At 70.3% G+C, this 57,203-nt stretch carries 46 protein-coding genes and 3 pseudogenes (1 of these 49 running past the window's edge); 27 read left to right on the top strand and 22 right to left on the bottom strand.

What is annotated here, in order from left to right; all coding sequences use genetic code 11:
• The first annotated feature begins 679 nt into the window (after window positions 1–679).
• From AB0M99_RS20220 to AB0M99_RS20175, 10 genes are all read left to right on the top strand, one after another.
• Entirely contained in the window at window positions 680–2,257 is a 1,578-nt protein-coding gene (locus AB0M99_RS20220; RefSeq protein WP_365922221.1) for an AbfB domain-containing protein, read from the top strand.
• 65 nt (window positions 2,258–2,322) lie between these two features.
• Window positions 2,323–2,916, top strand: coding sequence for an RICIN domain-containing protein (locus AB0M99_RS20215; RefSeq protein WP_365922219.1), 594 nt, complete (start codon window positions 2,323–2,325; stop codon window positions 2,914–2,916).
• A gap of 35 nt (window positions 2,917–2,951) precedes the next feature.
• The gene (locus tag AB0M99_RS20210; RefSeq protein ID WP_365922217.1) at window positions 2,952–3,626 is read left to right on the top strand and encodes an RICIN domain-containing protein; all 675 of its coding nucleotides are present in this window, start codon (window positions 2,952–2,954) and stop codon (window positions 3,624–3,626) included.
• A 119-nt stretch (window positions 3,627–3,745) separates the two neighbouring features.
• Entirely contained in the window at window positions 3,746–4,861 is a 1,116-nt protein-coding gene (locus tag AB0M99_RS20205; protein ID WP_365922215.1) for a hypothetical protein, read from the top strand.
• 151 nt (window positions 4,862–5,012) lie between these two features.
• Window positions 5,013–9,314, top strand: a complete 4,302-nt coding sequence (locus AB0M99_RS20200; protein WP_365922213.1) for a polymorphic toxin-type HINT domain-containing protein — start codon at window positions 5,013–5,015, stop codon at window positions 9,312–9,314.
• A gap of 10 nt (window positions 9,315–9,324) precedes the next feature.
• Complete coding sequence (locus AB0M99_RS20195; RefSeq protein WP_365922211.1) at window positions 9,325–9,558, top strand: hypothetical protein; 234 nt, start codon at window positions 9,325–9,327, stop codon at window positions 9,556–9,558.
• 1,098 nt (window positions 9,559–10,656) lie between these two features.
• Window positions 10,657–14,547 carry a polymorphic toxin-type HINT domain-containing protein gene (locus tag AB0M99_RS20190; RefSeq protein WP_365922209.1) on the top strand — a complete coding sequence of 1,297 codons (3,891 nt, stop codon included), beginning with the start codon at window positions 10,657–10,659 and terminating at the stop codon, window positions 14,545–14,547.
• Complete coding sequence (locus AB0M99_RS20185) at window positions 14,538–14,852, top strand: hypothetical protein (RefSeq protein ID WP_365922207.1); 315 nt, start codon at window positions 14,538–14,540, stop codon at window positions 14,850–14,852. The genes AB0M99_RS20190 and AB0M99_RS20185 overlap by 10 nt, the downstream gene beginning before the upstream one ends.
• Window positions 14,853–15,261: 409 nt before the next feature.
• Entirely contained in the window at window positions 15,262–15,801 is a 540-nt protein-coding gene (locus AB0M99_RS20180) for a hypothetical protein (protein WP_365922205.1), read from the top strand.
• A gap of 143 nt (window positions 15,802–15,944) precedes the next feature.
• Window positions 15,945–17,558, top strand: a complete 1,614-nt coding sequence (locus AB0M99_RS20175; RefSeq protein ID WP_365922203.1) for a trypsin-like serine protease — start codon at window positions 15,945–15,947, stop codon at window positions 17,556–17,558.
• Between the two features lie 249 nt (window positions 17,559–17,807).
• Here AB0M99_RS20175 and AB0M99_RS20170 read toward each other — a convergent pair whose 3' ends face one another.
• The 3 genes from AB0M99_RS20170 to AB0M99_RS20160 all read right to left on the bottom strand — a co-directional run bounded on the left by AB0M99_RS20170 (window position 17,808) and on the right by AB0M99_RS20160 (window position 23,104).
• Window positions 17,808–19,382 (bottom strand): phosphodiester glycosidase family protein, encoded by a 1,575-nt coding sequence (locus AB0M99_RS20170; RefSeq protein ID WP_365922201.1) that lies wholly within the window; start codon window positions 19,380–19,382, stop codon window positions 17,808–17,810.
• Window positions 19,382–20,092 (bottom strand): peptidase inhibitor family I36 protein, encoded by a 711-nt coding sequence (locus AB0M99_RS20165; RefSeq protein ID WP_365922199.1) that lies wholly within the window; start codon window positions 20,090–20,092, stop codon window positions 19,382–19,384. Before AB0M99_RS20165 ends, AB0M99_RS20170 begins: the two co-directional genes overlap by 1 nt.
• 96 nt (window positions 20,093–20,188) lie before the next feature.
• Entirely contained in the window at window positions 20,189–23,104 is a 2,916-nt protein-coding gene (locus tag AB0M99_RS20160) for a BTAD domain-containing putative transcriptional regulator (protein ID WP_365922197.1), read from the bottom strand.
• Window positions 23,105–23,184: 80 nt separating this feature from the next.
• Between AB0M99_RS20160 and AB0M99_RS20155 the strand changes: the two genes are divergently transcribed.
• The 7 genes and pseudogenes from AB0M99_RS20155 to AB0M99_RS20125 all read left to right on the top strand — a co-directional run bounded on the left by AB0M99_RS20155 (window position 23,185) and on the right by AB0M99_RS20125 (window position 29,159).
• A complete protein-coding gene (locus AB0M99_RS20155; protein ID WP_365922195.1) occupies window positions 23,185–23,730 on the top strand; it encodes a carboxymuconolactone decarboxylase family protein in 546 nt (181 codons plus the stop codon).
• A 15-nt stretch (window positions 23,731–23,745) separates the two neighbouring features.
• Window positions 23,746–24,816 carry a GNAT family N-acetyltransferase gene (locus AB0M99_RS20150; protein WP_365922193.1) on the top strand — a complete coding sequence of 357 codons (1,071 nt, stop codon included), beginning with the start codon at window positions 23,746–23,748 and terminating at the stop codon, window positions 24,814–24,816.
• A gap of 49 nt (window positions 24,817–24,865) precedes the next feature.
• The gene (locus tag AB0M99_RS20145) at window positions 24,866–25,285 is read left to right on the top strand and encodes a VOC family protein (protein ID WP_365922191.1); all 420 of its coding nucleotides are present in this window, start codon (window positions 24,866–24,868) and stop codon (window positions 25,283–25,285) included.
• A 74-nt stretch (window positions 25,286–25,359) separates the two neighbouring features.
• Window positions 25,360–26,577 carry a glycosyltransferase gene (locus AB0M99_RS20140; protein ID WP_365922189.1) on the top strand — a complete coding sequence of 406 codons (1,218 nt, stop codon included), beginning with the start codon at window positions 25,360–25,362 and terminating at the stop codon, window positions 26,575–26,577.
• An 86-nt stretch (window positions 26,578–26,663) separates the two neighbouring features.
• Window positions 26,664–27,854 (top strand): annotated as a pseudogene (locus AB0M99_RS20135) (glycosyltransferase); the annotation flags it as partial.
• 93 nt (window positions 27,855–27,947) lie between these two features.
• Entirely contained in the window at window positions 27,948–28,685 is a 738-nt protein-coding gene (locus AB0M99_RS20130; RefSeq protein WP_365922271.1) for a class I SAM-dependent methyltransferase, read from the top strand.
• A gap of 279 nt (window positions 28,686–28,964) precedes the next feature.
• Window positions 28,965–29,159: a hypothetical protein gene (locus AB0M99_RS20125; protein ID WP_365922187.1), complete on the top strand. Its 195-nt coding sequence runs from the start codon at window positions 28,965–28,967 to the stop codon at window positions 29,157–29,159.
• Between the two features lie 346 nt (window positions 29,160–29,505).
• Here the strand turns inward: AB0M99_RS20125 and AB0M99_RS20120 are convergent, their stop codons facing one another.
• From AB0M99_RS20120 to AB0M99_RS20100, 5 genes are all read right to left on the bottom strand, one after another.
• Window positions 29,506–29,865, bottom strand: a complete 360-nt coding sequence (locus AB0M99_RS20120) for a hypothetical protein (RefSeq protein ID WP_365922185.1) — start codon at window positions 29,863–29,865, stop codon at window positions 29,506–29,508.
• A gap of 1,070 nt (window positions 29,866–30,935) precedes the next feature.
• Window positions 30,936–31,211, bottom strand: a complete 276-nt coding sequence (locus AB0M99_RS20115; RefSeq protein WP_365922183.1) for a hypothetical protein — start codon at window positions 31,209–31,211, stop codon at window positions 30,936–30,938.
• Window positions 31,212–31,389: 178 nt separating this feature from the next.
• The gene (locus AB0M99_RS20110) at window positions 31,390–31,992 is read right to left on the bottom strand and encodes a disulfide bond formation protein DsbA (protein WP_365922181.1); all 603 of its coding nucleotides are present in this window, start codon (window positions 31,990–31,992) and stop codon (window positions 31,390–31,392) included.
• A 195-nt stretch (window positions 31,993–32,187) separates the two neighbouring features.
• Window positions 32,188–32,562, bottom strand: coding sequence for a hypothetical protein (locus AB0M99_RS20105; RefSeq protein ID WP_365922179.1), 375 nt, complete (start codon window positions 32,560–32,562; stop codon window positions 32,188–32,190).
• Between the two features lie 205 nt (window positions 32,563–32,767).
• A complete protein-coding gene (locus AB0M99_RS20100; protein WP_365922177.1) occupies window positions 32,768–34,960 on the bottom strand; it encodes an FG-GAP-like repeat-containing protein in 2,193 nt (730 codons plus the stop codon).
• A gap of 128 nt (window positions 34,961–35,088) precedes the next feature.
• Here AB0M99_RS20100 and AB0M99_RS20095 point away from each other — a divergent pair.
• Window positions 35,089–35,325: pseudogene (locus tag AB0M99_RS20095) on the top strand ((2Fe-2S)-binding protein); the annotation flags it as partial.
• 194 nt (window positions 35,326–35,519) lie between these two features.
• Here AB0M99_RS20095 and AB0M99_RS20090 read toward each other — a convergent pair.
• Window positions 35,520–35,921, bottom strand: coding sequence for a hypothetical protein (locus AB0M99_RS20090; RefSeq protein WP_365922176.1), 402 nt, complete (start codon window positions 35,919–35,921; stop codon window positions 35,520–35,522).
• Window positions 35,922–36,171: 250 nt separating this feature from the next.
• Here AB0M99_RS20090 and AB0M99_RS20085 point away from each other — a divergent pair, with 250 nt between their 5' ends.
• A complete protein-coding gene (locus AB0M99_RS20085; protein WP_365922174.1) occupies window positions 36,172–37,038 on the top strand; it encodes an SDR family oxidoreductase in 867 nt (288 codons plus the stop codon).
• A 110-nt stretch (window positions 37,039–37,148) separates the two neighbouring features.
• On the opposite strand, the gene AB0M99_RS20080 is transcribed toward AB0M99_RS20085, so the two are convergent.
• The 5 genes from AB0M99_RS20080 to AB0M99_RS20060 form a co-directional block, all read right to left on the bottom strand.
• The gene (locus AB0M99_RS20080) at window positions 37,149–37,955 is read right to left on the bottom strand and encodes a hypothetical protein (protein ID WP_365922172.1); all 807 of its coding nucleotides are present in this window, start codon (window positions 37,953–37,955) and stop codon (window positions 37,149–37,151) included.
• A complete protein-coding gene (locus tag AB0M99_RS20075; RefSeq protein ID WP_365922170.1) occupies window positions 37,895–39,769 on the bottom strand; it encodes a thiamine pyrophosphate-binding protein in 1,875 nt (624 codons plus the stop codon). The genes AB0M99_RS20080 and AB0M99_RS20075 overlap by 61 nt, the downstream gene beginning before the upstream one ends.
• Before the next feature lie 217 nt (window positions 39,770–39,986).
• Window positions 39,987–41,072 carry a YhgE/Pip family protein gene (locus AB0M99_RS20070; protein WP_365922269.1) on the bottom strand — a complete coding sequence of 362 codons (1,086 nt, stop codon included), beginning with the start codon at window positions 41,070–41,072 and terminating at the stop codon, window positions 39,987–39,989.
• The gene (locus AB0M99_RS20065; RefSeq protein ID WP_365922168.1) at window positions 40,988–41,683 is read right to left on the bottom strand and encodes a hypothetical protein; all 696 of its coding nucleotides are present in this window, start codon (window positions 41,681–41,683) and stop codon (window positions 40,988–40,990) included. The genes AB0M99_RS20070 and AB0M99_RS20065 overlap by 85 nt, the downstream gene beginning before the upstream one ends.
• 27 nt (window positions 41,684–41,710) lie before the next feature.
• The gene (locus AB0M99_RS20060) at window positions 41,711–42,262 is read right to left on the bottom strand and encodes an ABC transporter ATP-binding protein (protein WP_365922166.1); all 552 of its coding nucleotides are present in this window, start codon (window positions 42,260–42,262) and stop codon (window positions 41,711–41,713) included.
• Between the two features lie 326 nt (window positions 42,263–42,588).
• Here AB0M99_RS20060 and AB0M99_RS20055 point away from each other — a divergent pair, with 326 nt between their 5' ends.
• The gene (locus AB0M99_RS20055; RefSeq protein WP_365922164.1) at window positions 42,589–43,800 is read left to right on the top strand and encodes an ATP-binding protein; all 1,212 of its coding nucleotides are present in this window, start codon (window positions 42,589–42,591) and stop codon (window positions 43,798–43,800) included.
• Between the two features lie 40 nt (window positions 43,801–43,840).
• Here AB0M99_RS20055 and AB0M99_RS20050 read toward each other — a convergent pair whose 3' ends face one another.
• The 3 genes from AB0M99_RS20050 to AB0M99_RS20040 all read right to left on the bottom strand — a co-directional run bounded on the left by AB0M99_RS20050 (window position 43,841) and on the right by AB0M99_RS20040 (window position 47,019).
• Complete coding sequence (locus tag AB0M99_RS20050; protein ID WP_365922162.1) at window positions 43,841–44,335, bottom strand: RICIN domain-containing protein; 495 nt, start codon at window positions 44,333–44,335, stop codon at window positions 43,841–43,843.
• A gap of 248 nt (window positions 44,336–44,583) precedes the next feature.
• Window positions 44,584–45,711 (bottom strand): ALF repeat-containing protein, encoded by a 1,128-nt coding sequence (locus AB0M99_RS20045; RefSeq protein ID WP_365922160.1) that lies wholly within the window; start codon window positions 45,709–45,711, stop codon window positions 44,584–44,586.
• A gap of 141 nt (window positions 45,712–45,852) precedes the next feature.
• Window positions 45,853–47,019, bottom strand: coding sequence for an AraC family transcriptional regulator ligand-binding domain-containing protein (locus AB0M99_RS20040; RefSeq protein ID WP_365922158.1), 1,167 nt, complete (start codon window positions 47,017–47,019; stop codon window positions 45,853–45,855).
• A gap of 770 nt (window positions 47,020–47,789) precedes the next feature.
• On the opposite strand from AB0M99_RS20040, the gene AB0M99_RS20035 reads away from it, so the two are divergent.
• The 3 genes from AB0M99_RS20035 to AB0M99_RS20025 all read left to right on the top strand — a co-directional run bounded on the left by AB0M99_RS20035 (window position 47,790) and on the right by AB0M99_RS20025 (window position 50,979).
• The gene (locus tag AB0M99_RS20035; RefSeq protein ID WP_365922156.1) at window positions 47,790–49,307 is read left to right on the top strand and encodes an FG-GAP-like repeat-containing protein; all 1,518 of its coding nucleotides are present in this window, start codon (window positions 47,790–47,792) and stop codon (window positions 49,305–49,307) included.
• Between the two features lie 304 nt (window positions 49,308–49,611).
• Window positions 49,612–50,286, top strand: a complete 675-nt coding sequence (locus tag AB0M99_RS20030; protein WP_365922154.1) for a hypothetical protein — start codon at window positions 49,612–49,614, stop codon at window positions 50,284–50,286.
• Window positions 50,287–50,598: 312 nt separating this feature from the next.
• Window positions 50,599–50,979, top strand: a complete 381-nt coding sequence (locus AB0M99_RS20025) for a DUF6355 family natural product biosynthesis protein (protein ID WP_365922152.1) — start codon at window positions 50,599–50,601, stop codon at window positions 50,977–50,979.
• A 114-nt stretch (window positions 50,980–51,093) separates the two neighbouring features.
• Here the strand turns inward: AB0M99_RS20025 and AB0M99_RS20020 are convergent, their stop codons facing one another.
• Window positions 51,094–51,564 (bottom strand): MarR family transcriptional regulator, encoded by a 471-nt coding sequence (locus AB0M99_RS20020; RefSeq protein WP_365922268.1) that lies wholly within the window; start codon window positions 51,562–51,564, stop codon window positions 51,094–51,096.
• 222 nt (window positions 51,565–51,786) lie between these two features.
• On the opposite strand from AB0M99_RS20020, the gene AB0M99_RS20015 reads away from it, so the two are divergent.
• Entirely contained in the window at window positions 51,787–52,917 is a 1,131-nt protein-coding gene (locus tag AB0M99_RS20015) for an NADH:flavin oxidoreductase (protein WP_365922150.1), read from the top strand.
• 169 nt (window positions 52,918–53,086) lie between these two features.
• On the opposite strand, the gene AB0M99_RS20010 is transcribed toward AB0M99_RS20015, so the two are convergent.
• Window positions 53,087–53,533 carry a nitroreductase family deazaflavin-dependent oxidoreductase gene (locus AB0M99_RS20010; protein WP_365922148.1) on the bottom strand — a complete coding sequence of 149 codons (447 nt, stop codon included), beginning with the start codon at window positions 53,531–53,533 and terminating at the stop codon, window positions 53,087–53,089.
• Between the two features lie 237 nt (window positions 53,534–53,770).
• Here AB0M99_RS20010 and AB0M99_RS20005 point away from each other — a divergent pair, with 237 nt between their 5' ends.
• Entirely contained in the window at window positions 53,771–55,105 is a 1,335-nt protein-coding gene (locus tag AB0M99_RS20005) for a phytase (RefSeq protein WP_365922146.1), read from the top strand.
• Window positions 55,106–55,188: 83 nt separating this feature from the next.
• On the opposite strand, the gene AB0M99_RS20000 is transcribed toward AB0M99_RS20005, so the two are convergent.
• The 3 genes from AB0M99_RS20000 to AB0M99_RS19990 all read right to left on the bottom strand — a co-directional run bounded on the left by AB0M99_RS20000 (window position 55,189) and on the right by AB0M99_RS19990 (window position 56,408).
• Window positions 55,189–55,587 (bottom strand): hypothetical protein, encoded by a 399-nt coding sequence (locus AB0M99_RS20000; RefSeq protein ID WP_365922144.1) that lies wholly within the window; start codon window positions 55,585–55,587, stop codon window positions 55,189–55,191.
• Window positions 55,588–55,677: 90 nt separating this feature from the next.
• A complete protein-coding gene (locus AB0M99_RS19995; protein ID WP_365922142.1) occupies window positions 55,678–55,923 on the bottom strand; it encodes a helix-turn-helix transcriptional regulator in 246 nt (81 codons plus the stop codon).
• On the bottom strand, window positions 55,923–56,408 hold the full coding sequence (locus tag AB0M99_RS19990; protein WP_365922140.1) for a DUF2975 domain-containing protein: 486 nt from the start codon (window positions 56,406–56,408) through the stop codon (window positions 55,923–55,925). The genes AB0M99_RS19995 and AB0M99_RS19990 overlap by 1 nt, the downstream gene beginning before the upstream one ends.
• A gap of 286 nt (window positions 56,409–56,694) precedes the next feature.
• Between AB0M99_RS19990 and AB0M99_RS19985 the strand changes: the two genes are divergently transcribed.
• Together AB0M99_RS19985 and AB0M99_RS19980 are read left to right on the top strand one after the other, a co-directional pair.
• The gene (locus AB0M99_RS19985; protein ID WP_365922138.1) at window positions 56,695–57,027 is read left to right on the top strand and encodes a hypothetical protein; all 333 of its coding nucleotides are present in this window, start codon (window positions 56,695–56,697) and stop codon (window positions 57,025–57,027) included.
• A gap of 7 nt (window positions 57,028–57,034) precedes the next feature.
• A pseudogene (locus AB0M99_RS19980) lies at window positions 57,035–57,203 on the top strand (cation-transporting P-type ATPase); its annotated part runs 83 nt beyond the window's last position; the annotation flags it as partial.

Genomic DNA, 57,203 nt, shown 5'->3' with positions numbered 1-57,203 from the left:
GCCGAAGAAGGTCGACCCACTGATCTCGTGGACCGGCGCCGCCGGTATCGGCGCCCGGCGCCGTTGATCACCTTGCGGTGGCACTTCCAACGGCCACCCCGTCCGAAATTCTTCGGAAGGCGCGGTTCCATGCGAACCCATTCCGCGTCCGAGGGATCACCCCCCGCCCCGCATGAGCGGAGCGATTTGGCTAATCGCTGGTTACGCGACCCCTCGGACACGCTCCAGTCGTCCTTGACCCCGATGCCGCCCGGCCGGGAACGGCGCATTGTAGGCCGTCAGCAGGGCGACAAATCTTGGTGTGTACCAGGCCACATCCTGCCCTTACGTCCTGTCGCCGACGGGCGGTCAGGGACGGTCGGCGGACTCGCAGCCCGTGTGCGGACTGCGCGGGGAGGGCTCTGGACGCGCCATGGGTCGGCGCAACCCGGCCCTTCTCTGTTTATGGAATCGGCCAGTCAGGGCCATCTTCCAGCCATTGCCGCCCTAGGTTGGGGTTATTTTCGGTGGAAAATTGACCGAAAATGGATCTATAAATCGCCCGATGGGTGGCAACCGGGCGGGAGCAGTCAATTCCGTTTTGACTGAACTTTGGTGATCTTCAAGACTGCGCCCACCGACCATCCCGCACCCATCGGGAACTGCGTGCGGGACCTAGCAGGGGGAAACCGAAAGCAGAATGAAGAAGAGCTACTCGAACTCCCGTCGTATGACGAAGGCCGTCGCGCGCGGGCTCGTGACGGCCACCGCGCTGGCCGCCGTCAGCGGTGCGGCCGCGCCGCTCATCGCGCTCGCCGCCCCTTCCGCCGCCGTGGCCGCCGCCGGGATCGGGACCACCGACAAGCAGCGCGTCGACGCCGCTGCCGTCGTGCGCCTCGACCCGAGCCCGGACGTACTGCTGCTCAGCGACATCGACTTCATCCACGCCCTCTGGCAGAAGGCCCGCGACGGCGGGGAGGCCTTCGACTCCGTGCGGCTGGCCGCCGAGGGGGCCATGATCAGCGACGTGGCCGACGAGCACGTCGCGTTCATCGCCACCGGCATCCACGAGGCGTACGCCGTCGACAAGCAGCGCGAGAAGGACAAGGCCGACGCAGCCCGCGCCGCCCGCCTCGCCAAGTCCCAGGTTCTGATCGCGGTCGGTATCCCGAACAGCCCCGACCTCCTCGACCTCAGCGACGACAACTTCATCCGCGCCGTGATGCGGCACGAGGCCGCCGGTCCCGAGGTCCGCGCCGCCGCCGCGACGGCCCTGGCCGGCGACACCGCCGCCTGGCGGGAGTTCATCACCAACGGCGCCCGCGAGGCCCACCAGCGCGACGTGGCCAGGGAGCTCAAGGAGCTGGAGGAGCGCAATCGCGAGGAGGCCGAGCGACGCAAGGAGCAGGCGGCCCGCGCCAACACGGCCGCCCTGTTCCGCGTCACGGCGAGCGAGGCCATGCTGCTCCTCAGCGACGACAACTTCATCCGCGAACTGCTGCGCGTCGCACCGGCCGACGCCAAGGAGAGCGAGCTGTACGCGGCGGGCCAGCGCGCGGTCCTGAACCCCGACCCGGCCGTGTGGAAGCAGTACATCCACACCGGCGCCGAAGAGGCGTACAAGAAGGACGACGAGGCTCGCCGCAAGAAGATCGCCGACGCCAACCGCCTGCTCGTCACGCAGATCCAGGCCGCCGCCGAGAAGACCGGCGTGAACCCGAACCTGGTTGCCGCCGCGAAGACGGCGCTGGCCGGCGGCGACGAGGCCGTCGCGCAGTTCCTCAAGGAGGAGAGCCTCTACCGGGCCAAGCGGCAGACGCTCCAGCCGGTGAACGCCAAACTGCCCGGCTTCGTCATCCGGCAGTCCGGCGTCGACGCCGGCGAGGCGTTCATCGCCCCCGTGTCCGCCGGCTCCAAGCAGGCCGACCGCGAGGACGCCACCTGGGTCGTGGTGCCCGCCCTGGGCGGTCAGCCGAACTGCTACTCCTTCGAGTCCGCGCGCAAGCCCGGCCACTACCTGATGCAGAAGGACCTGCGGGTCCGGCTGACCGCCAGCGACAGCAGCGCGCAGTTCCGCAAGGACGCCACCTGGTGCGCGAAGAAGGCCCTCGTCGGCTCCGGTACGTCGTTCGAGTCGGCGAGCCAGCCGGGCCGCTTCCTGCGGCAGTACCAGGGCGACCTGTACGCGGCCGACAAGAGCGCCAAGAACCGCTTCGATGCGGAGAAGGACTTCGCCCTGGACGCCACCTGGAAGGTCGCCGCCCCGCTCGCGCGCTGACCACGGCAGCCGCAGCAGCAGCCGCAGAATCCTTTCCTTCCACCTGAGAAGAACGGAAACACCCCATGTCTCGGATCGTCCGATCCGTTCTGGCCATCGGGGCCAGTGCCGCCGTGCTCGCCGCCGGCGTGACCGTCGCCGTCGCCGCCGCAGAGCCGTCCACCCCGTCCGTCACCGCTTCGTCCGTCACCGCCGCCGTCGCGTCTCCCCCGGCCGTACAGCTCAAGGCCGAGCACAGCGGCAAGTGCCTCGCGATCGGCAACGCCAGCCTGCGCAACGGCACCAACGCCACCCAGTCCACCTGCGCCGACGACAGCGAGAACCAGAAGTTCGACATGGTGCCCACCGGTGCGGGCACCTTCGAGCTGAAGTTCAAGCACTCGGGCAAGTGCCTCGACGTGGAGAGCTCCGGCACCACGAACGGCACGGTCGTCCAGCAGTGGTGGTGCGTGGGCGTGCAGAACCAGCGCTGGCGCCTCGTGATGGTCGACATCGCCAACGAGCTGTACGAACTGCGGCCCGCCCACACGGCGGCGAACGCGCAGCGCTGCCTGAACATCGCGTCCGCAGGCAAGGACGACGGCGCCGCCGCGCAGCTGGCGTCGTGCAGCGGTTCGGCCGCCCAGAAGTGGCGCATCCAGCCGGTCACGGCAGCCTGAGCATCCAGATCCCGCGAGAGGAAACCGATCCCATCATGTCTCGGATCATCCGGGCCGCCCTGGCCGTAGGCGCCACCTTCGCCGTGCTGGCCGGCACCGCGACCGCCGTGCAGGCCGACGGGGACACCGATGCCCGTGCCGCGGCCGAAGCCGCTCGCCTCGCGGCCGAGGCGGCGCAGAGGGCCGCCAACGGCGATCCCGCCGAAGCGGCCCGCGAGGCCGCGCTCACGGCGCACGCCGCAGCGCAGGAGGCCAGGTCCCGCGCCGCGATGGCCCCGACGGCCATCACGCTCACGGCCGCCCACAGCGGCAAGTGCCTGGACGTCGAAGGCGGCAAGACCACGGACGGCATCAACGCCCAGCAGTACACCTGCAACGGCAGCGACGCCCAGAAGTGGAGTGCCGTGCCCGCGGTGGGCGGCAGCTTCGAGCTGCGCTCCGCCCTCAGCGGCAAGTGCCTCGAAGTACAGCAGCAGGGCACCAAGGCGGGCTCGGCCGTCCAGCAGTTCACCTGCGGCCAGGGTGCGCACCAGCGCTGGCAGTTGGTGCTGGTCGACCCCGTCCGCAAGCTGTACGAGGTGACGCCGATGCACGCCGCGGGCATGTGCCTGGACGTCCCCGGCGGCAAGAAGGACAACGGCATCGACACGCAACTCTACACCTGCAACCGGTCCGACGCCCAGCTGTGGCAGGTCCAGCAGGTCAAGTAGACCTGCCGAACGGGGGCGCCTGAGCACTCCCGTTGACGCCGCGGAGGGGCAGGGCCGGGCCTACGGCCCTGCCCCTCTTCGGCTGTGAACACGTTCTTCTTCCTCAAGGGGGTCTTCAGTTGAGTCGTCAGTGGTGGGGTGCGCGGACGGCGGCGGCCGGCGTGCTGGCCGGCGGGATCGCGATCGGGGGCGTGGCCCCGGCGTGGGCGGACGCCCCTGTCGCGGCCGCCGCGTCGTCGACCGTTCCGGGCGCGCAGGCGGAGCAGACGCTGTCGCCCGAGCTGGCCGCGGCCATCGAGGAGGCGCGCCGACGGGTGACGTCGATGGCGAAGACGCACCCGGCCGCCGAGGTCCGGACCTCGGCGTGGAACGCGCTGCGGAGTTCCCGCGGCGACGAGGCGCTTCTCGAGTGGCTCGCGCCCGGCGGCGGTTTCGACTACGCCAAGCAGCGGGCGCGGGAAACGCGCGCCCGGAACAAGGCGTTCTGCGAGCGCGTCGTGGCCACGCACACGGTGGGTTTCTCCCCCGAGGTGCGGGCGGCCGCCGCGCGGGCGCTGAAGGGGAGCGTCGCCGAGCAGGCGGCGTTCGTGAAGACGGGGTACGCCGACGCGCAGCGGCGTGACCGCGCCGCGCGCGAGGCCACCGAGCAGCAGCGGCTGGAAGTTGCCGCCAAGGACCGGGACTTCGTACGCGCCCTCGGCGAGCACGATCCGGGCGAGCAGGTACGGGTCGCGGCGCAGTGGGCGCTGCGACCGGGTACCACGGACACGGACGTGGCGGAGTTCTTCGGCTACGGGTGGGCCACCGGCGCGGCGTTGGACCTGGAGGGGTACCGGACGCGTGTGGCCGACGGGGAGACGCTGCGGCACCACACGCTGACGCTCCTGATCCGGGAGGCCACGGCGGCCGAGGAGGCCGTCAAGGACTCGGCGGACGCGGCTCAGGCCCGCGCCGCGGCGGAACGGGCCTGGAAGGCGGTGTCCGCACACGCCGACGCGGCGCAGCGCGCTTGGCTGGCCGAGCAGACCGCCGCCGCCGCGCAGGCGGAGAACTGGCGGGCCGTGGCCCTGCTGTCCCGGGAGTCGGCGGAGGAGCTCTGGAAGGCGATCTCGGGCACCGCCGAGACCAACCAGGGCGCCTGGGCCGGGGAGCAGGCGGGGGCCGTCGAAGCGGCGGCGTTCTGGAAGGCCACGTTCGAGCAGGCCCAGAACGGCGAAACCCGCGCCCGGGGCTGATCCCGGGGATCCGGCCGGCCCATGACGGACCGGCCGGACGCATTTGACCACCCCGCCCGCTGACCTGGGCGGGGGTTTCTCGATCCATTCGTCTAGGGGGTTTCCCGTGTGGGGAAGGTTCCGGCCCAAGGCCGGAAGGCTACGCGTGGGCGTGGCCTTGAACGTACGGAAGGCCGTGTCCGCAGCGGTCGTCGTGGCGGTGCTGGGCACCGCAACCGGCGAGGCCGCTGCCGCGACCGCCGCCGTACCCAACGAGAAGGCGTCGCTGACGCAGACGCTGGCGGCGCTGGACCAGTTGGCGGGGGCGCTCAAGCCGAAGACGGCCGGCGCGGCGCCCGCCGCGAAGTCCGAGCTCCAGCAGATCAGCGACGAGCGGGACCGGCAGCTGGTCGAGGACTTCGCCGAGTTCGACGAGGAGGAAGAGGTCCGCGAGGCCGCGAGGAAGGCGCTGGAGAGCACCGACCCGAACGCCGTCCGGCAGTTCCTGGAGCACGGCGAGGCCGAGGCGCGCCAGCGCGCCAAGGACAAGCGCGCCGGTGCCGACACCGCGAACCGCCAGCAGATCGAGAAGCTGCGCGGCACCGGCGGCCCGTTCTTCAACGCCGAGGTCGAGCGGGTCCTCAAGGGCACGGCGCAGGACCGCGCCGACTTCCTGGCCTTCGGCGCGGACATCGCCAAGCAGCGTGACGAGGCGGACAAGCAGAACGCCGCCAAACGCGCCGAGGAGAACCGCAAGCGCGTCGAGATGCTGGCGTCGGTGGGCGGACCCGCGGTCAAGCAGGCCGCGCAGGCCGCCCTGGACTCCAAGAACGACACGGTGATCGCGGAGTTCCTGGAGAAGGGCTACCAGGTCGCCGCGCAGCAGGACGCCGACGACCGGGCCGCGCACGAGAAGGCGCAGAAGGCGGCCCTGGAGGCGGCGGAGAAGCTTCGTGAGCTGGCCCGCAAGGCGGCCGTCGCCGCCGAGGCCCGTACCAAGCTGATCGCCGCGCACGGCGACGCAGTCAAGGCGCTCAAGAACGCCTCCAACGCCATGTCGGCGGCGGCGTCCGCCGCGCGCGAGGCTGACCGGATGCTGGACGCCGACCGGGCCGGCAAGCGCCTGTCCAACTACGACCAGGTCAAGGCCGAGGTCGCGCGTCAGGTCGGGTACGGCCGGGCCGCCGCCAACGCCGCTCAGGTCGCGGCCGCGCAGGCCAAGATCCAGGCCGATGTGCTGGTGGAGACCGGGCTGGAGCACGGCACCCAGTGGTCCGAGGTCGCCTCGGGCATCGCCGCCGCCGCGGAAGCCGCGGTGAAGGCCAGTGAGACGGCCCAGCACGCGGTGGACGCCACTGCCGCCGACGCCGCCGGCCTGAACGCCCAGAACCAGGCCGAGTTGCACGAGCAGCAGGCCAAGAAGTGGCGGGCGAACGCCGAGGAGCACGCCCGGGCCGCGGCCCGGATGGCCGAGGCCGCCGAGAAGCAGGCGAAGATCGCCGCGACCGCCGCGGCGCGGGCCAAGGACGCGCGCGTGGCGGCCGAGCAGGCGGAGCGCGAGGCGTGGGAGCACGCCCGCAAGACCCGCGATGCCCGTATCGAGGCGCAGCGCCAGGCCGCGATCGCGGCCGAGCAGCGCAAGATCGCCGAGCGTGAGCGCGACCTCGCCGCGGCGGCCCGGGCCCGGGCCGAGCGCGAGCGGGACATCGCCGCGGCCGCGCGTGCGCGCGCCGAGGCCGAGGCCCGTACGGCTTCCGCCGCCCGCGCGCAGGCGCAGGCGGCCCAGGCGACGGCCGCGTCCGCGCGTGCGTCCGCCGCCCACCAGGACGGCATCGCCGCCGAGGCGGACCGCAAGGCACGGGAGGAGGAGACCAACTCCCGCAACGCCCGCAACGCCGCGTACGCGGCCGAGCAGCGGCACGATGCGGCAGAGGCCCGGGCCAAGGCGACCGAGGCGATCGCCGCCTCCGGTCGCGGCACGATCGACGCCGGTGTCGCCCGCTCCGCGGCCGACCAGGCGCGCGCCGACGCCAACACCGCGGGCCAGGCGGCCGGTCAGGCCCGCAGCGCCGCCGACACCGCCGGCGGTGCGGCCGTACGGGCGCGTTCCGCCGCGACGGAGGCCGCGGGTGCGGCCGCCCGGGCGCGGGCCGCGGCGGCCGAGGCCACCGCGCACGCCGCGCGCGCGAACGCCGCGGCGAACAAGGCCGAGGCCGCTGCAGCGGCCGCCGACGCCGCCGCCAACAAGGCGGAGGCCGAGGCCGCCCTCACGCACGCCGCCGCCCAGCGCGCCAACCAGAAGGCCGCGGAGGCCACGGCCCAGGAGGCCCGTGCCGGCATCGCCGCGCACGAGGCCGCCCGTCTGGCCGGGCTCGCCGCCATGCACGCGAACAACTCCCTCCAGGCCGCGAACCGCACCAAGGAGGAGGCCCAGGGCGCCGTCCGCGAGGCGGCGGTGGCGCGGGTCCAGTCCACCATCGCGGTCAAGTCGGCCTCCGCGGCCCGCGGCACGGCCGCCGGCATCGCCGAGCCGGCCAACATGGCCATCGAGCTGACCGCGCCGTTCGCCGGCAAGGACGTCGACGCCGATTTCGCCGCCGAGGTAGCCGCCGCGGCGGAGCAGATGGGCGCGGAGCAGGTTGCCTCGGCCGAGGCGAAGGCCGCGGAGGCGGTCAAGGCCGCCGAGGCTGCCGAGGCCGCGGCTCAGCGGGCCAACGCCCAGGTCGCTCCGGCCTTCAAGGCCGCCGCGCAGGCGGCGCGTTCGGCCGCGAGCGCCGCGCGTTCCGCCGCGGCGGCGATGAAGTCGGCGGCGCAGGCCGCCGAGGAAGGTGCCAAGGCCCGCGCGGCCGCGGCCCGCGCCAACCAGGCCGACGCACAGGCCCAGGCCGACGCCCAGCTCGCCCGTAACGCCGCCAACCAGGCCTACGCGGACGCGACCGCGGCCCGTAACGCCGCCAACCAGGCGGAGGCGGAGGCGGCCCGGGCCCGGGGCGCCGCGGCCGAGGCCGACAGCCACGCGGTGGCCGCGAACAGCGCCGCCAACCTGGCGGAGCACGAGGCGACCGTCGCCCGGGGCGCTGCCGCCCAGGCGGAGAAGGACGCCGCGGAAGCGAACAAGTTCGCGGAGTCGGCGGAGGGCCACGCCAAGTCGGCGGAGGCCGCGGCCAAGAACGCCAACACGTACGCCCGCGAGGCGGACGAGGCGGCGAAGAAGGCCGAGGAGTACCAGCGCGAGCAGGAGCGCAAGGCCCGGGAGGCCGCCGCCAAGGAAGCCGCGAGCAAGGGCAAGCCCCGGGAACTCGGCGAGGACGAGCTCGAAGCGCTGAGGAAGGCCGGCATCTCGCCGGAGGCGTACGAGGCGGCCCGCCAGCTGGCAGAGAAGGACCTCGTCGACTTCCTTTTGGAGAACGGCGGCAAGATCATCGTCGACCTCCTCTTCGAGGACATCAAGAAGTGCTTCACCGAGGGCAACTTCGAGAGCTGCTTCTGGGCCGTGGTCGGCAGCCTTCCCTGGGGCAAGGCACTGAAGGTCATCAGCGAGACGCCGGCGATCGCCAAGGCCCTCGTCAAGATCGTCGGCGGCCTCGACGACTTCCTCGACAAGTCCGCGGCGGCGAAGAAGCTGGTCCAGAAGGGCGAGGACATCCTCGAGGAGGCGCGCAAGCTGTGCGAGGCCTCGAAGCCCAAGAACAGCTTCACGCCGGGGACTCCCGTCCTCATGGCGGACGGCACGCGCAAGCCGATCGAGGACGTCCGGATCGGCGAACGGGTCCGGGCCACCGACCCCGAGACCGGCAGGACCGAGGGCCGCGCCGTCACCGCCTTGATCGTCGGCGAGGGCAGCAAGGCGCTCCGGGAGCTCACCGTCGACACCGACGGCGCGGCCGGGAACGCCACTGGCACCATCACGGCCACCGAGGGGCACCCGTTCTGGGTCGCCGACCGGCACGACTGGGTGAACGCCGAGGACCTCAGGGCCGGTGACCGCCTGCGCACCGCGGACGGCGAACTCAGGGAGCTCGTCGGCGTCCGTGCCTGGACCGAGCCGATGCGGGTGCACAACCTGACGGTCGACGGCATCCACACGTACTACGTGTTCGCCGCCGACGTGCCCGTACTCGTCCACAACGAGACGGTGAAGTGGTGCGGCCCGGTCGGCCAGCACCCCGAGGTGAAGGCGCTCCTCACGGACGCCATCGCCATGCTCGAGAAGAAGAACGTCGGCAACATGGGGAAGCTCGGGCGTGCGGACAACGTGATCCAGCTGTGGGACCAGAAGGACGCCAGCCTCGACCCCAGGTTCATGACTCCCGAGCACCTCGCCAACGTCAAGAAGTACTTCACCCGCGACGAGATCGAGGCATTGTGGAAGTACATGGCCAAGGTGGACGAGGTGTCGACCGCGGGGGGCAATACGAGCCCGAGCGCCCCGCAGCGCGCAAAGGTCCTCAAGCACTACCTCGACACTTGGTAAGGTTTTCGGCGTGAAGATCATCTTCAGGAACGACGGCGACGATCGGCTCAATGTGATGTTCGAGCCCGCCGGTATGGAGCACGACATTCCACCGGGTGATCACATCGTGGTGGACTGGCCGGCCCCCAAGAACGAAGCCTTCGAGGGCAGTGTCGACCACACACCCGCGGGTCTCGTCCTCACTCCGCCGTCCGACGAGCCGTTGCGGGCATGGGACTCCGCGGGCAACGAGCTCGATGTCTGAGGGGCGGCCGTCCGTGTGATCCACCGGTAGGCCACAACGGCGAAGGTCGCCGACCTTTCGCTATTCCACCAGCGGTGGGCACTCACTCACGTGAGTGCCCACCGCTGCTGCGTTCCCGGGCACCGGCTTGCGCAGGACCGCTTGACCAACCATCCAATGCGCTCGGCCATCCGGACCGTTCGGCGTTCCGCAGGCCGCCGGGCCGCGAGTGGCGAACCGCTCTCGCCACTCACGCACCCATGTCGTCAAGCCCCCGGCCCCCGGCCCCCGGGCACGCTCCGCCCTCGCTACAGCCGCGAAGCCCTTGCGTACCGCTGCCTCCAGCAAGGCCGGGCGAAGTGGGTCAGGCCGACGCTGCCGTTTTCCCCACGGGGGGGGTAGCAGCCCACAGCCGCAACGCGTCCGGGGCATCCGCCGGCGCCGTGCGGAGTCGGCAGTTGCCGTTCCCTTCCGTGTCGACGACCGCCGGGGCGCGCCGCGGCAGTCATTTATTGCCGGGCCTTCGATGTGCGGCCGCGGCCCCGCCGTGCCGAACGCCTCATGGGGGTGGCAGGCCGTCCCGAAATTCTGTCCGTGGCGCCAGTAAGCCTGAAACGTTACGTCCATTTCAGCGTCGTGAATCTCGCGCCCCAAGTCGACAGGGAATCTTCACGAGTTCGTCCACATGGAAATTCCACATCAGCTGGGAGGCCGAAAGCTATCGATCAACTCCGGACAAGAGTCTTCACAAGTCCTTCACGCAGAGTCATACAACCTTCCTCAGTGGTGTCGAGCATCACAGGTCCGAGTCAACTTGCGCCCGTTCTGTGGTGATTCGCGGCGTAGACAAAGATCGGAAGCGGCGCTTCTATGGTGCCGCCCAGTAGGCACATTTGAGCCAAGATCTCGTGGCCTCGACCACGGAAATACCCATGTGGCGACTGCCGGAGGAGACCCTTCCGCACCGCCGAAATTAGGGGCATTTACTTCAGATCGACCCCCTCGCAGGGTGTGCAGAACAACCCTCTCGCTTGAGTAAGCTTCAGATAAAAGCCACTCAAATGAGGGAGCAGCGCGTTGATTTCCGGAATGCGAGCCGTGCCGAGATGGCGCAGTCTCGTGGCGATATTGATTGCCCTGGCAGTGACCATGGGCATCGATCTGCGTCCTGCCGAGGCCGTGGACGAGGTTGTGCAGTACAGCAGATCCGATGTCGTGCAGGTCTGGAAGTACGGCGGCCCCGCGGTGCGGAAGGCTGCCGAGGCGGCTCTGCTGGGAACGGATGCCGAGGTACAGGCGTTCATGGCCCAGGAGATGCCGAAGCGCGAGGAGGACGACCTGCGCACGCAGGTCTCCGAATTCATGGCCAAGGGCGGTCCGGGCGTACGCGCGGCAGCCAGCGCGGCTCTGGGCGGTGGATCCGCGCAGCTGCAGGGCTTCATGGACGGCGGGTTCGTCCCGGCCTACGAAGAGGACCTGCGTGTCAACATAGGCCGCATCATGGCCTTCGGCGGTCCGGGGGTGAAGCGTGCGGCCAATACGGCGCTGAACGGCACGCCTGACGCCCAGATCGCGTTCCTCCAGAAGGGCCAGTTCGGGCCCCGGGAAGACGACAACCGGGTCCGTGTCGGCCGGTTGCTGGCCACCGGCGGTCCGAACATCAAGCTCATGGCCAATCAGGCCCTGGACGGCACGCCTGAGGAGATCCAGGAGTTCCTGGACCACGGCTGGGAAGTTGCGGCCGCGCGTGACCAGGAGGCCCTCAGCGTCTCGCAGCTGGCCGAACTCGCCGACAAGGCGCAGAAGCAGGCGAGCGAGCTGACCGAGACCGCCAAGGAAGAGGCGGCTAAGGCGGAGAAGGCCACGGCGGCGGCGAGGGACGCGGCGCTGGAGGCGGCCCGGGAGGCCGAGGCGGGCAAGGAGTCGGCCGCCAAGGCGGCAGCAGCAGCTTCCCGCGCGGCGGCGGCAGCCGACCGGGCGGCCCAGGCGGCCCGTACGGCCGTGTCCTCGGCTGCGGCAGCGAACTCAGCGGCGCGGGTTGCCGCTACCGCGGCGGCACAGGCGGCCTATGCCGCCGGCCGCGCGGGCAAGGCGGCGTCCGCGGCCCACTCCGCGGCTTCGGCCGCGGCCGGTGACGCCACCAAGGCGAAGAAGGCTCGGGAAGCGGCGCAGGAAGCCAATGCCGCCGCCAGCGGCGCGCAGAAGGCTGCGGATGCCGCGGACCAGGCCGGCATCGCCGCCGACAGGGCCGGGGACGCGGCGCGGGCCGCGTCCAATGCCGGCCAGAACGCGGCCGCAGCGGCCGCAGCGGCCGTGAGCGCGGGCAACTGGGCCGGTACGGCGAGCAGCGAGGCCGCCGAGGCGAAGGCCGCGGCGGCTCGCGCCAAGCGGCTCGCCGACCAGGCCACGCGTGCGGCCGATGTCTCACAGGCCAACGCCAGGGAGGCGGCCACCGCAGCCCGGCAGTCGCGGGACGCGGCCAATGCTGCCGCCCAGCACGCCATGGCTGCGGCCGCAGCCGCGAACAAGGCCGCCGACGAGGCAGGCAAGGCGGCGGACGCCGCAGCTGCGGCCACCACCGCGGCGAACTCGGCCACCGACGCCGCCAACCAGGCGCTGGGGGCTGCCGAGAAGGCTTCCTCCGTGATCGATGCGGCGCGCAAGGCCGATGCCGAGCGTCTGCAGCAGCAGCAGGACGAGGAGGTGCTCACGGCCGAGGAGGCCAAGCGGGCCTACGACGTCCGCGTCGCCGCCGCCACTTACGAGGTCGGTCGGCTGCAGGAGCTCAATACGCAGACGATGCAGTTGCTCGCCGAGGCCGCGCAGGCGTCCGACCCGGCGGTTGCCGCCGCCAGGGGACGACAGGCCGCGGTCAACATGCTCGGCACCGGTGGGACGTGGTTGCGCGACGCCGCCGAGTTCGCCCTGTCGGGCACCGACGCCGAGGTGGTCCGGTTCGTACACACCGGGCTCGCGGCGGCTCGGGAACAGGACGATCGTGCCAGCGTCTCCCACATCGCCCTGAGCTCTGCCGTCCCAGCACAGCGGCAGGCCGCCCTGGACGCGGTCGACAAGCCGATCGAACAGGTGCGGGAGTTCCTGCGCACCCGGGCCTACCCGGGCAAGGACCAGGACGACCGAATCGCCATCGGCAAGATCTCCGCCGCGGGCGGATCGGGCGTGAAGGCAGCGGCCAGCAAGGCGCTCGACGGCACCGCGGCCGACATGGCGGCGTTCCTGGAGGTCGGGCAGTACAAGGCCCGCGAGGACGACGACCGCGTGGCGGTCGGCAAGGCCCTTGCGACTGGTGGCCCCGAGGTCAAGGCCGCGGCTCAGGCCGCACTGACGGGTCCGCCGGACGGGCTGCGCAGCTTCCTGGAGGTCGGCCTGCACAAGGCCGGCCAGCGGGACCTGAACGCCGCCACCCACATCGCCCATGTCAACAGTCTGCTTCAGGCCGCCTACAAGTCGGCGCAGCTCGCCCTGAAGGACGCCTCCGACGCGCAGGCTGCTGCGGCGAACGCCCGAAACGACTCCCTGAAGGCGGGCGAGTGGGCGGACAAGGCTCAGGGTTCCGCCACCGAGGCCGCCAAGTACGCCACGCAGGCCGACGCCTCCGCGGATGCGGCTGCCGAATCCTCGCGCCGCGCTGCCGAGTCGGCGAAGACCGCCAGGAACGCCGCCGCCTCGGCCCAGCAGGCGGCCCAGCGAGCCGCCCGGTCCGCCGAACAGGCACAGCATTCCGCAGCGGTGGCCTCCACGTATGCAGCGCAGGCGAGGGCGTCCGCCTACCAGGCCAAGCTCTCGTCCGAGGCTGCGGGCAAGGACTCCGAAGAGGCGTCCAAGGCCTCAGAGGCGGCGATGAAGACCGCCGCCGACATGCTGGTCGCAGAGCTGAAGACCCAGATCCAGCAGGAGGCTCAAGAGGCGAGCAAGCCGCTGTCCGACGAGGAGCTGCGTACTACCCTCGAGAAGCGGATGTACTCGTACCGCCACAATCTCCTGGCGAACGGGGAGCTGAAGCCGGGTGAGACGCTGCTCGTCTGCGGCAGTGATCAGGCCGGCGGCATGGGCTGCATCACGAGCACCTATCTCGACCGCCTGATCGCCTGGTACGTGGGCGCGGAGGAAATCGAGAAGTGCCTCCAGGGCAAGTCGCCCCGGTGCCTCGACGATGTCGCACTGCTCGCGCTCCGGGCCAAGCTGCTGTTCAAGAGGCCGCCATGTGGCAACAGCTTCGTTCCGGGTACTCGCGTCCTGATGGCCGACCGCCGCTACAAGGCGATCGAAGACATTCGTGTCGGTGACAGGGTCCTCGCCACCGACCCGGTCACCGGTCGCACGCAGTCCGAGGCCGTTGAGGCGACCATCGTCGGCAACGGATCGAAGAACCTGGTGAAGATCGGCGTCGGCGGACCGGGGGCCGGAGGCTCGGTAATCGCCACAGACGGCCATCCGTTCTGGGTGGGCGGCAGCACCAGTTCCTGGAAGAAGGCCTCCGAGGTCAGGACGGGGATGCCGCTGCGGACCGCCGCCGGCGAAACCGTCCGGGTCAAGTCGACCCAGGCGTGGACTGTCCCCGAACAGCGCGTTTACAACCTGACCGTCGCAAACCTCCACACCTTCTATGTGCTCGCGGGCTCGACACCGGTCCTCGTTCACAACGTCGGAGGTGAGTCGCCCGGCGAGATAGTCACCGTCGGCCGCTGGATGTCAGCTGCGGAGTATCAGTCGATGATGGATACCGGCAAGGTCCAGCGCGGTGGTGGTGGCTTCACCTACGTCGTGTATCCGGCGACAAAGGACGCTTACATATCTGCACGCCCTGGTTCTGTGTACGTCGAGTTTGATGTGCCGAAGTCATCGCTCATCCCCGGCGGCCGAGTGGGCGACTACAAGATGTCGGATTCCGATACCATCTTTGCTCGGCTGGCCCAGAGGAAGGGTGAGCCGGTACCACAGTTGCCGGAGGCCAAGAACATCAGTCTGGGAGGATCGAAATGCCCGTAAAGGGCGAGCTGCTGGAACGGGCCAGGGAGTGGATTTCCCTGGAAGTTCAGAAGGCAGAGAAACTGTCAGAAATTTCGGAGATTGAAGTCTCTCCGGTCGATCGCGAGTCGAAGTCTGTGAGCTGGATCCTCAACGGCAGCGATTTCATGGCCCAAGTGGTGCTATGGGAGACTGGCGAGTTTGAGAGTGATTTCGCCAACGTCGCGACCGGTCAGGTTCAGACCACGAGCGGTCGGGTGGCGTCCTTCGGCGAGCTCGAATCTCTTCTCGAGTCCGCCCGGGATTGGCTCCTGCAGGATTCCTGAACCAGTGCGTCAAGGGAATCGTCACTAAGGCGGGAGAGATCGTTACCCGGTGGGACTGAGTCACAAGGAGCCCCCTATGCAACTGGGCCCTGTTGGAGTCGAAATGACTCCAACAGGGCCCAGTTATTTCCGCATACTTGCCGGTTCGAAGCTACGGGATAAATGGGAGATCTTCACAGATCATCCACAAATGGAGTGGTAGCTTCCTAGGGGTGTCGAGAATCACTTTGAAACCTTGACACATGTCCGTATTGAGCGGTTTGACGAAGTGGACAAAGATCGATTCAAGGGATTTCATTGGGCGCGAACGCCCGCGCCCGCGCTCGCTCTTTTCTGATTTCTGTCGCTTCGGTCTTTCCCGGATCGCGGTCCTGATCGGCCGATCGAAATCAACGACCTAAGGATCGTCATGACGGCAAATACCCCACACGCAGCCCAGCCGAAGCGGAAGAAGTTCCTGGCGGGCACCATCGGCGCCGCAGCCGTAGCGGGCGCCCTCGCCTGGGTCGCCGCGTCCGGCGCCGGAGCGGCATCCCAGACGGTCGCGGTCACCACCGTCGCGGACGAGGGACCCGGTTACGCCATCGAGGACTTCGGCTACCCGCACGCCGACAAGATCCTCGCGGAGAAGAACATCGTCCTCAAGCGCGGCGACGGCCACATCACCCTCGTCGACTGCGCGAGCGGCACCGGCTTCATCGAGGTCTGGGCCCGCGACAAGTCCAAGATCTGCTTCCAGGTCACCGGCAACTCCGGCTGGCTGACCATGGAGATCCCCTCGGTTCACCTCATCAAGGGCAACGACTACGTCACCAAGGTCGACATGACCGTCGGCACCGAGGCGAAGTCCTTCGACATCACTAAGAACAGCTGGACCTCCGTCGGCGAGACCGTGGACCCCGAAGGCCGCGAGCACATGCTCGTCAACATCCGCTCCACCAAGCCGTAGCACCCGATCGGCCCCTCGCCCCGTACGTGCACGAGGTGGGGCCGACCGTTGCTCCAGCCCCGCGACACCCGGGTCGCTGACCTCGCGTCAGCCCCACTCTCCAAGGAAAACCATTGATCGCCAAGCTTCTCGAAGGAAGCTCCATGCCTCGAATCACCCCCCGGTCGCCCTGGATGGCCGTCGGCCTGACCGCGGTGATCGGCACCACTCTGCTGTCGTCCACGCCCGCGATGGCGGCGATAGGCACCCCGGCTGCCGGCACGTACGCCTACACCGCCCAGATCACGGTCGGCGACGAAGCCACCGCCCGCGGCTGCTCCGCCGCCCTGGTTGCCGGCGACTGGCTGCTGAGCGCCAAGAGCTGCTTCCCCGCCGACACCGTCGCCGGGGCACCGAAGCAGCCCGTCAAGGCAACCGTGGGCGCAAACACCTACAGCGTCACCGAGGTCGCCCCCCGCACCGACCGCGACGTGATCCTCCTGCGCCTGGACCGGCTCGTCACCGACACGGCCCCGGCCAAGCTCGCCTCCGGCGCTCCGGCCGTCGATGCCGCGGTCACCGCCGCCGGCTACGGCCGCACCAAGGTCGAGTGGGTCCCCGGCAAGGTGCACACGGCCTCGTTCAAGGCTTCCGCCAGCACCGCCACCACCCTCACCCTCGACGCGGCCGCGCAGGACAACGTCATCTGCCAGGGCGACGCCGGCGGCCCCGTCCTGAACGCCGCTGGCGAGCTGGTCGCGCTCAGCAGCCGCTCCTGGATGGGTGGCTGCCTCGCCATCGACCCGGCCGAGACCCGCACCGGCGCCGTCGCCGTGCGCACCGACGACCTCGGCGGCTGGATCGACGAAGTCCGCTCCTTGGCCGTCGGCTGGAAGACCGAAACCCTCGTCCAGGCCGGCAGCACCCTCTACCAGGGCATCCGCCTGGCCGACGGCACCTGGACCGGCTTCGCCGACGTCCAGACCAAGGCCAGCAACCTCAACGGCATCCGCTCCGCCGCGGCCGCCGGCATCAACGGCGACACCCACGTCCTGGCTATCAGCAACAGCGGTGGCCTCTTCCACACCGTCCGCAAGGCGGACGGTACCTGGGGCGCCTTCGGCGACGTCTTCGCCGTGGCCAACTCACTCGGCAGCCTCACCCAGGTTTCAGCCGTCTCCATCGGCAACGACCTCCACGTCGTCGCCGTCGCCGACGGCAAGATCTTCCACACCAAGCGCGACGCCGCAGGCCACTGGTCCACGTTCGGCAACCTCGCGGGCGTCGCAGGGCCGATCGGCACGGTGACCCACGCCGCCACCGCCAGCGTCGGCGGCCAGCTCCAGGTCATTGCCGTCTCCGGAGGCAAGGCCTTCCACACCATCCGCAACACCGCGGGGCAGTGGAGCATCTGGGGCAACGTCGCCCAGGCCGCCGGTATCACCGGCCCCATCACCGCAGTGACCATGGCCGGCATCGCGGGCGACGCCCACATCGTCATCGCCACCGACAACGGCACCCGCCAGTACCACGCCATCCGCAAGGAGAGCGCCAGCTGGGACGGCTTCGGCGAGCTGACCGGCTACCTCGGCAACGTCACCGCCAAATCCCTCTCGGCCGCCCACGTCAACGGCGAGCTCCAGCTGACCGCCGTCACCGCGGACAACAAGGTCGTACACACCGTCCGCCACGCCGACCGCACCTGGACCACGACCCCGGTCACCTTCAGGGGCGTCGTCGGCACCTTGGGCGCCATCGCCATCACCGGCACCCTCTAGCACAGTCGGCTCCGTCGACCCGCCGGGTCCGACCTCCGACGCGGCGTGAGGACAGCCTCTCGCGCAGGCAGCGGCTGGGGGTGCTGAACCGGCCCCGGCCTGCGGTCTCCCCGTAGCCCTGCCGCTCACGCATGATGCCCGGAACGCCGAAGCGTTCCGGGCATCATCGCGTGTGCGGGCCGACCTCGGCCAAACCTGCCCGCGGTTGCACGACGATCGTCGTGCCCCGGGTCCTGCGCGGCCGCAGCCCTACGGCAGGGTGCCGCCGGGCATGGCGTAGCCACCGCGCGTGAGGTACACCGCGTCGGCCACGGGGCGTTCGACCCGCAGGTAACTGCCGTCCGGCTGCTGGGCGATGTCGGTCATGCCCGTCTGGCGCTTGTCCAGGGTGTACAGGGTGGTCGAGCCGCCGCCGTCGAGGTTGATGGCGTCGAACACGCCGAGCTCGGGCAGCTTGAGGATGTCGGCGAACTCGTACATGAACGCCCCGTCGACGCCGGCAACGTCCGAGGTGCTGGTCGGGTTGACGATCCCGTTCTGGGCATTGAGGACGTCCCGCCGCCCCGTGATGGTGGCCATCACCGTACGGCCCTTGTCGTCGGTGCCGAGGGCAGTACGTGAGTCCCGGCAGTGATCGCCGGCCACCGGCTCGTCGGCATCCGACCGAGTCACACGGGCGCCGCCCTTGTCGAAGAGACGCGAGCACGTCCTGGCCTGGGTGGCCGTCACACCATCGTCCAGCAGCCGGTGCGCCATTCCGGAGACGATGTCCACGGACTCGTCGAGCGCGATGTGGTGGTCGGGGAATTCGAGGTCCGCGACCTCGTTCTTCAGCTTGAGGGTGCGCCCGTCGGTCAGGTTGGTCCGAAGCCACTGCTCGGAGTCGGTGCCCACCGCCTGCAGTACGAACCCGCCGGTCGCAACGTTCTTCCCGCCCCGGCCCGCGACCCATTGGCCACTGCCGTCCTTCGGGAGCGTGACCGCGCCGGCGCTGTCGACCGTCACCTCGTACCCGGGAGCGTCGTCCGTGGTGACCTCGGCGTGGGTGTCACGGTTCTTCGGGGGCGTTGCCAGGTTGTACGAGTCGTTGAAGGCGACGATCTCGTCCCCGTCGAGGAAGACGGCCGTCAGGTCATTGGGGTTGCTCGGGTTGTACGCAAGGTCCTTCCGCACGTCGTCCGCCCCGCGCTGGCAGCCCACACCGCGACCGGGATCGCGGTTGACGTCGTCGAGCAGCCGCTCGGTGACGACGGCGCCGGAAGCGTCGAGGACCTGGAGCGTCACCGTCGCGCGCAGCTTGGAGACGTACGGCAGTCCGTGCTGGAGCACGACCGCCTGGTTTCCGTTGAGGCAGCCGGTGCCGTTGACCTGGCCGTCGCGGACCGCGGTTCCCAGGAATTGGATGCTGTCGCCGTGCGGGGGCTCTCCCTTGAAGAAGCTGCCGTTGATCCCGGCGAGGGGCCGTTCCGGCTTGACCGCGGCCAGCTGGGCGCCGACGGTCTCCGCCTTGGCGGCGGCACCGCCCACGGTGCTTTCGAGGCGGGTCGCGCCGAGGGCCGGATCTGCGACCACCACGTTCAGTTCACGCTTGGCGATGCGGCCTTCGGTCTTCACCCGCTCCGTGTAGCGCGTGTACGTCACACCGGTGGCCAGCGTGTACCGGCCGCTCTCCACCCAGCCGTCGAGCAGCGACGGTTCCTGCGGCGCCGCGCTGGTCGCGCCGGGCATGGCGACCAGCAGGGCCGCACTCAGGACGATGGCCGCAGCGGCGGCGGGGCCTCGACGGCGTGCGCGGGAAAGGTGCGCGGAGGTGTCGGTCGTCATCAGCAGTCCTTGTTCTCGGTGAGCTTGTGGGAGCGGAAGGACTTGGCGAAGGGCGCGGGGAGCGTGGTGCTGTCGCCCGGCATCACCTTGTACGCGCCGTAGGAAGTGCCGTTGGCATCCCTCCAGCCGCCGCCGTGGCCGGCCGCGGAGTAGAAGCAGGCGTAGAGAGGTGTGTTGTTGACGACGGAGCGGACCCGGTCGTGCCAGACCGACGCGTAGCCGTTGTGGGAGGAAGCGGTCGAGTACATGCCGCCTCGGGCCCGCTCTTCCCCGAAGATGCAGAGCTTGCCCTGCTCGCACCGCTCGAAGCCGGTGAAGCAGTGTCCCTTGGAGGGGGCCAGCTTGTACGAGCTCACGCGCCCCTGCAGCTCACTGGGGAGGTCGGGGAGATTGGCCTCGGTCTTCGGCGCCACCGCCTCGAGGGCACCGCCGTAGTAGGCGTCGGCGTACAGGCACAGCCAGGAAGTGGTGTTGTTGTGGACGGAACGGACCGTCAAGTTCCCCTTGTTGGTGGACAGGGGGATGGAGAGCAGGGAGCGGGTAGTGGACTTCTCCAGGGTGCCCTTGCCACCCTCCTGGTCGTAGAGGCAGAGGGTGTCCGTGTCGCAGTTCTCGTACGCCGACGCGGTCGTTGGAACCACGAACAGCAGGGAACAGAGCAGCGCCAGAGCTCCGAGGACGAGGGAGCCTCGCGATATGGTGATCTTCACGGCAGGCAGTCTGACAGACCCCTCTCCGTCCCCGATGAGCAGGGCTTACTCAATTCAAGGCGGCTGGACACCAGCTTCATTGGTCGGCGGTGGACGCTACGAAGGTTCGGGCTCGTTCGCGATCGGCGGCAGTCCGGTGAGGAAGGTGCGGATCTCGTCGGCCTCGGGGACGGCGAGGGCGGTGTAGAGGTCAAGGGCCTGTCGGGCATGGTGGTGGGCGAGGTCGACGCGGCCGAGGTCGCGGTGGACGTGTGCCAGGCCGTCGTGGGCGCGGGCCTGCTCGGGGCGGTAGCTGAACTCGCGGGCGAGGGTCAGCGCGGAGTCGTGTTCGGTTGCGGACCGAGCGAGGTCGCCCATGGAACGGGCGGCTTCCGCAAGGGCGTTGAGCGACTCGGCCTCGTCTCCCGGGAAGTCGAACCTGCGGCTCAGCTCCAGGGCCTGGCAGTGCTGGCGCCGGGCCTCGTCGTGGCGGCCCTGCCGTTGGTACAGCAGCCCGATGTTGTTCAGGACGACGGTCTCGCCGATGCGGGATCCCGTCTCGCGGTAGGCGTGCAGTGCTTGCCGGTGGTGCTCATGGGCGTCCTCGTACCTTCCTTGGCGTTCGTGGACGAGGCCGAGGTCGGTCAGGCATCTGGCTTCGCCACCGCGGTCGCCGAGCTCCCGGAAGAGTTCGAGCGCCTGCGCGCAGTGGTCGTGGGCCCGGTCGTACTCCCGCCGCCGCCTGGAGACGGCGCCGAGGGCCTGGAGTGCGCCGGCCGCGGCGCCCTGGTCGCCGATCTCGCGCGCGAGGTCCAGGGCATGCCCGTAGTGCTCGGCCGCCTGCTCGTAGGCGCCGTACCACCAGAAGTGCACCTGGCCGAGATCGATGAGCGTGCGGGCTTCGGCGGCCGTGTCGCCGCTGCGGCGGGCGGCTTGCAGGGCCAGGCCGCACAGGGCCAGGGCGTCGGCCTGGTGGGCGTGACCCAGCAGGTAGCGGTGCAAGGTGGCGGCCAGTTGGCTGATGTGGGAGGGCCAGTCGTGCTCGGCCGCGTACTGGCTGGATGCCATGAGGTTCGCGCGTTCGCTGTCCAGCCAGGTGATCGCCTCGGCCTCGTCCTGCGGGGGCCAGGCCGGGGCGTCCGGCGCGGGGACGCGCGGCCTGCGGTGCTTGCCGTCGGGGTAGAGGTGGTCGACGGCCGTGCATGCGGTGTGGAGGTAGTGGTGGAACAGCCGCCCGAGGGCGTCGCGTTGGGTGTTCGGGGGCTCCTGAGCGGCCGCGGTGGCGAGGGCGTGTTCGCGCAGGAGGTCGTGGAAGGTGTATCGGCCGAGCTGGCGCTGGGTCAGGACGTGGGCGTCCAGCAGGTCTTCCAGGAGCGTCTCGGCCTCGTCGAGCGGGAGGTCGGCCAACGCGGAGGCCGCTTCGGGGCTGGTGTCACGGCCCGGCTGGAGCCCCAGGAGCCGGAACATGCGTTGCTGATCCGCGGTCAGCTGCTCGTACGACAGCGTGAAGGCCGCTGCCACTCCTCGCTCCGACGTGGCCAGCTCGGAGAGTCTGCGGCGCTGGTCGCGCAGCCGGTCGGCCAGGTACGCGACGGTCCAGCGGGGCCGATGGTGCAGGCGGGCGGCGGCGATGCGGACGGCCAGCGGAAGGAATCCGCACAACTGGAGGACATCGAGGACGGCCAGGGGTTCGGCGGCCGCTCGTTCGCCGACGATCGCCGTGAACAGCTCCAGGGCGTCCGCGGCGGGCAGTACGTCCAAGGACAGGGCGTGTGCCCCGTCCAGATCGGTCAGCCGTCGGCGGCTGGTGATCAGGATGAGGGCGCGGGAGGATCCGGGCAGCAACTGGCGTACCTGGTCGGCGCCGAGGGCGTTGTCCAGTACGGCCAACACGCGACGGCGGGAGAGTTCGGACCGCCACAGCGCGGCTCGGTCGGCTACCGATGCGGGTATGTGTTGTGCGGGCAGGCCGAGTTGGCCCAGGAGGACCTCCAGTGCGGCGCCGGTGTCGAGCGGCGCCTGCCCGGTGGTGTGCGCCTGCAGGTCGATGAAGAGCTGTCCGTCCGGGAATTGGTCCGCGAGGCGGTGTCCGGCGTGGACCGCGAGCGTCGTCTTGCCGACCCCCGCCATCCCGTCGATCGCCGAAATCGTCACGACGCCGCCGTTGTTGCCCGACCACAGGCGGATCAGCCCGTCGAGCTCGTCTTCGCGTCCGGTGAAGTCCGGGACGTCGTACGGCAGGAAGTTGATCCCCTGCGGCTTCGGCTGCGGCTGGGGCGCGGTGACCGGCGGCCGCAGATCGGGGGCGTCCCGCAGTATGTCCTGTTCGAGCTTGCTGAACGCGTGGCCGGGGTCCAGTCCCTGTTCTTCGACCAGGGTCGCCCGGAAGGTTCTCGCCACGTCCAACGCGTCTGTCTGGCGTCCGGTGCGGTGCAGGGCGAGCATCAGCTGGCAGCAGAGCCGTTCTCGCAGGGGGTTGGCCGCCAGGTGGACGGACAGCTCGTCGATGAGGTCATCGTGCCGCCCCCGGGCCAGTTCCAGCTCGGCCAGGCGCTCGACGGCGATCAGCAGCTGCCCGTTCAGGCGTGTTCTGGCGCTCTGGACGTAGTGGGCGGTGATGTCGGCCAGCGGCTCTCCCTGCCACAGTGCCAGCGCGGTACGCATCCGGTCCGCGGCGTCCCCCGGGTCCTCGGATCCGGCCGGCGGCTTGGCGGTCAGGCTGGTGAACTCGTCCAGATCGAGTTGTCCCGGCCCGGGGGTGATCACGTATCCGGCCGGTCGCGTCGCCAGCATCCCGTCGGCTTCCGAAGCTCGCAGCATCCGTCGGATGGCGGCGATCGTAGTCTGGATCTGCGCGCGGGCGGAATCCGGCGGCAGCGGCCCCCACATCGCGTCGATGAGGCGATCCGTACTGATCGCGACTCCGGAGTGCAGCAACAGGTAGGCGAGCACAGCACGGTGACGGGGCGCCAGGCCGGATGCGTCCGAACCGGGGGCCGCGGCCTCCACCGGGCCGAGGATCGTGAACCGCATGCCGTCACTCCCGGGGTCGCCATTGCGTGCATCGACGATGCATCGGGAATGTATCAAGATCGACCGGCAGGGTTACCCGCATGCCAGCACTCCACACCGTTGAACCGGAGATCACGACCGGTGAAACCGCAGCTCTCTTCACTGCCACGCACCACACCCTGGGTGTCATCCCCAACCTGGCCCGGGTGATGGCCAACAGCCCGACCGTACTGAAGGGGTACTTGGGCGTCCTCACCGCCCTGAGCACGGAGGGAACCCTGTCGGCGGACGTGCGCGAGAGCATCGCGTTGCTGGTGGCGCAGGAGAACGGGTGCGACTACTGCCTGTCCGTGCATGCGTTCCGCGGGACCAGGACGGCGGGGCTGAGTGCGGCCGAAGCCACCAGCGCGCGCCGGGGCAAGGCCGATGACCCCTGGGCCGCCGCCGTCCTGGACCTGGCCGCCGTGGTGGTGCGTAACCGTGGAACCGTTACCGACGAGCAGTTGGCCGCGACCCGGCGCGCCGGCCTGTCCGACGGACAGATCGTCGAGGTCGTCGCCCATGTCGCTCTCAACGTCTTCACCAACTACCTCGCCACGACCGCCCGTGTCGACATCGACTGGCCGCTCGTGCGCCACACCGACTGAAAGGGCGCGAACTCGATGAACCGACGAGAGCACGCCCTCGCGCCGTCCCGAAGCAACACCGACTCGACCAAGAAGGCCATCACTGTGCCCACAGCAGTACAAGTCACTCCGCTCCAGCAGGTTTCGGCCTCCGAAGCCCTCGCGTGGCATCGGGTCGTAGCGGCCTCTACGGCCCACGACCTGCCCGGAGTGCCGGCCCCCGACCCCGGACAGATCCACGCCCAGCTCACCCGGCCCGCTCTGGGCAGCCGCCGGCTGACCTGGCTGGCCACCGGCGCGGACGGCGTCCCGGTCGGAGTCGCCGGCCTGCGGGTGTTCACCTCCCCGGGCCAGGAGCACCTGGCCGAGCTGGAACTCCACGTCGACCCCGCACACCGCCGCCTGGGAACCGGTTCCCACCTCCTGTCGGCGGTCGTGGCGGCCTGCCGCGCCGAGAAGCGGCGCAGTCTGATTGCCACGGCCGCGGCCGACAGCCCGGGCGAAGCCTTCAGCGAACGGCGGGGTTTCCGCCGAGCACTGGCCTTGAACCACCTCCTGCTGCGCCTCGACGAGATGGACCGTGCCGACCTGCTCCGGGCCGCCGATGCCGAGCATCCCGGCTACCGGCTGACCGGCTGGACCGGAGCGGTTCCCGACGGCCTCGCCGCCGCCTTCGCCACGGCCAAGAACGCGATGAACGACATGCCCGTCGGTGACCTGGACTACGGCAGTGTGGCGTGGGACGCGGACCGCGTCCGCGCCATGGCCGCGGTGGTCGCCGACCGCGGGGACACGCTGCTGACCGTCGCCGCCGTCCACGACAGCGGTGCCATGGCCGGCTACACCGAGATCCTGATCCCTCAGGGAGCGCCACCGCGGGTCCAGCAGTACGACACGGCCGTCGTGCCCGAACACCGCGGCCACGGACTGGGGTTGTGGGTCAAGGCCGCCATGGTGCACCGGCTGCGCGCCGAGCACCCCGGCGTCGTCGAGATCGAGACGGACAACGCCGAGGACAACGTCCACATGCTGGCGGTCAACCACCAACTGGGGTTTCGCTCCTACCGGCGCACGTGCGAGATTCAGCTCGACCTGCCCGCGACCTGATCCGTATCCGCTCCGGGTCTGCCATCACTCACTTTGCAAAGGTGCTGTCATGAACGTCTCCTCCTCCACCCTCTCCCTGACCGTCGCCGACGTGGACGCCTCCCGCGAGTTCCTGTGCACCCACCTCGGCTACGAAGTGGCCATGGCGGACGACGGCTTCGCGTCCCTGACGCGCGGGGACGCCGCCGTCGACGTCGTCCTGCTCCGCGCCGGTACGGACGTCCTCCCGCCCGAGCAGCGCGACCAGCGGGCGACCGGTCTGATCCTGGCGCTCACCGTTACCGACCTGGCGGCGGAGGAGGCACGGCTGCGCGCGGCGGGGGCCCCCATCACCATGCCGCTGCGCGAAGAGCCTTGGGGTGAGCGGCTGTTCCAGATGACCGACCCGAACGGTGTCGTCGTCCAGCTCGTCGAATGGGCGGTCGCCGACGACACCGAGCACTCCAACATCGGCCGTGAGCAGGTCTGAACGGTCACCGGGACGGTTGGCCCGGCCAGGAAACCACGGAAACACGGAAGCCACGGAAACAGGAGATTCACGAAGTGCGTGTGCTGTTGTCAACGTATGGATCACGCGGGGACGTCGAACCGCTGGTGGGGCTCGCGGTGCGGTTGCGGGAGCTCGGCGCGCAGGTGCGCGTGTGCGCGCCACCGGACGAGGACTTCGCGGAGCGGCTGGCCGGGGTCGGCGTGTCCGTGGTGGGTGTCGGGAAGTCGGCCCGCGCGCTGACGACCGCGGCTCCGCCGCCGTCGAAGGGCAATCTGCCCCAGCGCGCGACAGAACTGATCGCCAGTCAGTTGCAGGTGATACCCGCGGCGGCAGAGGGATGCGACGTACTGGTGGCGACGGGGGCGATGCCGGCCATCGCCGGTGCGCGGTCGGCGGCCGAGAAGCTGGGCATCGGCTACGTGTCCGCGATCTTCCAGCAGCTGACCCTGCCTTCGCCGCACCGCCCGCCTCTGGCGTACCCCGGGCGGCCGTTCCCGCCGGAAGTGACCGACAACCGGGCACTGTGGGAGCTGGACGCCCAGAGCATCAACGCGCTGTTCGGTGAGGCGCTCAACACCAACCGGGCGTCGCTCGGCCTGCCCCCGGTGGGCGACGTCCGCGACTACGCCTTCGGCGACCGGCCGTGGCTGGCGACGGATCCGGTACTGGACCCCTGGCTGCAGACGCCGGACCTCGACGTCGTACAGACCGGTGCTTGGGTCCTGCCCGACGAGCGGCCGCTCCCGGCGGAGCTGGTGGCCTTCCTGGACGCCGGCGCGCCGCCCGTGTACGTAGGGTTCGGCAGTATGGCCGTGCGCGCAGGCGAGGAGGCGGCCCGGGTGGCCATCGAGGCGGTCCGCGCGCAGGGCCGCCGGGTCCTCGTCGGGCGTGGCTGGGCGGAACTGGGCCTCATCGACGACCGGGACGACTGCTTCGCCGTCGGCGAGGTCAACCACCAGCAGTTGTTCGGGCGCGTGGCTGCCGTCGTGCACCACGGCGGTGCGGGTACGACGACGACGGCCGCTCGGGCCGGCGCCCCGCAGGTGGTGGTGCCCCAGTTGGCGGACCAGCCGTACTGGGCCGCCCGGGTGGCCGAATTGGGCATCGGCGTAGCCCACGACGGCCCGACTCCGACCTTCGAGTCCCTGTCGGCCGCACTCAAGACAACCCTGGCCCCAGAAGCCGGCAGCCGGGCGAAGGCCGTGGCCGGCACGGTGCGCACCGACGGGGCGGCGCTCGCAGCCGAACTGCTCCTCGACACCGTCGACTGAGGAAGACGGGCGCCGGCCGCACGTCCCCCCACTGATCACCACCATTCCCGGCCGAGGCCGGCACCCGGAGAAATGAGAAGCACGGCATGCGTGTGCTGTTGATGGCGTACGGATCACGCGGCGACATCGCCCCGCTGGCGGGACTGGCGGCGCAGTTACGGAAACTCGGCGCGGAGGTCCGCGTGTGCGCACCGCCGGACGAGGAGTTCGCGGAACTGCTGGCCGGTGTCGGCGCGGAGCACGTGCCCTTCGGGCGGGACGTGCGCGCGCTGCGGACCGGAGCGCCGCCGTCGGACGCGGCCGCGTTCGCGGCCGAGCTCGTCGCCGCGCACTTCGATACGGTCGCCAAGGCGGCCGAGGACTGCGACGTGCTGGTGGCGAGCGGCCTCATGCCGGCTGGTGCCCGCTCGGTGGCCGAGACTCTGGGCATCCGCTACGTGTACGTGGGCTTCCACCCCTTCGAGATGCCCTCGGCGCACTACCTGCCGTCGCCGCGGCCCGGCCCGCCGGCTCCACCCGAGATGACCGGCCACCAGGCCCTGTGGGACCTGGACGCCCAGAAGGTAAACGCCCTCTACCTCCAGCCCCTCAACGCCCACCGCGCGGCGATCGGCCTCGCGACGGTGGACAACGTACGCGATCACGTCTTCGGCGACCGTCCGTGGCTGGCGGCGGACCCGGTCCTGGGCCCGTGGCAGGAGCTGACGGACCTCGAACTCGTGCAGACCGGCGCGTGGATCCTGCCCGACGAACGCCCGCTGCCGGCCGACCTGGAGGAGTTCCTGGAGGCCGGCACACCCCCGGTGTACGTGGGCTTCGGCAGCATGCCCCTGCGCACCGCGACGGACGTCGCCCGGGTGACCGTCGAGGCGGTCCGCGCGCAGGGCCGGCGCGTGCTGGTCTCCCGCGGCTGGGCGGAGCTGGGCCTGGTGGACGGCTCGGAGGACTGCTTCGCCGTCGGCGACGTCAACCACCAGGCACTGTTCCGCCGGGTCGCAGCCGTCGTACACCACGGCGGCGCAGGCACCACGACCACCGCCGCCCGAGCGGGCGCGCCCCAGGTCGTGATACCGCAGTTCGTCGACCAGCCGCACTGGGCCGCCCGCGTGGCGGAACTGGGCATCGGAGCAGCCCACGACGGCCCGAGCCCGACCTTCGAATCCCTGTCGGCCGCACTCAGGACGGCCCTGTCCCCCGAGGCGCAAGCACGGGCGAAGGCCGTCGCCGGCACGATCCGCACCGACGGAACGGCGGTGGCCGCGAAGCTGCTCCTCAACACGGGAGACGCCGACACCGGGCACGCCGACACCGGGCACGCCGACACCGGGCACGCCGACACGGGACACGCCGACCCGGGTCGCACTGCGCCGATGAGCCGCGAACAGATCTCCATGATCGCCCACGCCGACCACCCCATAAAGTCTCCGCTCGACGACGACTCCGTCAGCCGACTGCTCGCACACGGCCTCCCGCGGGGCAACGAGCGCGTGCTCGACCTCGGGTGCGGCACGGCGGAATGGCTTCTGCGCGCCCTGGCGACACGCCCGGACCTGCACGCCGAGGGCGTCGACGTCTCCGATCTCTCCCTGACGCATGCCCGCCGGGCAGCGAGCAGGCTCGGGGTCGAGGAGCGCCTGGTCCTCCACCACCAGGAGGCCGCGGACTTCACCTCTTCCCAGCCGTACGACCTGGTGATCAGCATCGGCGCCACGCACGCCTTCGGCGGTCTCCTCCCCACCCTCGCGGCGGCCCGCAGCCACCTGGCCCCCGGCGGCCGCGTCCTGATCGGTGAATCGTTCTGGGACCGCGCCCCTTCACCCGAGGCCGTCGAGATGTTCGGTGACCTCGCCGACCTGGGGACCACGGTGGACCACGTCGTCGCCGACGGCTGGACCCCCGTCCACGGCCATGTCAGCACCCGCAGTGAGCTGGACGCCTACGAGTGGGCCTGCTGGGGCTCGCTGGCCTCATGGGCTCTGGACCACCCTGCCGATCCGGCCGGCGCCCAGGTGCTGGAGACGGCCAACGCCCAGCGTTCGCAGTGGCTGCACGGGTACCGCGACAGCTTCGGCTTCCTGTGCCTGGTCCTGCGTCGGACCTCGGATTGATCTCATAGGGCCCCCGCGCGGCTCGGCGAGGAGGTGTTCCGCGAGAACAAGATCAGCGTGGCCCTGGAGGACGAGATGTCCTTCGTGGTCATGGGCCACATGGGCTTGGCAGCGCTGGTCTGAGGACCAGGCCGTCTGCCGGTCCACTTTGTGTGGAGGTTCATGGAAACCGATGTCAGTGGGGCGTGGTGGCATGGCCGGACTCTGCCGTTGATCTGCTGGGAGGCCACTGTGATGCCCGTATAACCGTCTCTGACCCGCACCCTGACCGACGAGCAGATGGATCCGGACGATGCCGTGAAGGTGCTGGAGGACGTCGCCCATCTGTTCAGCCAACTGTCGGGCGACCAGCGGCAGGAGCTGATCGACTTGCTCAGGGCGATGGCTGAAGCGGAGTCCGACCCGTCCCGACGCGAGTTCTTGGAAGGGTTCCCGGAGGGATTCGGGCTCGTCGAGGATCAGGACGCGTCGTGAGTGGGCTTTCAGGTCGCGTTCGGGGCGGCGGGCGAACGACTGGAGGCCCGGCAGGTCGGCGGTACCGGAAGCGCCCGCTGGGCCGTCGGCCCCTGAGCACAGTCGTGAAGCGGCGGCTGTGGGAACGGGCCGAGCTCCTCGCCCGGGAGGACGGGCACTTCATGGGGCCCGGCCCGTCCTGGCCCGACCCGCGGCATGGGCGCCGTGAGCGTCGGCATACTCGTCAACGTGCTCAGGCAAGTACGGACGACCGGACTCTGGCGCTGATCGGCCGCAGTTGGGGGCACGTCTAGCGGTCAGCTGTGCCGGGGGGCGAGGCGGACGGTCCCCCGGCGCAGCGGTACGGTCATATTTCCCGGATGCGCTGTCTCCACCATGCCGCCGCAAGCCGCGCATTCACCGATGCGGCCGCCGGATTGGGCAGGGTACGGCGCTGGAACTCCGCATCGAGGCGTGCGACGACGCTGTGCAGTTCTCTGCGTGCTGCGGGCGAAAGCAGACGGAGCGCGTCTTCGAGGGTGTCCCGAGCCTCCACCGGGTCGCAGCAGCAGGCTTCGAAGGGGAGATACAGGTAACGGCCGGGGCGCTGCAGGAATCTCTCGTACCGGTGCAGGGCCTCAGCAACAGCACCTCGCCACAGATGCTGGGCCTCGATCCGGTGGATGGCAGCCTGAGTCCGGCGAGGAATGCCCGGCATTTGGCGCATGGGGCGAGTCGTGGTGCGGAGCGGCCGTTGCTGAGCGCGGATGGCGCCGGGCGGCTTACGCGCCATCGGCCTTTCGGATGAGCGTCATGGCGGTCAACCTATCAGGACCCACGGGCGGAGCGTGCCCGGCCTCCTGGTCGGCCCGGCGCAGGGATGCACGCGCTCGCTCGAGGCCATGGCAACAGCGGTTGCGGGTGGCCGCGGGTGGTGACCCGACGCCAGTGAGGCGTGAAGCCACTGGTAGGAACGGGTCTCGGGAGATCAGGTTCCGTCCGAGAGCTGTCGGCGTACGCGTGCCCAGGCGGGTGGAAGCCGCCGGGCGCAGGGTCAATGGATCGGGGTCCAATCAGGGTGCTCGGCAGGGTCAGGTGCGTCCTGACTGCCTCAGATTTCTATTCGACGGTGCCACCAGTGCAGATGCTCGGGGGCGAAAGGGTCGTTCACCGTCCGGTTGAGAATGCGTGCGTCGACAGGGGCCAGCGCGGCTCGTAGCTCTCGTCGAGCCCGGGCACGCAGGTTCCGTGCCGCCACTTCGAGCAGCGTGCGGATGTGCCCGGTTGGGACGTCTGAGTATCCGTAGTGCCACTCTTCAGCATCGCGCGGTCGTCCGGCCCGCAGGGTCCAGCGTCGAAACGCGAGCGCGACGTCACCTCTGGACAGGCCGCGCTCGCGCTCGAACTGGAAGATCTGTCGGTTTACCGATGCGGATAGCCCGGGTATGACGGTCCGTCTGGCGCGGCTTGTGTCCCGAAGCGGCAGCTGAGACCTGATCTCACCCGGTGTTCGGCGAGGCATGCCGACTTCCTGAAGGTGCGCTGACAGGTCTCCGAACGTTAGCCCGGCGGCCAGCGATCCTCAAGGTCTCACCTGAGGGAACGACGTACGCCGACACGGCATCGAGGTGCAGGCGAAGTAGGCGCCACCGTCGGCCGCAGCCGGAGCCGCAGGGGCGAGGAGGTGGGGGAGCCGGGAGCACCCGCTCCCCCGCTGTCGCCTCACACTGCTTGTGCGCCATCCGCGCGCGTCGGCGTGGCCGGCTGCCGCTACGAGTCGCGCATGTCGGCGCCGCGCTACACGTGCCGGACGACCTGGTAGATCGTCTGGGAGGCGGGCGACGGATGCGGGGCGTCGTTCCAGCCGATCTCCTCGGCGCGCTTCTCGATCGCCTTGTGTACGGCGTGAGCTGCTGCTTCATCCTCGAAGAAGGCGATGGACAGCCCATTGCCGGTGGCAGGGTCGACGAGGTGATACGCGCCGTGGACGCCAGGCGTGCCGGCGGCAGCCTCCAGCACCCAGTCGCGGTCGTCACTCGGCATCGGTTCCCACACGGCCACCCTCGCGATCATGGCTGACTCCTTCTCCTCGGGCTGAGCCTCCAGAGTGAAGCAACCCTCCTCGGCACCCGGGCGGCTCCTCCTTCTGTCACCCGTCCGCCGGTCAGCTGCCGGACAGGCGGGGAGATCCACCGAGCCACCCGTGCCGGGCCCGCGCGGCGTGCCGCCGACGGCGTCATGACACCGTGGCTCAGGTGAAGTCGAGCGCGCCCGTGCGGGTGCGCTTCAGCTCGAAGAAGTCGGGGTAGCCGGCGAGCAGCCGGACTCCGTCGAAGACGCGCACCGCATCCTCGCCACGAGGGATCGACGTGAGGACGGGTCCGAAGAACGCGACGCCGTCGATGTGGATGGTCGGTGTGCCGACCTCCTCGCCGACGGGGTCCATGCCCTGGTGGTGGCTCTTGCGCAGCGCGTCGTCGTAGTCGGTGGTGTGTGCGGCGTCGGCAAGGTTCGTCGGCAGGCCGGCCTCGGCCAGCGCCTCGCGGATGACGGCGTCGTTGGCGGCCCGGTCCTCGTTGTGCAGGCGGGTGCCCAGGGCGGTGTACAGGTCCCGCAGAACATGGTCACCGTGCTGCTGGGCGGCGGCTACGCACACCCGTACCGGGCCCCAGCCGGTCTCCAGGAGCCGTTGATAGCGCTCTGGCAGACCCTCGCGACCCTCGTTGAGCACCGACAGGCTCATGACGCGGAAGTTCAGGTCCAGGTCGCGCTGAGCGTCCACCTCCAGGATCCAACGGGAGGTGATCCACGCGAAGGGGCAGATGGGGTCGAAGTAGAAGTCGACTGTGGTCATGAGAAGGAGGCTAGAACCCAAGCGGCCCAGGAGAGAGGGCCATTGGCCCGCCGAGATCACGGGCCAATCCTCAAAGCCGGCCGCGATGCCCCGCCCCGCCTCCCCGCACCACTATCGTCACCTGGATGCAGATTTGCCGAGTTGCAGAGCTCTGCAACTCCTGGACATGCGGAGGCGGGGCGAAGCCACGAACGGCTACAACTCGAGGGCGGCTTCGATGCGCTTGAGCTGGTGGCGGGCCATGGCCAGGTTCGAGCTGGTCTTGTTCAGCACCACGTACAGGAACAGCCCATGACCCGTCCGGCCGGCGAGCAGCCGGATGAGGTGGTACTGACTGCCCATCGTGATCAGGATGTCCTCGATCTCGTCATCGAGACCCAGCATCTCCAGGGCGCGGGCCTTCGCCCGGATCACATCGGTATTCCCCGCCGCCGCGATCGTCATGTCGAGGTCGTTTCCGCCGCCGAGGGTGCCCAGGGCCATGCCGCTGGTGTAGTCCACCAGGGCGACCCCCATACTGCCCTCGATCGACGTCATCGCTTCCTTCAAAGACGTTTCCACAGTCGCCATCAGCCGCAGCTCCTCACCACTCTTTGCTCAGGCCGACGCACAACCGTCGACCTCGTCGTGATGATCACGCTACTCACCGTGCTCGTGGGCGCGGGTGGAAATCTCGAAACTCGGCAAGGACCGGTCGCCGACCGCGCCGACCGCGCCGGCGACACCGGCCCTCCCGGGGCAGGCCCCGATCACACCACCAGCACAAAGCCGCCGGTCAGTTCATGAAGCGGGTGCCGCCGCCCCAACAGGTGTCGTCCCAGACCTGCCGGGCCACCGGCAGCGCGCCGCTGCCCAGGGGGTCGGCGGTGACGGTCCAGACCGCCTGGTGGGTCTCGCCCCCACAGGCGGGATCGGCCCCGTTCGTGCCGTAGTCGTAGAACAGGGCGACATCGCTCTTGCCGTCGGCGTTGTAGTCACCCGTGGTCAGGAACGGCACCCTGGGGCCGCCCTGATTCCGGTCCCACTGGGACGCCAGGTACGGGGCGAACCCGCCATCGCCGTCCGCGTGGGCGCTGAGGGTGAACAGCTTCACGCGCTCCTGGCCGTAGTCGTACATCAGGACGAGGTCACTCTTGCCGTCCCCGTTGAAGTCACCGGAGTCCATGGCCGCCGTCCTCGGGCCGAAGCACGTGCTGTCCCAGACCCTGCGGGCCTCTCCGTCGCCGTTGAAGAGGCCCTGGCCCCCGTTCCCGGAGAGGGTGTACACGGCCTGGTGACCATCGGTGCAGGGGGCGCCGGGCCCGGTCCTGCCGAAATCGTAGAACAGGGCGACGTCGCTCCTGCCGTCCCCGTCGTAGTCACCCGTGGTCAGGAACTTGACGGCAGGTTGCGTGGGTCCTGCGGGCCGGTCCCACCGGGTCTCCATCGGGCCGACTCCGCCGAACCCGCCGTCGCCGCTCTTCAGCGCCTGCAAGGTGAACAACCGCATCTGCCCTGCGGGGTACTGGTACAGCAGGACGAGATCGCTCCTGCCGTCACCGTCGAAGTCACCGGAGTCCATGAACTCCGTCCCCGCGCCCCAGCACTTGCTGTTCCAGACCGACACCGGGGCCTGGACACTGCCGTCGGCCTTGGCCAGCGATACGAAGACCTCCACGCTGATGGCGTTCTTGCAGGCGTCGCCGTCGGCCAGACCGTCGTCATCGATCGGGCCCTCGTCGTAGAACGAAGCGATGTCCGTCCGGCCGTCGCCGTTGTAATCGCCGGAGGTGACGAACTTGGGGCCACCGGACCGGCAGGTGATGTCCTGCTGGGGTCCGGCCGGGCGGACGCTGTCGGAGAAGTCGTTCCTGCCGGCCAGGAGGGACGTCTCCGTGCGCGCGGTGCCGCCGCCGCCCGCTGCGCAACTGACGGGATCGGACGACGCGTAGACCTTGGTCAGCGAGATGTCGGAGATCCCGTCACCGTTGTAGTCGGGCTTCGGCGTCTTCGCACGCACTGTGTCGACGAAGTGAGTGCCGCTCGCGTAGTACGCGTCGACGTGGGCGGCCACCGCGCCGGGGCTCAGGGCGCCCGAGTCGTTGTAGTAGACCCAGTTGACCTTCTGGTCCCAGACGCGCGACTGCCCTTGGCCTCCCAGGCCGAGGAACCACGCGTTGAAGTTGATGGACATGGGCTCGCGCGGGGAGAACGTCGAGGGCGACCCCGGGAGCGCGTGGTTCTGCACGCCGTCCACGTAGTAGACGACGGTGCCGTTCGCCACGGTCATCTGCAGGGTGTGCCAGCCCTGGAGCGAGGCCTTCCGCTCGTACACGTCCCGGTCCTCGGGACCCGGGTTCTTCCCGTCCTGCGGAGAGTGCTTCCAGGAAGTGAGGTAGAGGGAGGGGCCGTGGAGCGGGTGTGCGGGGTCGTCCCAGCCGCGGCTGGGCAGGTACTCGAAGTCGAGTTCGCTGTACCGCTTGTTCTCCGGTCTGATCCGGTCCGCGGTGGATATGGAGTAGAAGGTCTGCACGGGGTGTTCGCCCCCGGCGGTCCCAGAGGTCGGCTGGTCGTTGAAGTAGACGCGCGCGGCGTAGGTGCCGCCGTAGAACTTGGCCCGGGTGGTGTTGATCTGGGCCTGGAGGGTGCCGGCGGAGGTGCCGTCGGTCGTGGCCGACAGCCGCATCGTCTTGTGGCCCTGCGCGGAGGCGTCTTCGGGGAAACTCACCGACGTCGGACGCCACGAGGCGCCCGTCGCCCCCGGCCCGCCGCTGGCGGCGTCGCGTATGGCCCAGCCGTGCGCGGTGATCGCGGGGTCGTCCGGACCGGTGTAGTTGAAGTCGTCGAACAGGGTGCCGCCCGACGGCGCCGGGCTGGACACGGCCCGGACCTCGCCTCCCGGGTCGAACACGCCGGACACCGACGCCGACGCGCCGACGGTGCTGAACGCGGTTGCGGCACAGGCCAGCAAGGAGGTGGCCAGGATCACGAAGCGTCCACGGCCCCGACGCCTCAGGGCATGATCATGATTCATCCTGCCACCCTAGGGGGTCCCCGCTGAGGAGCCCTGACTCGGGTCATGCGCTGGCCCCGCTCGGCAGACTCGCCCCTCGCCACGCCCTCACCGCCGTACTGCCCGGTGACACCCGGCCCTTCCCCGGCGCCGCCGCTTTCCGCAGGCTGCCGGGCACGGACGGCCGTACCCACCATTCCCGCACCCGGCTCGGCTGCTGCGTGTACTACGCCATCCGCCCCGCCGAGGCCTGCCTCACCTGCCCCCGCACCTCCGGCGCCGAACGTCTCCGACGCCTGGAACAGTCGGGGTCAGCCACTGCCACCCCGGCCGCCGCTTGACCGACGACCGCCGCTCCAGCAACCACGCCGGGAGCGCCCTGAACGCTCCTTCCGCGACTGCCAGTTGGCTATGACGGCCAGGACGATCACCGCGATCCGTCGGGGGGACGGGCCGCCACTTGTGCGCGTGCCCTGATGGACACCGTACCTGTCCCCATGCACGGCGTCCTCGGGCGGCAGGCGGGCTGGACGGGTCAGTGGTCGCCCGTGTCCGGGCGCACGGGACGTGGACGTGGCAGCGGCTGACGCCAGTCGCCCAGCCTCGTGAGGAGAAACCGGCGGGCGAGAAAACGTATGTCGTCCCACGCCGGATCTGTGGCCAGGGCGTTGTCCCAGAACCCAACGCGGCAGGTGGCATCGATCTCGCCGAGGCGACGGCCGATGGCCCGAAGGCCGCGCAGATCCTCGGGCTCGAAGGCTCCGCTCTCTGTCAGTCCTTCGGAGACGCGGCAGAGGAGCTCCACCTCTTCAACCACGTCCTTCGTCTCCAGCTCACGGTCGCCCAGCCAGGCAAGTTGATCCTGGGTGTCTGCCGCCAGGAGGGCCATGAAGTACAGGGTCCAGGTGCGCAGGTGGACGTCGCCGAGATGGTTCATACATGCAGGATCGCACCTGGCTCCCACAGCCGTGTTCGATGGCATGGAGGGTGGCAACGGCCGGCGCCACGGAGTCGCGGCCGCCTCGGAGTCGCGACTCCGCGATCCTCCAGCGGCTCGAAGGGGACTGGTCGAGATCCCGCCCCTCCGGGCGTCCTGACGAGTGAACCCGCGCGTGTCCTGACGGGCTCCGGGCGGTCGTGCCGCACCGTGGGTGCAAAGCCCCGAATCGGCATGAGGACGCGACGAGATGACGACCGTAGTGGTGACCGGCGCGAGCGGGAACGTCGGGCGACATGTTGTGAGCGAGCTGCGCCGGCGAGGCATCCCCCACCGCGCGCTCACCCGCAACCCGGAACGAGCCGCTGCCGTACTCGCCACCGGCACCGACCTTGCGCAGGGGGACTTCACCGATCCCGAATCGCTCCGTGCCGCCTTCGCGGGCGCCCAGCAGGTCTTCCTGAGCTGCGCCAACGACCCGCGGCAGGTCGAGAACGCGGCCAACGCGATCGAGGCCGCAGCCGCGGCCGGTGTCCGGCAGATCGTCCTGCTGTCCACGGTCGGAGCCGAGGCCGGCGCCGCGAAGACGTTCGCCGATCAGCACGGCCGCATCGAGCGCCGCCTGCGCTCGGCGGGGATCCCCTTCGTGATTCTCCGGTCCAGCTTCCTGATGTCGAACCTCCTCGGTTCACTGCCGACGATCGGGCAGGCCGGGCGGATCTTCCTGCCCGCGGACGACGCCCGCGTCGCCATGATCGACCCCCGTGACGTGGCCGCCTGCGCGGTCGAGCTGCTCTCCGGGCCGAGCATGGACGGGGAGACCCATCTGATCACCGGCCCGGAGGCCATCACCTTCAGCGAGGTCGCCCAACAGCTCTCCACCGCCCTCGGACGGACGGTGGAGTACGTCGCCGTACCCGACGAGGCAGCCCTGGCCGGCATGCTCGGGGCGGGCCTACCGCCGTGGCTCGCCGAGGGGGTGGTGGGCATCTTCCAGCTGCTCCGGGAAGGCGCCAACGCCGACACCACCGACTCCGTCCGCCGGCTGACCGGGCACGCCCCACGGCCCGTCGCCGACTTCGCCCGCGACCTCATGGCACCGCTCCTGACCCGCTGATGCCGCAGCGGGTGCAGGCTGCCCGGCCCCGCCCTCTCGGGCTCGTTTCGGATCGGCGAAGGCCGGCCCGAAGAGCGTTCAGAGCTCCGACACCGCTCACTGATTCGGGTTCAGGTGCCGGGTGCCGGGCTCGGCACCTGACCCGACGCCAGTGGAGTCGCGGCCAGCGCCGGCAGGCCCCATGCCCGCCTGACCCGATCGACGAGGACGAGGGCGCTGTACGGCGAGACGGCCAGCTCCAGCCGCATGTCGGCCAGGCGTTGGACCGAACCGTCGGGATCGCGTACCGCGGCCTCGGCGCTGCGCTGGTCGAAGCCCGCGGGGGTGAAGATCTGGAGCAGGGTGAGCACGAAGGCGGCGTACGCACGGGCCTCCGCGACCAGCGAACGCGTGGTCTCCGGCAAGGCCGGCCCGTCGGGGGCGCTCTGGGCGGAGGCCGCGGGCGCCACAGGGACTGCGGGCGCCACAGGGACTGCCGACGCCACAGGGGCTGCCGGCGCCGCGAATTCCTGCAAGGCGCGCACGACGGCGGCGCCCTCCTCCGGGCGGGCGTCGTCCAGCCGCTCGGTCAGGAGCCGGTAGTCGACCATGACCGGTGCGGTCTCCGCCGTCCACGGCTGGGCGGCTAGCAGGGTCCGGAACCCGGCCAGGGTGTCGGACAGCTCCTCCGCCAGCATCACGAGCGCGATGTCGCACAGTTCCACGTACGGGGTGCTCTGGCGCAGCTCGACCAGGCCGAGTGCGTAGCGGATGAGGTCCCGTGGGATGCCTCCGGACAGGGCATGGGCAAGGACCGCGTACGGGCGGGGCAGCCCGGGTACGCGCTCCTTGAGGATCGCCACCGACTCGGCGGGCGTCATCGGCCGGACGTGCACGATGTCGTCGAAGGCGCTGTCCGTCGTATCGCGGTGGGGCATGCCCCGGCGTACGAACCCCGCGCTGACGTCCTCGGCCACGGACAACAGGCAATAGACCCGCGGTACGCCGAGGATCGCCTTGATCTCGCCGAGGAACGTGCGTGCCTGTGCCGGAGTGGCCATCCGGTCCAGCTCGTCGATACACAGGAAGACGCGCCCGTCGCCCTTCTCGTCCAGTTCATCCGCGATCGCGCCCACCAGAGCCAGGAACTCCGCCACCAGTTGGGGGAAGTTCGGCGGCACGCTGGAGAGGGTGGAGCCGTGCACGCTCCCGAAGGGGGCCCCGGCGTGAAGTTGAGTGCGGCGGACGTGCCCTGGACCGTGCGGAGCCTGAAGAGCTGGTTCAGGCAGCGCCGGCCGAGATCGGTCTCCTTGGTGTGCCGCCGCTTGCGCCGCTTGGAGGAGGAGCGGACGAGCGCCAGTCCGAGCATGAACACCGCGAGCCGGCCGGGGTTCTCGGCGTCGAACACGACCGGCCGGGTCATCGCGGAGAACGCCATGAAGCCGATGCAGGCCAAACCGGCCAGGGTCACCGCGACCAGCGTGCGATCGCTGGAGGTCAGACGTCGCGGGATGACCTGCACCTTGACGAACAGGTACACGAACATCGGCACGAGCAGGGTGGCGAAGACGGTTGCCACACCGTCCCGTGGTGTATCCGGCCCATTGGTCCAGCTGATCCCGTCGGGCAGGAGGCCCACGGTGTGGTGCAGGTCCACCCCTGGACGGGCCGCGCCGGCGTGGGCCGCCCCCGCGGTTCGGGGGCGGCCCGGACGGTCGGGGCACTGGCCTTGCGGGTCCGGATGGCTCGGGCACGGGCGGTCGGACGGTTCCAGCCCGTCGAGCAGGTCGCGCAGCACGGAGCAGAGATCGCCCGGTACGGAGATGGCGCGGACGAACGGGGGTTCCGGGCCGAAGGAGATGACCGAGGTGTCCGCCAGGGCCTCCTCGAGTCCCGCCCGCGCCAGGTGGGGCAGGCGGGTGCCAACGAGCAGGCAGACGTCCGTGCGCCGCAGACGGCTCTCGACACCCGGATGCCCCATCACCCCCGCCACCCCGGCGTACCGGGGGTCGTGGTTGTCGAACGCGTCCTTGGCATCCGGGGTGACCGCCACCCATGCGCCGAGCCGGCGCGCCAGCGCGGCGAGTTCGTCGCGAGCGGAGGCCGCGAGCACCCCCGCGCCCGCGATGACCAGCACGCCGGCGGCCGCCCGCAGGCAGGCCAGCGCCCGGTCGAGCGCGGCCGGGTCCGCCGTTGCCGCGGGAGGATCCGCGGGCCTCGGCCACGCGGTGCGGCCGGCCGGGGCCCGCTGCACGTCCTTGGGCAGGAGCAGCACCGCGGGCCCGGCGGGGTCCGTCCGCGCGGCGGTGAGGGCCCGGGGCAGTAGCTCGGCGAGAGCGTTCGGACTCCCGGCCCGGGCGCAGAACCGGGACACGGCGGCGAACACCCTGCCCGCGTCGAGCGAGCCGGCCCGGCCGCTGCCGTCCTGGAATGCTCCCCGGCCTTCGAGACCGGTCTCCGGCTGCCCCACCAGGGCCAGTACCGGCACCCGGGAGGCATAGGACTCGGCCAGCCCGGGCACCAGGTTCATCGCGCCGCCGCTCGAGGTCGCCGCGACCACCCCGAGGCGCCCGGTGACCCGGGCGTACGCGTCGGCCATCGCGGCCGCGGAGAACTCGTGCTTGGCCACGACGCCGCGGACGCTGCCGCGAGCCGCGTGGAGGGCGTCGTACAGGTCCTCGATGTTGGCGCCTCCCACGCCGAAGACGTGGCCGACGCCCAGTCCGGCTAGCTCACTGACCAGCCGATCCACGACCCGGGGCTCCCTCACGCGCCCAGCCTGGCTCCGGTGGCCCGGCCCCGCAAAAGAGGACCGGCGACATTTCCGAGCAAACCCCTCCCTCTCGCCCCCGTGCGCCCGCGATCTCCACGCGAACGGCCGAATGCCCGGGAGCCAGGGTGTTGTTACCGGGTGGCCGTCCGAAGCCGGACGATCGAGACGGTGACGGTCCTGCCGCGGCGGGGGCCGGTCACATCTCTACGGCGGGTTTCATCCTGCCGACCGTCCAGTTGCGCTGCCTGTGTGCGACCAGGACGGCCAGCGCGAGCGCCGTCACCAGGAACCCGGACAGCACCAGCACATCGAGCCAGTAGTGCCGTTGAGCCCCGCCGGAGATGGAGACGCGCAGGCCGTCGATGAGGTAGGACATCGGTAGCAGCGGATGCAGGAACTTGAAGGGCTGCGGTGAGGTCAGAACCGGGTACGTACCGCCTCCGGACGTCAGCTGCAGCATCAGCAGCACGAGCGACAGCAGGGCGCCGACCACCCCGAAGGCCGCCTTGAGGACGTAGGAGATCGCCGTGAACGCGGCCGCGCCCAGCAGCATGATTCCGATGGTCTGTGCGGGGTGGAGCGGGTCGAGGCCGAGGCCCAGATCGACCGCGGAGTAGAGGACCGCGACCGCGAGCGCTCCGATGCCCAGGATCGGCAGCCATCCTCCGAGGGCCACGGTTGCCGAAGGCATGTTCCCCGCCAGCGCCCTGGCGTTGAAGGGACGCAGGATCTGATAGCCGATGAGCCCGAGGACCCACAGGGCGATGCCGAAGAAGAAGGGAGCCAGGCCGCGGCCGTTGACGTGGGCCGGGTTCTCCACGTCTGTGCGGATCTCCACCGGGTTCGAGAGCACGTCAGTCATCTTGGTCCGCCGGACCGGCCGGATCGTGGGGATCTGACGCGCCCCCGCTTCGAGCCCGTTCGCCAGCTCGCTCGCGCCGCCCTTGAGCTGGACCAGGCCCGACACCAGTTTGTCGGCGCCCTTGCGGGCCGTGCCCAGGTTGTCGCGGAGCTCCACCGCCCCCTGCGCTACCTGATGGGCCCCGTCGTTGAGGAGCTGGACCTGCGATTTGGCTTCGGCGATGGTGCCCGGCAGCTCGGCGAGGCGTGCGGCGGCCTGGTCGACGACCCCGGCCAGACGTTGCACCGTGGCTTCGATCCGGTGCTGGGCGTCGTCGATCCGGTCGGCTGCGGTCTTCACCTCCCTCGCCAGCACGATGAGTCCGGCGCACACCGGCCCGGGGTCCCCGGCGCATCTCTTCTTGACGTGGTCGTAGAGCATGTCGGCCACGCGGGCGGCCTTGGTGGTGCTCTCGGTGAGGTCGTGGGCAATGGTGAGCGCGGTGTTCTCTCCGTCGACGAGCAGTTTGCCAGGGCGTCGAGCGAGGCGGGCACCGTGGCGGCCCGGGCGAGGAGCCGCTGGAGGGCGTGGAGGTCCTTGGAGATCCTTTCCGCCTGCCGCTTGGCGGTGGTCGCTGCCTTGACCGCATCGCGGCACACCTGGCTCGTGTTGCCGGCGCAGAGCTCCTTCACGGTCGTCAGTACGGCCGAGGTGTCGGCAACCGCCTTGTCCGCCAGCAGGGTCAGCACCTCTACGGTCGAGCCTGCGGCCACCGCCCCTTCCCGCACGAGGGAGGCGGCCCGGGCGACCTCCTTCTCGAACGCCGCCGCAGCGCTGTCGACCGCTTCGACCAGCTTCTGCGTGCCGTCGGCCACCTGCCCCGCACCGTCGGCCAGGGTCTTCGAGCCGTCGGCCAGCTTCGTGATTCCGGTGGCGAGTTCCCGGGATCCGCTGACCGCGGTGCCCGCGCCCGCGGACAGCTTCCCCGCGCCGTCGGCCGCGGTGGCCAGCTGGTCGTGCAGTTCGGGCAGCTTCCCGAGCGAACCGCGCAAGCTCGACGACGGCGAGCCGAAGTGCGCTCACCCGTCCGTCCCAGCCCCGAGGTCGATCACGCGGTCCACGTCGGACGGAGCAGCGCAGGCGCTCGCCACCACGCTCACTCCGGAGTCGGCGACCTTCCGCAGATACGCCCAAGCCCGTTTCAGATCCGCCGGAACCAGGCCGTCGTCCACATCGTCCACGAAGATCGCCGACGCGCCCGAGGCCAGGGCGAGCCCGACGTCGACCCGTAGTTTGTCCGCCGTGGACAGCTCGCCGTACCTCTGGTCCTGGTCACCCGGAAGCCTGCCGCTCAGGCCCTGGTCCCGCAGTAGCCGGCCCACCTTGCGGTGCTCGTCCGTTTCGACCACGCCGGTGATCCGGGCCAGTGAGGTGACGTCGCGAACGTCAGGTTCCGGACCCTTGCCCTCGCCGCCCTGCAACCGCCCGGCCAGTGCCATCAGCAGGCTCGACCGGCCGGACCCTCCCGGCCCGACCACGGCGACCAGCTGCCCCTTCCCGATCTCAGCGTCGATGGGACCGAAGACGGGCCCGTCCGGTCCCGACAAACGAAAACCATTTACCGAGATCATTCCGACAAGATAGGTGCAATCCGGATCAATTCATAATGCTTCAGGGCAACTCGATCTGGAGTCTCCAATTTGCAATATCCGATTAACGACCGATCGGAAATCGGCAGGGAACGGCACTCGGGCTTGGCCCAGAACACCCCCTCGGGCGCCCTGGCTGGGGCCTTCGTGCCGCTCCGCCCCCTGTGGCGGCCACCGTGGCCGGCCGCTTCGACAAGGCCGCGGACGTGGCCACCTGAGGCCTCGCGGTACATGCTCTGACCTGCGCATTTACCTCAAGATACCTAGGATGGGCACTCGTGCTCAGGACGGCCCAGGGAGGGTGTTTCATGACCGAGTCCGGCAACCCCAGTGAGCCCGCTCAGCCCGCGAACGTGAACGTGAACGTGAACGAGTACAACAGCAGCCACATCCAGGTACTCCAAGGCCTTGAGGCCGTGCGCAGGCGCCCCGGCATGTACGTCGGCTCGACCGGCGAACGCGGCCTGCACAACATGGTGTACGAGGTCGTCTCGTACGCCGTCGACGAGCACCTGGCCGGCCACGCCGACGTCATCGACGTCACGATCACCGCGGAGGGCGGCATTCGTGTCGTGGACAACGGGCGGGGTCTGCCCCTCGACGCGGAGGGACCCAGCGGCAAGTCCGCCGTCGAACGCGAACTGACGGAGCTGTCCTTCGGCCCCAGGGCCCACAGCGGATACGGAGTCTGCGGCGGCCTCAGCGGCCTGGGTCTGTGCGTGGTCAACGCGCTGTCGAGCCGTCTCACGGTCGAGGTCCGCCGAGACGGCCACCGTTGGACCCAGGAGTACGAGAAGGGCACGGCCGTCACTCCCCTGACGAGGAACGAGGAGACGAGCGAACACGGCACCACGATCACGTTCCTGCCCGACGCCGACATCTTCGAGACCACCCGCTGCTCGTTCGCCACGCTGTCGGAGCGCTTCCAGGAACTGGCCTACCTCAACAGGGGACTGGCCGTCTCACTCACCGACGAGCGTCCGGAGCGGCCGGTCCGCTACCACCACGTGGACGGCCTTCAGGACTACGTCGCCCGCCTCAGCCCCTACCCCGCGAGTCCCGTCCACTCCCCCGCCGTCGCTTTCGAGTCGGAGAACGAGGACGGGACGATCTGCGTGCAGGTCGCCGTGCAGTGGAACACCTGGCTCCCAGGAGAGCTCCGCTCCTTCGCGAACAGCACCCGCACCCGCGAAGGCGGCGCCCACGAAGAGGGCTTCCGTGCCGCGCTCACGTCCGTCGTCAACGAGTACGCGCGTCGGCAGCGGCAACTGTCGCCGGACGACGAGGACATCACGGCCGGGGCCGTCAGCGAGGGCCTGACTGCGGTCATCTCCGTAAAGCTCGCCCATCCCGTCTTCGGGGGCGCCACCAGGACCAGGCTCACCAATCCCGAAGCGAACGCCTACGTGCAGGACGTAGTCAGCAGACACCTCACCGACTGGCTGGACCACAATCCGAACGAAGCCGCGTCCATCATCCGCCACATCCTCAATGCCGCTACCGGCCGCGGGAGGTGGTGACGAAGAACCTCCCGCTGGTCCGTGGATGCATCCGCCTGGGTCACGCCGTCCTGTACCACCGCTGACCGATGGCGCCGTTGCACGACCAGATCTGTACGTCCTGGCCGATGCCGGGTCCGCCGCGGGCATCGAGGCACAGGTCGGGCCGCAGGTCACTCACGAGAACGACGCCGCTGCGGACGGTCCAGCGTTGGCCGGCGCCACCGTTGCAGTCCCAGATCTGTACGTCCTGGCCGGGTGTCGCCACCCCGCCCCGCACATCGAGGCAGAGGTCGGGCCGCAGGTCGCTGACGAGGCTGGCGCCGCGCCAGGTCCACCGCTGGCCGGCGCCACCGTGACAGTGCCAGACCTGCATGTCCTGGCCTGCCGCCGACACCCCGCCGCGCACGTCCAGGCACTTCCTGCTGTCGTAGCCGGTGAGCTTGAATCCGGCGGCAGCCTGTGCAGGAGCAGCCGCCGGAAATCCTACGGTCAAGGCGGCAACGAGACCGGTCACGGCCATCTTGGTGCGCGTGCGGCGCTTGGCGTTGTGCATGGTTCTCCCATCCAGGGGCGGATCCCGGATCCGAGAATGACGGGAAACGCGCGGAACAGGAAAGCGCCATTCCGGTCAACGGCGCACCAGCAGCCGATGGCCGCCGCCGACCCCAGGTCACGGCCGACGCGCCGTGCTGCGAGGCGGGGGGTGCGGCCGGGCCCCGCAGCCTATGTCCAGCACGGAATCGGTTTCCGTAACGGCCGCGGGTGCCGCGGTCGGGCCTCGGCTGCTGGTGTGTGGTGGGGTCAGCCGGCGGAGCCGGCGCGGCGCATCCGTGCGGCGAGGAGGAAGCCTGCGCCGGCGACGAGCGCGGTGCCGGCGCCGCCCGCGATCAGAGCCGTGTCGCCCGCGCCGGTGGCGGCGAGAGCGGAACCGCTGCCGCCCTGGGGGGTGACGGCGGTGTTGCCGGCGACCGAACCCGCGCCGGGGTTGTGCTGGTCCTGCTGGGCCTTGTTCTTGTCGTTCTCCTGCCGGGCCTTCTGGTCCTTCGCGCGCGCCTCGTGCTGTCCCGTCTTCAGGAACTCGCCGCGGTCGGCGGCGGTGCCCGCCAGCGCGGTCCGGCCGGCCTTGACCAGTTCCGGTCCCCCGCCGTCGATGATCCCCGCTATCGCGACACGGTTGTCCTGGTCGCGAAGCTCGTACTGGGTCACCTCGAGGAAACGGCGAAGCTCGGCCGGGGTCGCGGAACCGCTGAGGAGCTTGCCGATCGCCTCGCTCAGGACGGGCCCGTTCGAGGCTTCGTAGATGCGGGACAGCTCGACCCGGTCATCGGAGGCCTGCGCGAGGTGCTGTCCCGTCTTCAGCAAGGCGATGCGGTCAGCAGGGGTGCCCTTGAGGGCCTTCTTGCCCGCTTCCCTCAGTCGGGGGCCGCCGGTGCCGATCAGCCTGGAGATGTCGACCTTGTTGTCCTCGTCGCGCAGCTCGTGCTGAGTGACCTCGTAGAAGAGGCGCCACTGCTCCAGAGTCGTCTTGTGCGCGTTGAAGATCTTGCTGATGCCTTCTTGCAGGCCGGGGCCGGCGCTTTCCCCGAGACCGGCGACCAGCACCCGGTAGTCGTCGAGGCGGATCCGGTGCTGATCGGTCTCGATGAACTTGCGCATGGCCGCCGGGCCCTCGGCGATGGCCGTGTGGCCGGCTTCCTTCATGTACCCACTGGCCATCGGGTCGGCGATGATCGCGAGGACGGTCCTACGGTCCTGCTCCGCCGGGCTCTCGTCGGCCTGACCGCTCGCCGCCTGGTCAGGTGCGGTGGGAGCCGTCGGGTTGGTGGACGTAGCGGCATCCTTGTCGGCGGCGAAGGCCGGCGAAACGATGAGGACGGCCGGAGCCAGAGCAGCAGTGGTAACCGCCGCGGCGATCTGGGACAACTTCACAGACAAAACACCCTGGAAAACGTTCTTTCGCGACACAAGACTCACGAGCCGCACCGATGGTTGTACGGCTCAACAAGAACCGGGGCCGGGGCGTGGAGCTCGTCGGCCGCCTGGCGGAGGTGGCGAGCGGCTACGTGGGCCTCAGCGCGGCGTGCCCGCAGGATCGGTGTTGTCGTGCGATCGGACGGCAGCGAGGGGTTGCCCTGTCCAGCGCCGCACGGCGCGGCGCAGGCCGCCGGGGTCGGAGTAGCCGGTCCGTCTGGCGACGGAGTCGAGGGTCATGTCGGTGGTGGTGAGCAGGCGGAGGGCGCGTTCGCGGCGCAGCGCCTGAAGTTCCTCTGACCAGGTGGTCTCGTGTTCTTCGAGGCGGCGTTGAAGCGTGCGGGTGCTGAGGGACATCTGCTGCGCTACGACGCGCACGGTGGGGATCTCGGCGTCCGGAGCGCCCCGGAGAGTGGTGCGGAAGTGGGCGAGCCAGTCATGCAGGGGGATGGCGTCGGCGAGGCTCTGTTCGGCGTGTCTTCGTAGGAGGTCGGACAGGCCGGGGGCGGCGTGGGGCAGGGGGGTGGTGAGGTCGGAGGCCTTGAAGGTGATGGAGTTGACGGGGCTCGCGAAGTCGATGGCGCGGGTGCCGTACAGGTGTATGAGGGTTTGGTGGGTTTGGGGAGCTCGGGCTGCCAGCGCGACCTTGGTGGGGATGATGGAGCGCCGGGCGGATTCGCTGACGCGCTGCCGAAGGAGGCCCAGGGCGTAGGCCCGTACGGCGGAGGCGACGTCGTCGGTCAGATCGGCTGCGTTGACGTGGCTGATGGTGACGTGCTGCTCGGTCTCTTCGATGTGGAGGGTCTCGGTACCGGCGTCCGCGACGGTGGCGACGTAGCGGGCAGCGTCGTAGAGGCCTTCGAGTGGTGTCGGCGCTTGCGTGACGAGATAGTCCCAGACGCCGAGGCTCCCCAGGGTGCTCTCCTCGGCCATGCGCAGTGCGACCTCGTGCCAGGGGGCCTGCAGCGTCATGAGTTCCCAGATGCGGATGCTGGTGGACGCCGGCATGCGGTAGCGGTCGTCCGTCAGGTGCTGGGGGGCCATGCCGAGCAGGCTGGCGTATTTGGCCGGGCTGACGCCGCTGTTCTTGGCGGTACTCGCGTTGAGGCGGGTGAAGGCCGCGGGGGTCGTTCCCGGAAACTGCGGGGGGTACGCGGATGCCGGACCCGTGGGGCTGTGGGGGTGAGCCGGGTCTTCGTGGCGCGTGAGGCCTTGCTGGTGGCGCGTGGGGCCCTTAGCCGGCGGCAAGAGTTGGTCTAGCGTCATGTCCGTCCTTGTGCGGGGTGGTTGGGGAGCGTGCCGTGGCCCGCCGCGCGAGGTGCTGTTCGTGCTGGGGAGCGGCTGCTGCGGGGGTCGTCGCCGGTCATTGGTTCTGTTGCTGTCTTCCGTCCAGGGTGCTGACGAGGCGCTGGGGTTCCCAACTCCGCCCGTTTTCAGTCCATCGGGTGTGCGGCAGACACGTTAACCGAGTTCAAAGGCTTGGCGTGATCAGCGGGAATGACGCTCCGCTTTCAGTCAAGGGCATAGCGCTGCACGGGGGATGGATTGCGTTGCACAGGAAGAATGGCCACATTGATCGGAATTGCGACGCCGGGCGCTCCGGCCTCCGTGTCCGCACTGCCCGACCCGGCCGTCGGAGCCCCGCGGGATCTCGCTGCGGACGGTATGCCGGGACAGAAGTAGCGACGCCGATCCGCTGAGCATCCGGTTCCGGCGGCTTGGGCAACACCCCCTGAGCAGCGCGCCGACAGGCCCCCCGTGAGCCCCGGTTCGGCCCCGATTTCGCGTGCTCGACCACCCGCGTCGGGGATCTTCCGGAGCCGTAGGCGCCTCGCCACAGCTGTGCGCTGTTGGCTGCGAGCTGCACCGGCCGCTGTGGGCGACGCATCCACTCCAGCCTTCCTCGGTTCCCCGGCCGTGCGCACAGTGCCGGCGGCGACACCGGGACCTGCTCAACTCCCCGAGATCCGTCGCGAAGAAGGTCGGGGAAGGCCCCGCCCGCCCACGCACCTTTCAACATCCTCTTGGAGAATCACATGTCACAGTTCAAAAGAAGCGCCCAGGTTTCCGGCGCCATCGCCGCCGGCGCCGTGGGCCTGAGCCTGCTCAGCACCCCCTCCCAGGCCCTGCAGGGCTCCGTGGCCAACGCGAGTTACGGCTTCTCCGCCCGCATCCTCATAGGCGAGTCCGAGCGTGCCTGCACCGGAACGCTCGTCTCCCAGCGCTGGGTCCTGACCGCGGCTTCCTGCTTCGCCGCCAACGGCAAGCCCGCGGCCGGCAAGCCCGCCGTCGCCACCACCGTCACCGTCGGGCGCACCGACCTGACGCAGACCTCGACCGGTGCCGTGCGCACCGCGGTGGAGCTCTTCCCGCACCCCGACCGAGACCTCGTCCTGGTGAAGCTGAACACCGGTGTCGCCGGCGTGAAGCCGGCCGCCCTGGCCGCCACGCCCGTCACGGCCGACCAGGCCGTCACGGTCGCCGGCTTCGGCCGGACGAAGACCACCTGGGTCCCCAACACCCTGCACACCGGCGCCTTCAACGCCACCGGGGACAGCTCCGCGAACATCGCCCTGACCCCGACCGGCGACGCCGTGATCTGCCAGGGCGACACCGGCGGCCCGGTCCTGCGCGCCAACGGCCAGAGCCAGGAACTCGTCGCCGTCGCCAGCAGGTCCTGGCAGGGCGGATGCCTGGGCACCCCCGCCACCGAGACCCGTACCGACGCCCTCGCCACCCGCATCGACGACGTACGCGCCTGGATCACCGGCAACGTCACCCCGGTCGCGGGCGACATGAACGGCGACAACAAGCCCGACATGGTCGCTGTGGACGACGAGGGCCAGCTGCGCCTCTACCCCGGCACCGGCACCGGCGCCGTCGGCGCGCATGCGCTGATCGGCACCGGCGGCTGGGGCGGCGCGTCGGTGACGCACCGCGGTGACTGGACCGGTGACGGCATGGAGGACATCGTCGCCCTGGTCGGAGGCGAGCTGCGGGTCTACCCCAACCGCGGCGACGGCACCCTCGCCGCCCCGGTCAAGATCGGCACGCTGCCCACCACGGCCCGGATCGTCGGCGTCGGCGACACCACCCGTGACGGACAGCCCGACCTCGCCGTCACCAACGACGACAAGCTCTGGATCTACCCGGGTGTCGTCGGCACCACCCCGAAGCACGGCACCCCGATCCAGATCGGCACGGGCGGCTGGGACGTCATGACCCTGACCGCCCCCGGCGACGCCAACAAGGACGGCCGCCCCGACCTGCTGGCCCGCGACACCCGTGACGGCATCTTCTACGTCTACCTCGGGCAGCCCAACGGCTCCTTCAGCGACCGCACCGAGTTCGGCCGCGGCTACACCGTCGCCAACCGGCCCCTCGTCGCCGGCGCCTCGGACGCCAACCGCGACGGCGTCGCCGACATGTGGGCCACCGCCGGCGACGGCACCCTCAAGTTCTACAAGGGCGGCTCCGACATCCACGGACCCATCGACGGCCCGAGCGTCCAGGTCGGCACCGGCGGCTGGGGCGCCATCAAGTCCATCAGCTAGCCAAGCCCGGCCGGCGGACCTGAACCGGACCGGCCCTGAACCGAACGCCTCCGTCCCCGTCCTCGAACGGGAACGGAGGCGTTCGGCGCAGCAACCGCCGCGAGGCCAGGAGGATTCCCCGTCGGCGGCGGTTGGCGATGTGGAACGCCTTGGCTGTGGTCATTCCCCGCACTCCGGACGAGACGAAGCGCATCACGGAATCCTGCTTGAACCCTTGCGGACGCCGCCCTCCCACTTGACCCGCTCCCCTTCGGAAACACCCCTGTGGAACGCGGAACCCGGAGCGGAGCAGGCGGCGGAGGCGGTGCGGGCACGCCTGACCGTGGAGCTGGAGGGGGACCCCGGTCTCGCCGAGCAGCTGCGGGCCGCGCTGCGGCCCGGGCCCCCACCGGTTCCGACGCACCCGCCGACGATCACCCAGAGCGTCCACATCGGCGGCAACGCCAACCACTCCACCATCAACGTCGGGCCGCTGCACCTGAAGAAGACTGCGGGGACGGCGGTCACCCTCGCTGTCATCGGCGTGGTGCTGGCCCTGCTGGTCACACTGGGCTTCCGCAGTGTGGCGCAGATGCTGGGCGACGACGAAGGCGAGCGCAAGGTGGCTCCCCTCACCGAGTTGGCCACCGTCAAGAGCGTCCTGCCCGGCAGGGCGGGCCTGCCGGCCGAGTTCAAGAGCAAGCGCGATCCGGTGGTGACCACGGGGGAACGGGGCTGCCAACCCGAGTGCGAGGGCCGTCTGTTCACCGCCAGTACGACCATGGCGCGCGAGAGACCGCAGAAGACGGCCGTGCTCTACGTCGCGGCCTTCGACAGCGCCGCGCACGCCGCCCAGGCGTTCGATCAGATGCGTAGGGACCGCTGCACGACCGCGGCAGGCGACCTCGAGCCGTCGCTCACCGCGCTCGGACGGATGATGGCGGACCGGGCACAGCAGGCGCAGAACGGGAGCACCCCCTCTGCCACCGCGTCCTTCTGATCCCCGCCGGATGGGGACGGGCATGGTCGGCGGTGGCGTCACGTCCAGGGTGCCCTGCAGCTCGCGGATCTGGGTCTGGAAGGCGTCTCCGAGGCGCTGCACGGAGAGCTGGAGCTTGAGCATGCAGGTCGAACCGGCTTCCATCGCTGACTACGCCGTCGGCGCCGGACCGGTGCGCGAGGCACTCGCCGAGAACGACGGCCGCCAGCCGGGCGATCCGCCGAAGGCGTGGCCGAAAGGCGATCCTCCGTTCGGTGGGTTTTGTCCACCAGCCCTTCTCCCGGGTACGCGGCACCCGATAGCTGTGGCGTCATGACCTTTCTCAGGGCAAAACTCCGCACAGCAGCCGCCGTCACAGCCGCGCTGACCATCGGCGTTCTGGCGTCGGCGCCGACCTCCGCCGGCGCGCAAACCACCGCAGCCCCGGCCACCCGGGCGTTCTCCCAGGCCGGTGGGACAGCCTTCGCCTCGGGGTGCGGCTGGAACGAGGGCGTGGGCAGGGAACGGGCGTTCTACGAGCACTGCGCCACCGACACCAACGTGTGGATCCAGGTCAAGCGGTGGCCCCGGTCCAACTACCACCGCTGCGTCGGACCCGGCCGCACCAACCTGGACGCCGACGCCACCGGCGCCTGGTACGACAGCGACTTCCGGGGCGGACTCTGCTCCCACCCGGGAGACACCGGGCCCTGACCGGACCCTGACCGCCGGCAGCCACGATCGGTGACGGGCCGCTCGCCCCCGCGCGGGGGCGGGCGGCTCATCCGTGCGAGACTCCGGCAGGTTGCGACCGCTCTCCCGTGACGGTTACGCCCGAGGGACGACTCGCGGGGCCGGCGGTTGGCATGCGGCGCGGACGTCTTCCTCAGTGCGCGGCCAGAACCGTCCTTCGAGGGCCTCCGCACTGCGGTTGAGCCGGACCAGGACGTCTCCCAGCTCCCGCACTTCCTCAGGGGACCAGTCGGCGAGCACCCGGGCCAGGCAGGACCGGTTGACCTCACGGTCTTCGGCGAGCCGGCGCCCGCCCTCAACGGTGATGCGCAGCTTGCGGGCCACGCCGCCGTCCGGGTCCGCGACGCGCTCGGCCAGTCCGCAGCGCAGCAGCGCGGCCGTCTGGCGGTTCACGGTCGAGGTGTCGAGGCCGAAAGCCTCCGCCAATTGCCCTATGGACATGGGGCCTTGCGTGTCGATCCGGCTGAGCAGCAGGTACGCCGACCGCTCCAGGCGTTCGGGGTCGCGCTCGCGCCGGGCCAGTACCTGGTGCCGCGAGAGCAGCATGAGCTCCCGCTCCAGTTTCTCCAGCACCGCGCCTCCCGATCCTTCCGGCGGTCCATTATCGCGCACCTGTGGACCCGCGGACCGGCGGACCCCGGCACGGCCCGGTCTGCGGGCGGTCCGAACGACGGCGCCGGACCCTGCAATATGCATGATACATAGCATGTGTACTATGCACTCCTCGTTGTCACTGCGACGAGCCGCACCTCACCCCGGAGGACCCGCATGACCGTCTCCACGTCCACCGCCTCCCGCGCGGCCGCGATCCTGTCCCGGCCCGTCAAGCTCAACGGCCTGACCGTCCCGAACCGCATCGCGATGGCACCGATGACGCGGATGTTCTCTCCCGGCGGCGTGCCCGGCGAGGACGTGCAGGCCTACTACGCCAGCCGGGCCGCCGCGGGTGTGGGCTTGATCGTCACCGAGGGCACGTACGTCGGTCACGACTCCGCCGGGCAGAGCGACCGGGTGCCGCGGTTCCACGGCGAGGACCAGCTGGCGGGGTGGGCGAAGGTCGCCGCGGCCGTGCACGAGGCGGGCGGCACGATCGTGCCGCAGCTCTGGCACATAGGCATGGTGCGCAAGCAGGGCGAGGCACCGTACGCCGACGCCCCCGCCGTCGGCCCCTCCGGCATACGCGTCGACGGCACCGAGGGGACCGGCAAGGCGATGACCCGCGCCGACCTCGACGACGTCATCGGCGCGTTCGCCGACGCCGCCGCGGAGGCCGAGCGGATCGGCTTCGACGGCGTCGAGCTGCACGGCGCCCACGGCTACCTGCTCGACCAGTTCCTGTGGGAGCGGACCAACCGCCGCACCGACGCCTACGGCGGCGACGCGGTGGCCCGTACGAAGTTCGCCGCGGAGATCGTGGCCGCGGTCCGCGAGCGCGTCCCGGCCGACTTCCCGGTGATCTTCCGCTACTCGCAGTGGAAGCAGGAGGCCTACGACGCACGGCTCGCGCAGACCCCGCAGGAGCTGGAGGCGATCCTGGCCCCGCTGGCGGCGGCCGGCGTCGACGCGTTCCACGCCTCCACCCGGCGCTACTGGCTTCCGGAGTTCGAGGGCTCGGACCTGAACCTGGCGGGCTGGACCAAGAAGCTCACGGGCCGGCCGGCCATCACCGTCGGCTCGGTCGGCCTCGACGGCGACTTCATCCGCGCCTTCGTCGGCGAGGGTGCGGCGCTGGGCGACATCGACAACCTCCTGGACCGCATGGAACGCGACGAGTTCGACATGGTCGCCGTCGGCCGGGCGCTGCTCCAGGACCCGCAGTGGGCGGCGAAGGTCCTCGGCGACCGCTTCGACGAGCTGAAGCCGTACGACGCGGCGGCGCTCAAGTCGCTCAGCCGGTAGCCGGTACCGGTAGCCGCAAGCCCTCCGGACAGCCGGTCCGAGGACGCCCCGTGACATCCGACCGCCGATGTCACGGGGCGTTCGCGTCGGCTGTCCGGCCGATCCGCTCCCCCGCGCCGAATCGGGGCCCGCCCCGATGGCGACGCCATCGTGTGTGTGGCCGCGGTTCCTACCCGTGCGCGGGCTCCAGCACGAAGACGGGGATCACACGGTCGGTCTTCTCCTGATACTCGGCGTACGGCGGATACGCGGCGACCGCGCGCTCCCACCACTCGGCCTTCTCATCCCCGGTGATCTCACGGGCCGTCATGTCCTGGGGTACGGGCCCGTCCTGGAGCACCACGTGCGGGTCGGACTTGACGTTGAAGTACCAGACCGGGTGACGCGGGAAGCCGCCCTTCGAGGCCACGGCCGCGTACCGCCCCTCGTGCTCCACGCGCATCAACGGGATCTTGCGGATCTTGCCGCTCTTCGCGCCGCGCGTCGTGAGAATGACGACGGGCAGGCCGGTGTCCCAGAGCGTCGATCCCTGCGTACCGCCCGATCTTTCGTACAGCTCGACCTGATCGCGCACCCACTGCGCCGGACTCGGCCCGTACTCGCCCTCAATGGGCATCGCATTCACCCCATCGTCACGTCATGAAGTGTGCTGCACGACAGCTGGTCGGGTAAAACGCACAGTCCCTGCGGACGCGCCCGCGGGAACGACCCGATTTCATGGCGTGATCATGTGCGCGTCACATCCTCTCCATGGTCGCTACCCGCGGGTAGACCACGGTTTGGGGCGAGCCGCCACGCTGCACTCGTGGCAGGGCCGCACCCTGAACCCCGTGAGCAGGAGACCATGATGAGTGTGACGTCGAAAAGGCAGATGACGGCCGCGGCCGCAGCGACCCTTGTGGTGCTGGGAGTGGTCGCGGTCCCCGCGCACGCAGGTGAGGACCGCACCGCGACGCCGTCGCTGCCCCAGGTGGCGGCCTCCGTGGAGACGCCGTCGCTCTTCGGCGACGAGGCGGGCGGCAACGCCGACGCCGACGACCCCGCGATCTGGCGCAACGCGAAGAACCCCGACCGCAGCCTGGTCATCGCCACCGCCAAGGAAGGCGGCCTGCGGGTGTACGACCTGGACGGCCGCGAGGTGCAGGCCATCGCGGCCCCGCAGCCGCCCCGCGCGGGAGACAAGCCCGGACGTTTCAACAACGTCGATCTGATCACCGGCATGCGCTTCCCCGACGGCCGCCACGACGTGGCCGTGGTCTCCGACCGCGGCCGTGACCAGCTGCGGATCTACCGCATCGACCCCGGTCGGCGCGCGGCCCCGCTGGTCGACGTCACCGACGAGACGGCCGCTCCGCACGTCTTCTCCTCCGGACAGGACGAGGTCAACGAGCAGCGCAGCGCCTACGGCCTGACCGCGTACACCGACCGCCGCAGCGGCCGTTCCTTCGCGGTCGCCAGCCGGCGCAACGCCTCCTCCCTCGCGCTGGCCGAACTCCGGCCGAACGCGCACGGCACGGTCGGCTACCGCACGGTCCGCACCCTCACCCTGCCCTCCTCCTTCACGCTGCCCGACGGGAAGTCGTGGACGCCGTGCGGTGAGCCCGGTGAGGGGCCCCAGGTCGAGGGCATGGTCGTGGACCCCGACACCGGCGACCTGTACGCCGGGCAGGAAGACGTCGGCATCTGGAAGCTGGACGCCGACCTGCAGTCCGCGCCCCGCCTGATCGAGAAGGTCCGCTCCTTCGGCGTGCCCGGCACGTTCAACCCGGAGACGGAGGAGTGTGACGCGGGCGAGGACCCCGGCTTCGGCGGTCAGCACATCTCCGCCGACGTGGAGGGCCTGACGATCTGGCGCGACCCCAAGAACCCGCGACGCGGCGGCTACCTGCTGGCCTCCAGCCAGGGTGACAACACCTTCGCCGCGTTCGAGCGCACCGGCGGCAACGAGTACGTCAAGGGGTTCCGCATCGCCGCGGGGGACAGGCCCGGCACCCCTGATGGCTCGGAGGAGTGCGACGGCGCCGCCGTGACCAGCGAACCCCTGGGCCGGAAGTTCCCGAACGGCCTGCTGGTCGTCCAGGACGGCCACAACACGCCCGTCACCACCGACCCCGGTGGCGAGGCCCGCACCGACACCAACTTCAAGTTCGTGGACCTGGGCCGCCTGAAGCGCGCGACACGCCTCTGACCCTCGTACGCCGAAGGCCCCGCCGCCATGTGACCGCGGGTTCATGTGGCGGGCCGGCAGGGCCAGATACTCCCGGGCGGCTGCTACGGGGAGGCGAGGGGGACGGTGATGGCGAGGTGGCCGTCGCGATCCGGTCGAGGGGTGTCGAGGGCGTCCATGCGGGTGGCCAGGTGGGCGATGACACGGCTGGTGAGTGACCCGTCCGGAGCGGCAGTGCCCTCCGGGGGCAGACGGGTCTCGTCCGCAGTCGGGGGGTTGGCGCCGAAGTACCGTGCCGTGTCCTCGTTGACGGTCCAACAGGCGAGCGAGACCTCGGCCCGTCCGGGTTCCCCGGCACGTACGCGGACGTGGGCGCACATGGTGAAGCCGTCTCCGCCGAAGGTAACCGTCGTGGAGGGTTCCCGGCCGTCGGTGCACTCGCGCATCAGCTCCCGCACGGCCGGCTCTACGACGGCTCGCGCCATCGGTTCCGTGTAGACCATCTGTTCTCCCCCTCAAGAACCGAAGTGGGCCGGGCTGGGCCCTCAACGACTGTGCCTACCCCGAACACACGGTACGCACCGTGGGCAGCGTCATCCTCCCGCGGTGTCCTCGGCTTCCTCGGCTTCCTCTTCCTCGGCTTCCCAGCGCAGCAGGTCGCCCGGCTGGCATTCGAGTACCTCACAGAGCGCGGCGAGCGTGGTGAAACGCACCGCCTTGGCGCGGCCGTTCTTGAGGACGGCCAGGTTCGCGGGGGTGATCCCCACACGCTCCGCGAGCTCCCCCACGGACATTTTCCGGCGTGCCAGCATCACGTCGATGTCGACGGCGATCGGCATCAGATGACCTCGTCCAGCTCGGCCCGCATCTCCGTCGCTTCGACATCGCGCGCGACGGCCTGGGCCAGCAGCGCGCGCAGCACGAGTACGAAGAGCGCGACCCCCAGGATGGCCAGGCCGACCCCAGCCATGATGACGGTGACGCCCGGGTCCTCCCGCTGGCCCGGCGCGTTGATGGCCGTGACCGCGAACCACAGGAGGGCGACGACCACGATCGAGCCGATCACGACGTCGACGTACCGGAAGGCGGCGTGGGAGAACACCGTTCCGCGTCGCACCATCGTCACCAGCCGCCATACGCAGACCAGGGCGACCTGGACCGAAACCAAGCCCGTGATCGTGATCAGGCGGAGCGGGGTGAGCGGGAGCGACCCGTCCTCCGGGTCGGTGGCCAACGCCCACACCATCAACACCTGTACGCCCACGCTGCCCGCGAGCAGCACCACGAGCACGGCGCGCAGCGCCCATACGGTCAGCTTGCCCATGACTCATCCCTCCATCGATTCACGATGGGAACCTATCGAGTTTCGATAGGTTAAGCAAGGGCTGGACGTCGACTCACTGACGCGAGGGCCCAGGGCGCTCTCACTTTCGTTTACGAAACGTCCCGGACCGGCAGCCCTAGGCCTCTCGAAGAGGGGCCGTTCGCGGCCCCTGCCAGGCTTTCCACGGCGGTCTCCTGGAAGAGGTCGGAGTGAGACCGGGCACCGGCCCCGTGGCACCGCAGCAACTGCGGATGTGAAGTCCAGCACCGGTCGTGAGGACAACGCGATGAGCGCAACCGACGAATTCACTTCCCGCACCGCCCCCGAGGCCATCCACGAGTCCTACGCCTTCACCTGCCTCGACTGCGGGTACGGCTGGGAGAAGCAGTACGACGTCCACCACTACATCGACGGCACCGGTGTGCAGCGCACGCTCTGCACCGTGGACGGCGACCGCGTCCCCTCTCCCCTGACCCGCTCCGAATGCGCCGCCTGCGGCGGCTCCGTCATCCGCATCCTGCGCGCCGGCACGGTTTCGAACGCCCGCATGGCCATGACCAGTGGCGCCCGCCCGATGGAGATCCCCTCGTTCCTCTCCCTGCTGCACGGAAGCAAGTGACCCCGACATGAGCACGGACATCGTCCCCTCCGTCCCCGCGGCGCCCGCCGCCCCCTCCCCCTCCGCCGAACAGGCCGAGCCGGAGGAGCACGAGGATCTTGAGCGCCCGGCCTCCTGGCCGGACGGCCTGACCACCGTCGAGGCACACCGCCTCCTGCGGGAGCACGGCCCGAACG

The sequence above is a fragment of the Streptomyces sp. NPDC051183 genome (assembly GCF_040682455.1).
In the GTDB taxonomy this organism is placed as follows: Bacteria; Actinomycetota; Actinomycetes; order Streptomycetales; family Streptomycetaceae; genus Streptomyces.
The sequence above is the reverse complement of the archived record's forward strand: the minus strand, read 5'-3'. Positions and strand labels throughout refer to the sequence as shown.

What these genes read in the sequence shown, in the direction of transcription:
- AB0M99_RS20220 (WP_365922221.1), top strand. Translation starts at nt 680, where the DNA reads ATGAAGAAGAGCTACTCGAACTCCCGTCGTATGACGAAGGCCGTCGCG.
- AB0M99_RS20215 (WP_365922219.1), top strand. Translation starts at nt 2,323, where the DNA reads ATGTCTCGGATCGTCCGATCCGTTCTGGCCATCGGGGCCAGTGCCGCC.
- AB0M99_RS20210 (WP_365922217.1), top strand. Translation starts at nt 2,952, where the DNA reads ATGTCTCGGATCATCCGGGCCGCCCTGGCCGTAGGCGCCACCTTCGCC.
- AB0M99_RS20185 (WP_365922207.1), top strand. Translation starts at nt 14,538, where the DNA reads ATGCCCGTAAAGGGCGAGCTGCTGGAACGGGCCAGGGAGTGGATTTCC.
- AB0M99_RS20180 (WP_365922205.1), top strand. Translation starts at nt 15,262, where the DNA reads ATGACGGCAAATACCCCACACGCAGCCCAGCCGAAGCGGAAGAAGTTC.
- AB0M99_RS20175 (WP_365922203.1), top strand. Translation starts at nt 15,945, where the DNA reads ATGCCTCGAATCACCCCCCGGTCGCCCTGGATGGCCGTCGGCCTGACC.
- AB0M99_RS20170 (WP_365922201.1), bottom strand. Translation starts at nt 19,382, where the DNA reads ATGACGACCGACACCTCCGCGCACCTTTCCCGCGCACGCCGTCGAGGC.
- AB0M99_RS20160 (WP_365922197.1), bottom strand. Translation starts at nt 23,104, where the DNA reads ATGCGGTTCACGATCCTCGGCCCGGTGGAGGCCGCGGCCCCCGGTTCG.
- AB0M99_RS20155 (WP_365922195.1), top strand. Translation starts at nt 23,185, where the DNA reads ATGCCAGCACTCCACACCGTTGAACCGGAGATCACGACCGGTGAAACC.
- AB0M99_RS20150 (WP_365922193.1), top strand. Translation starts at nt 23,746, where the DNA reads ATGAACCGACGAGAGCACGCCCTCGCGCCGTCCCGAAGCAACACCGAC.
- AB0M99_RS20145 (WP_365922191.1), top strand. Translation starts at nt 24,866, where the DNA reads ATGAACGTCTCCTCCTCCACCCTCTCCCTGACCGTCGCCGACGTGGAC.
- AB0M99_RS20130 (WP_365922271.1), top strand. Translation starts at nt 27,948, where the DNA reads ATGAGCCGCGAACAGATCTCCATGATCGCCCACGCCGACCACCCCATA.
- AB0M99_RS20125 (WP_365922187.1), top strand. Translation starts at nt 28,965, where the DNA reads ATGGATCCGGACGATGCCGTGAAGGTGCTGGAGGACGTCGCCCATCTG.
- AB0M99_RS20120 (WP_365922185.1), bottom strand. Translation starts at nt 29,865, where the DNA reads ATGCGCCAAATGCCGGGCATTCCTCGCCGGACTCAGGCTGCCATCCAC.
- AB0M99_RS20115 (WP_365922183.1), bottom strand. Translation starts at nt 31,211, where the DNA reads ATGATCGCGAGGGTGGCCGTGTGGGAACCGATGCCGAGTGACGACCGC.
- AB0M99_RS20110 (WP_365922181.1), bottom strand. Translation starts at nt 31,992, where the DNA reads ATGACCACAGTCGACTTCTACTTCGACCCCATCTGCCCCTTCGCGTGG.
- AB0M99_RS20105 (WP_365922179.1), bottom strand. Translation starts at nt 32,562, where the DNA reads ATGGCGACTGTGGAAACGTCTTTGAAGGAAGCGATGACGTCGATCGAG.
- AB0M99_RS20090 (WP_365922176.1), bottom strand. Translation starts at nt 35,921, where the DNA reads ATGAACCATCTCGGCGACGTCCACCTGCGCACCTGGACCCTGTACTTC.
- AB0M99_RS20085 (WP_365922174.1), top strand. Translation starts at nt 36,172, where the DNA reads ATGACGACCGTAGTGGTGACCGGCGCGAGCGGGAACGTCGGGCGACAT.
- AB0M99_RS20080 (WP_365922172.1), bottom strand. Translation starts at nt 37,955, where the DNA reads ATGCCCCACCGCGATACGACGGACAGCGCCTTCGACGACATCGTGCAC.
- AB0M99_RS20070 (WP_365922269.1), bottom strand. Translation starts at nt 41,072, where the DNA reads ATGCTCTACGACCACGTCAAGAAGAGATGCGCCGGGGACCCCGGGCCG.
- AB0M99_RS20060 (WP_365922166.1), bottom strand. Translation starts at nt 42,262, where the DNA reads ATGATCTCGGTAAATGGTTTTCGTTTGTCGGGACCGGACGGGCCCGTC.
- AB0M99_RS20055 (WP_365922164.1), top strand. Translation starts at nt 42,589, where the DNA reads ATGACCGAGTCCGGCAACCCCAGTGAGCCCGCTCAGCCCGCGAACGTG.
- AB0M99_RS20050 (WP_365922162.1), bottom strand. Translation starts at nt 44,335, where the DNA reads ATGCACAACGCCAAGCGCCGCACGCGCACCAAGATGGCCGTGACCGGT.
- AB0M99_RS20040 (WP_365922158.1), bottom strand. Translation starts at nt 47,019, where the DNA reads ATGACGCTAGACCAACTCTTGCCGCCGGCTAAGGGCCCCACGCGCCAC.
- AB0M99_RS20035 (WP_365922156.1), top strand. Translation starts at nt 47,790, where the DNA reads ATGTCACAGTTCAAAAGAAGCGCCCAGGTTTCCGGCGCCATCGCCGCC.
- AB0M99_RS20025 (WP_365922152.1), top strand. Translation starts at nt 50,599, where the DNA reads ATGACCTTTCTCAGGGCAAAACTCCGCACAGCAGCCGCCGTCACAGCC.
- AB0M99_RS20020 (WP_365922268.1), bottom strand. Translation starts at nt 51,564, where the DNA reads ATGCTGCTCTCGCGGCACCAGGTACTGGCCCGGCGCGAGCGCGACCCC.
- AB0M99_RS20015 (WP_365922150.1), top strand. Translation starts at nt 51,787, where the DNA reads ATGACCGTCTCCACGTCCACCGCCTCCCGCGCGGCCGCGATCCTGTCC.
- AB0M99_RS20010 (WP_365922148.1), bottom strand. Translation starts at nt 53,533, where the DNA reads ATGCCCATTGAGGGCGAGTACGGGCCGAGTCCGGCGCAGTGGGTGCGC.
- AB0M99_RS20000 (WP_365922144.1), bottom strand. Translation starts at nt 55,587, where the DNA reads ATGGTCTACACGGAACCGATGGCGCGAGCCGTCGTAGAGCCGGCCGTG.
- AB0M99_RS19995 (WP_365922142.1), bottom strand. Translation starts at nt 55,923, where the DNA reads ATGCCGATCGCCGTCGACATCGACGTGATGCTGGCACGCCGGAAAATG.
- AB0M99_RS19990 (WP_365922140.1), bottom strand. Translation starts at nt 56,408, where the DNA reads ATGGGCAAGCTGACCGTATGGGCGCTGCGCGCCGTGCTCGTGGTGCTG.
- AB0M99_RS19985 (WP_365922138.1), top strand. Translation starts at nt 56,695, where the DNA reads ATGAGCGCAACCGACGAATTCACTTCCCGCACCGCCCCCGAGGCCATC.